Origin of the sequence: Marinitoga sp. 1138 (assembly GCF_013363265.1) — a bacterium.
GTDB lineage: Bacteria > Thermotogota > Thermotogae > Petrotogales > Petrotogaceae > Marinitoga > Marinitoga piezophila.
This window is the reverse complement of record NZ_LBFA01000018.1, coordinates 1-57,671: the sequence shown is the minus strand read 5'-3', so window position 1 is coordinate 57,671 and position 57,671 is coordinate 1. Positions and strand designations below refer to the sequence as shown.

Annotated in this window: 53 protein-coding genes and 3 tRNA genes (1 of these 56 running past the window's edge); 27 read left to right on the top strand and 29 right to left on the bottom strand. The window is 29.5% G+C overall.

Annotated features, from left to right (window positions below):
• From XO11_RS06625 to XO11_RS06615, 3 genes are all read left to right on the top strand, one after another.
• On the top strand, positions 1-1,233 hold the 3' portion of the coding sequence (locus tag XO11_RS06625) for a clostripain-related cysteine peptidase (protein ID WP_041638546.1). 213 nt of this gene lie to the left of the window's left edge; 1,233 of the gene's 1,446 nt are visible here — the last part of the coding sequence; the start codon falls outside the window, past its left edge; it ends in the stop codon at positions 1,231-1,233.
• 87 nt (positions 1,234-1,320) lie between these two features.
• Complete coding sequence (locus XO11_RS06620) at positions 1,321-2,322, top strand: rod shape-determining protein (protein ID WP_014296832.1); 1,002 nt, start codon at positions 1,321-1,323, stop codon at positions 2,320-2,322.
• 22 nt (positions 2,323-2,344) lie between these two features.
• A complete protein-coding gene (locus XO11_RS06615) occupies positions 2,345-2,821 on the top strand; it encodes a metallophosphoesterase (protein WP_175418396.1) in 477 nt (158 codons plus the stop codon).
• Between the two features lie 505 nt (positions 2,822-3,326).
• On the opposite strand, the gene XO11_RS06610 is transcribed toward XO11_RS06615, so the two are convergent.
• The 3 genes from XO11_RS06610 to XO11_RS06600 form a co-directional block, all read right to left on the bottom strand.
• Positions 3,327-3,401, bottom strand: a tRNA-Gly gene (locus XO11_RS06610).
• Between the two features lie 13 nt (positions 3,402-3,414).
• Positions 3,415-3,500 (bottom strand) — tRNA-Leu (locus XO11_RS06605).
• Positions 3,501-3,519: 19 nt separating this feature from the next.
• A tRNA-Lys gene (locus tag XO11_RS06600) sits at positions 3,520-3,595 on the bottom strand.
• Between the two features lie 271 nt (positions 3,596-3,866).
• Between XO11_RS06600 and XO11_RS06595 the strand changes: the two genes are divergently transcribed.
• From XO11_RS06595 to XO11_RS06585, 3 genes are read left to right on the top strand one after another with little or no spacing between them, the layout of a single operon-like run.
• Entirely contained in the window at positions 3,867-4,730 is an 864-nt protein-coding gene (locus XO11_RS06595; protein ID WP_175418395.1) for an ABC transporter ATP-binding protein, read from the top strand.
• 4 nt (positions 4,731-4,734) lie between these two features.
• Positions 4,735-5,541, top strand: coding sequence for an ABC transporter permease subunit (locus XO11_RS06590; protein ID WP_075780631.1), 807 nt, complete (start codon positions 4,735-4,737; stop codon positions 5,539-5,541).
• 11 nt (positions 5,542-5,552) lie between these two features.
• Positions 5,553-6,350, top strand: coding sequence for an ABC transporter permease subunit (locus tag XO11_RS06585; protein ID WP_075780630.1), 798 nt, complete (start codon positions 5,553-5,555; stop codon positions 6,348-6,350).
• Between the two features lie 55 nt (positions 6,351-6,405).
• Here XO11_RS06585 and XO11_RS06580 read toward each other — a convergent pair whose 3' ends face one another.
• The 3 genes from XO11_RS06580 to ackA all read right to left on the bottom strand — a co-directional run bounded on the left by XO11_RS06580 (position 6,406) and on the right by ackA (position 11,121).
• On the bottom strand, positions 6,406-9,093 hold the full coding sequence (locus XO11_RS06580) for an FtsX-like permease family protein (RefSeq protein ID WP_014296827.1): 2,688 nt from the start codon (positions 9,091-9,093) through the stop codon (positions 6,406-6,408).
• Between the two features lie 18 nt (positions 9,094-9,111).
• On the bottom strand, positions 9,112-9,795 hold the full coding sequence (locus XO11_RS06575; RefSeq protein ID WP_014296826.1) for an ABC transporter ATP-binding protein: 684 nt from the start codon (positions 9,793-9,795) through the stop codon (positions 9,112-9,114).
• 105 nt (positions 9,796-9,900) lie between these two features.
• Positions 9,901-11,121, bottom strand: a complete 1,221-nt coding sequence (gene ackA / locus XO11_RS06570) for an acetate kinase (protein ID WP_014296825.1) — start codon at positions 11,119-11,121, stop codon at positions 9,901-9,903.
• A gap of 365 nt (positions 11,122-11,486) precedes the next feature.
• Here ackA and XO11_RS06565 point away from each other — a divergent pair, with 365 nt between their 5' ends.
• Positions 11,487-12,767, top strand: coding sequence for a Glu/Leu/Phe/Val dehydrogenase (locus tag XO11_RS06565; protein WP_014296824.1), 1,281 nt, complete (start codon positions 11,487-11,489; stop codon positions 12,765-12,767).
• Between the two features lie 52 nt (positions 12,768-12,819).
• Here the strand turns inward: XO11_RS06565 and XO11_RS06560 are convergent, their stop codons facing one another.
• The 13 genes from XO11_RS06560 to XO11_RS06500 form a co-directional block, all read right to left on the bottom strand.
• Positions 12,820-13,974, bottom strand: coding sequence for an MFS transporter (locus XO11_RS06560; RefSeq protein ID WP_014296823.1), 1,155 nt, complete (start codon positions 13,972-13,974; stop codon positions 12,820-12,822).
• Positions 13,975-15,645, bottom strand: coding sequence for a phosphoenolpyruvate carboxykinase (ATP) (locus XO11_RS06555; RefSeq protein WP_175418394.1), 1,671 nt, complete (start codon positions 15,643-15,645; stop codon positions 13,975-13,977).
• A gap of 57 nt (positions 15,646-15,702) precedes the next feature.
• Positions 15,703-16,926 carry a hypothetical protein gene (locus XO11_RS06550; protein ID WP_014296821.1) on the bottom strand — a complete coding sequence of 408 codons (1,224 nt, stop codon included), beginning with the start codon at positions 16,924-16,926 and terminating at the stop codon, positions 15,703-15,705.
• A gap of 12 nt (positions 16,927-16,938) precedes the next feature.
• Positions 16,939-17,844: a glycosyltransferase family 4 protein gene (locus XO11_RS06545; protein WP_014296820.1), complete on the bottom strand. Its 906-nt coding sequence runs from the start codon at positions 17,842-17,844 to the stop codon at positions 16,939-16,941.
• 11 nt (positions 17,845-17,855) lie between these two features.
• Complete coding sequence (locus tag XO11_RS06540) at positions 17,856-19,700, bottom strand: nucleoside-diphosphate sugar epimerase/dehydratase (protein ID WP_175418393.1); 1,845 nt, start codon at positions 19,698-19,700, stop codon at positions 17,856-17,858.
• A gap of 196 nt (positions 19,701-19,896) precedes the next feature.
• The gene (locus XO11_RS06535; protein WP_075780626.1) at positions 19,897-21,159 is read right to left on the bottom strand and encodes a DegT/DnrJ/EryC1/StrS aminotransferase family protein; all 1,263 of its coding nucleotides are present in this window, start codon (positions 21,157-21,159) and stop codon (positions 19,897-19,899) included.
• A gap of 45 nt (positions 21,160-21,204) precedes the next feature.
• Entirely contained in the window at positions 21,205-21,897 is a 693-nt protein-coding gene (locus tag XO11_RS06530; protein WP_014296817.1) for a hypothetical protein, read from the bottom strand.
• A gap of 30 nt (positions 21,898-21,927) precedes the next feature.
• Positions 21,928-24,141, bottom strand: a complete 2,214-nt coding sequence (gene infB / locus XO11_RS06525; RefSeq protein WP_014296816.1) for a translation initiation factor IF-2 — start codon at positions 24,139-24,141, stop codon at positions 21,928-21,930.
• Positions 24,134-24,469 carry a ribosomal L7Ae/L30e/S12e/Gadd45 family protein gene (locus XO11_RS06520; protein ID WP_014296815.1) on the bottom strand — a complete coding sequence of 112 codons (336 nt, stop codon included), beginning with the start codon at positions 24,467-24,469 and terminating at the stop codon, positions 24,134-24,136. Before XO11_RS06520 ends, infB begins: the two co-directional genes overlap by 8 nt.
• Positions 24,470-24,599: 130 nt before the next feature.
• Entirely contained in the window at positions 24,600-25,838 is a 1,239-nt protein-coding gene (locus XO11_RS06515) for an isoamylase early set domain-containing protein (RefSeq protein ID WP_175418392.1), read from the bottom strand.
• Positions 25,839-25,850: 12 nt separating this feature from the next.
• The gene (locus tag XO11_RS06510) at positions 25,851-27,224 is read right to left on the bottom strand and encodes a hypothetical protein (protein ID WP_014296813.1); all 1,374 of its coding nucleotides are present in this window, start codon (positions 27,222-27,224) and stop codon (positions 25,851-25,853) included.
• The gene (locus XO11_RS06505) at positions 27,221-27,946 is read right to left on the bottom strand and encodes a hypothetical protein (protein WP_014296812.1); all 726 of its coding nucleotides are present in this window, start codon (positions 27,944-27,946) and stop codon (positions 27,221-27,223) included. Before XO11_RS06505 ends, XO11_RS06510 begins: the two co-directional genes overlap by 4 nt.
• A 63-nt stretch (positions 27,947-28,009) precedes the next feature.
• On the bottom strand, positions 28,010-29,911 hold the full coding sequence (locus XO11_RS06500; protein ID WP_175418391.1) for a hypothetical protein: 1,902 nt from the start codon (positions 29,909-29,911) through the stop codon (positions 28,010-28,012).
• A gap of 362 nt (positions 29,912-30,273) precedes the next feature.
• On the opposite strand from XO11_RS06500, the gene XO11_RS06495 reads away from it, so the two are divergent.
• Positions 30,274-32,136: an LVIVD repeat-containing protein gene (locus XO11_RS06495; RefSeq protein WP_175418390.1), complete on the top strand. Its 1,863-nt coding sequence runs from the start codon at positions 30,274-30,276 to the stop codon at positions 32,134-32,136.
• 30 nt (positions 32,137-32,166) lie between these two features.
• Here XO11_RS06495 and XO11_RS06490 read toward each other — a convergent pair whose 3' ends face one another.
• The 7 genes from XO11_RS06490 to XO11_RS06460 are packed head-to-tail and all read right to left on the bottom strand — an operon-like array spanning position 32,167 to position 39,784.
• The gene (locus XO11_RS06490) at positions 32,167-33,099 is read right to left on the bottom strand and encodes a hypothetical protein (RefSeq protein WP_175418389.1); all 933 of its coding nucleotides are present in this window, start codon (positions 33,097-33,099) and stop codon (positions 32,167-32,169) included.
• A gap of 14 nt (positions 33,100-33,113) precedes the next feature.
• The gene (locus XO11_RS06485; RefSeq protein ID WP_217671876.1) at positions 33,114-33,878 is read right to left on the bottom strand and encodes a hypothetical protein; all 765 of its coding nucleotides are present in this window, start codon (positions 33,876-33,878) and stop codon (positions 33,114-33,116) included.
• Between the two features lie 58 nt (positions 33,879-33,936).
• Entirely contained in the window at positions 33,937-34,701 is a 765-nt protein-coding gene (locus XO11_RS06480; protein ID WP_014296807.1) for a nucleoside phosphorylase, read from the bottom strand.
• Positions 34,702-34,705: 4 nt separating this feature from the next.
• On the bottom strand, positions 34,706-35,920 hold the full coding sequence (locus XO11_RS06475) for an MFS transporter (RefSeq protein ID WP_050899182.1): 1,215 nt from the start codon (positions 35,918-35,920) through the stop codon (positions 34,706-34,708).
• A 52-nt stretch (positions 35,921-35,972) separates the two neighbouring features.
• Positions 35,973-37,940: a tetratricopeptide repeat protein gene (locus tag XO11_RS06470; RefSeq protein WP_175418387.1), complete on the bottom strand. Its 1,968-nt coding sequence runs from the start codon at positions 37,938-37,940 to the stop codon at positions 35,973-35,975.
• A gap of 22 nt (positions 37,941-37,962) precedes the next feature.
• A complete protein-coding gene (locus XO11_RS06465) occupies positions 37,963-39,285 on the bottom strand; it encodes a sigma-54 dependent transcriptional regulator (RefSeq protein ID WP_014296804.1) in 1,323 nt (440 codons plus the stop codon).
• The gene (locus XO11_RS06460; RefSeq protein ID WP_175418386.1) at positions 39,278-39,784 is read right to left on the bottom strand and encodes a hypothetical protein; all 507 of its coding nucleotides are present in this window, start codon (positions 39,782-39,784) and stop codon (positions 39,278-39,280) included. Before XO11_RS06460 ends, XO11_RS06465 begins: the two co-directional genes overlap by 8 nt.
• Before the next feature lie 196 nt (positions 39,785-39,980).
• On the opposite strand from XO11_RS06460, the gene XO11_RS06455 reads away from it, so the two are divergent.
• From XO11_RS06455 to XO11_RS06365, 19 genes are all read left to right on the top strand, one after another.
• Positions 39,981-41,351, top strand: coding sequence for a hypothetical protein (locus XO11_RS06455; RefSeq protein WP_175418385.1), 1,371 nt, complete (start codon positions 39,981-39,983; stop codon positions 41,349-41,351).
• 2 nt (positions 41,352-41,353) lie between these two features.
• The gene (locus XO11_RS06450) at positions 41,354-42,778 is read left to right on the top strand and encodes an NAD(P)/FAD-dependent oxidoreductase (RefSeq protein ID WP_175418384.1); all 1,425 of its coding nucleotides are present in this window, start codon (positions 41,354-41,356) and stop codon (positions 42,776-42,778) included.
• Positions 42,775-43,998: an NAD(P)/FAD-dependent oxidoreductase gene (locus XO11_RS06445; RefSeq protein ID WP_075780622.1), complete on the top strand. Its 1,224-nt coding sequence runs from the start codon at positions 42,775-42,777 to the stop codon at positions 43,996-43,998. The genes XO11_RS06450 and XO11_RS06445 overlap by 4 nt, the downstream gene beginning before the upstream one ends.
• A complete protein-coding gene (locus tag XO11_RS06440; protein WP_254873314.1) occupies positions 43,991-44,356 on the top strand; it encodes a DUF1667 domain-containing protein in 366 nt (121 codons plus the stop codon). The genes XO11_RS06445 and XO11_RS06440 overlap by 8 nt, the downstream gene beginning before the upstream one ends.
• Before the next feature lie 3 nt (positions 44,357-44,359).
• A complete protein-coding gene (locus XO11_RS06435; RefSeq protein WP_014296798.1) occupies positions 44,360-45,829 on the top strand; it encodes a cell wall metabolism sensor histidine kinase WalK in 1,470 nt (489 codons plus the stop codon).
• Positions 45,830-45,833: 4 nt separating this feature from the next.
• Positions 45,834-46,736 carry an HDOD domain-containing protein gene (locus tag XO11_RS06430; RefSeq protein ID WP_014296797.1) on the top strand — a complete coding sequence of 301 codons (903 nt, stop codon included), beginning with the start codon at positions 45,834-45,836 and terminating at the stop codon, positions 46,734-46,736.
• Entirely contained in the window at positions 46,729-47,091 is a 363-nt protein-coding gene (gene rbfA / locus XO11_RS06425) for a 30S ribosome-binding factor RbfA (RefSeq protein WP_014296796.1), read from the top strand. Before XO11_RS06430 ends, rbfA begins: the two co-directional genes overlap by 8 nt.
• Positions 47,084-47,998, top strand: a complete 915-nt coding sequence (gene truB, locus XO11_RS06420) for a tRNA pseudouridine(55) synthase TruB (RefSeq protein WP_175418382.1) — start codon at positions 47,084-47,086, stop codon at positions 47,996-47,998. The genes rbfA and truB overlap by 8 nt, the downstream gene beginning before the upstream one ends.
• A 24-nt stretch (positions 47,999-48,022) precedes the next feature.
• Complete coding sequence (gene amrA, locus XO11_RS06415) at positions 48,023-48,541, top strand: AmmeMemoRadiSam system protein A (protein WP_014296794.1); 519 nt, start codon at positions 48,023-48,025, stop codon at positions 48,539-48,541.
• 1 nt (position 48,542) lies between these two features.
• A complete protein-coding gene (gene amrS / locus XO11_RS06410) occupies positions 48,543-49,535 on the top strand; it encodes an AmmeMemoRadiSam system radical SAM enzyme (protein ID WP_075780620.1) in 993 nt (330 codons plus the stop codon).
• Between the two features lie 59 nt (positions 49,536-49,594).
• Positions 49,595-50,539, top strand: coding sequence for an FAD:protein FMN transferase (locus XO11_RS06405; protein ID WP_254873312.1), 945 nt, complete (start codon positions 49,595-49,597; stop codon positions 50,537-50,539).
• 16 nt (positions 50,540-50,555) lie between these two features.
• Positions 50,556-50,918: a NusG domain II-containing protein gene (locus XO11_RS06400; RefSeq protein WP_014296791.1), complete on the top strand. Its 363-nt coding sequence runs from the start codon at positions 50,556-50,558 to the stop codon at positions 50,916-50,918.
• Entirely contained in the window at positions 50,915-51,409 is a 495-nt protein-coding gene (locus XO11_RS06395) for a Gx transporter family protein (RefSeq protein ID WP_217671874.1), read from the top strand. Before XO11_RS06400 ends, XO11_RS06395 begins: the two co-directional genes overlap by 4 nt.
• Positions 51,406-51,969, top strand: coding sequence for a nucleoside triphosphate pyrophosphatase (locus tag XO11_RS06390; protein ID WP_014296789.1), 564 nt, complete (start codon positions 51,406-51,408; stop codon positions 51,967-51,969). Before XO11_RS06395 ends, XO11_RS06390 begins: the two co-directional genes overlap by 4 nt.
• Positions 51,962-52,627 carry a DNA repair protein RadC gene (radC, locus tag XO11_RS06385; protein WP_175418381.1) on the top strand — a complete coding sequence of 222 codons (666 nt, stop codon included), beginning with the start codon at positions 51,962-51,964 and terminating at the stop codon, positions 52,625-52,627. The genes XO11_RS06390 and radC overlap by 8 nt, the downstream gene beginning before the upstream one ends.
• Positions 52,620-53,834: a hypothetical protein gene (locus tag XO11_RS06380; RefSeq protein ID WP_014296787.1), complete on the top strand. Its 1,215-nt coding sequence runs from the start codon at positions 52,620-52,622 to the stop codon at positions 53,832-53,834. Before radC ends, XO11_RS06380 begins: the two co-directional genes overlap by 8 nt.
• A complete protein-coding gene (locus XO11_RS06375) occupies positions 53,835-54,377 on the top strand; it encodes an HD domain-containing protein (protein WP_075780618.1) in 543 nt (180 codons plus the stop codon).
• 115 nt (positions 54,378-54,492) lie between these two features.
• Positions 54,493-55,188 (top strand): deoxyribose-phosphate aldolase, encoded by a 696-nt coding sequence (gene deoC / locus XO11_RS06370; RefSeq protein ID WP_368494262.1) that lies wholly within the window; start codon positions 54,493-54,495, stop codon positions 55,186-55,188.
• A gap of 137 nt (positions 55,189-55,325) precedes the next feature.
• Entirely contained in the window at positions 55,326-55,898 is a 573-nt protein-coding gene (locus XO11_RS06365) for a GPR1/FUN34/YaaH family transporter (RefSeq protein ID WP_014296784.1), read from the top strand.
• A gap of 39 nt (positions 55,899-55,937) precedes the next feature.
• Here XO11_RS06365 and XO11_RS06360 read toward each other — a convergent pair whose 3' ends face one another.
• The 3 genes from XO11_RS06360 to XO11_RS06350 form a co-directional block, all read right to left on the bottom strand.
• Positions 55,938-56,135 (bottom strand): cold-shock protein, encoded by a 198-nt coding sequence (locus XO11_RS06360; protein ID WP_014296783.1) that lies wholly within the window; start codon positions 56,133-56,135, stop codon positions 55,938-55,940.
• A gap of 143 nt (positions 56,136-56,278) precedes the next feature.
• Positions 56,279-56,476 (bottom strand): cold shock domain-containing protein, encoded by a 198-nt coding sequence (locus XO11_RS06355; RefSeq protein ID WP_014296782.1) that lies wholly within the window; start codon positions 56,474-56,476, stop codon positions 56,279-56,281.
• A gap of 138 nt (positions 56,477-56,614) precedes the next feature.
• Positions 56,615-57,671, bottom strand: a 1,057-nt coding sequence (locus XO11_RS06350; RefSeq protein WP_175418380.1) for an AAA-like domain-containing protein, incomplete at its 5' end; no start/stop codon positions are given.

The window sequence follows — 57,671 nt, the reverse complement described above, 5'->3', positions numbered from 1 at the left end:
ATCCTTTCTTTAAAGCTTCCATATATAGTCAATAGCAATATTAAAGTGGAATTCTATGAAAGTGAATCAAATAGACATTATATCAATAATATAAATGTGATAAAACCAAAAATAGTTTTTCTCCTTTACGGTGGAGCTGATAACAATCTTGACTATATAGGCAATTCAGAAGATTACAAAGATCCGCTAACAAATAATCTCGATTATTTCTTCAATTATGATATTAATGAAATTAGAAATTCCATAAAAAAATCTACAACTCCAATTGTAACCATAATATTAGCAGACAGACAAAATATAGATGATTATTTCCTTTTCATAACCAATTTTAATGGTTACAAAGAACTGAAATTTTCAACAGAAAATTTTGGATATGAAAAAGAATTATCTTCAGCATCAGAAGATACTCTATATAAATTTATAAATGATTTTACCATAAAAGATTCTAATATAATAAAAATACTTGACATATGGGATCACGGAAATGGATGGAAAGATGAATCAAAAACATTAAAAAATGAAGCAATAAAACCAAAATTAATTGTTGATGATAATGGTTCATATCTTAAAATCAAAAACATACAAAATGTACTAAAAAAATACAAAAACACCTATAATCAAAAAATAAATATGCTTCTTTTTGATGCATGTAATATGATGAGTCTGGAAATTATGTATGAATTTAGAGATTTAACCGATTATTTCGTGGGGTCTGTATATTCTATTGCAGCATTTGGATTTTATTATAATTTTTTTCATGATTTAGATTTAAATAATCTGGAATATTCACTATTATATAATTTAATAGAAAACTACAGATATTATTATTCCTCAATATATCCATTAAAATACATATCACTGAGCGCAGTAAATCTAAATGAATTTAAAAATATATGGGACAAATTGGAATATACAAACAACATATCCGATACACAATTCTTATATAAAAACTCCGACAGTGCATATGTTTCAGAACCAACAGACATGATTGATATTATTAAACTTAAAATAGATAATGAAACTTTATCAAATTATATAAATAATGCTATTATAAATTCTATTGTAAAAATAAATGGAAATATATTGAATAATTACAGTGGAATAGGAATGATGTTTGAAGATATATTTAATAAAAGCCTTTATGATGATTATAAAGCTCTGGATTTCTACACCAACTATAAAAACTGGATAGAAACAACATGGAAAGCTATTATTCTGGAAAACGCAGATTAACAATATAACCCTTTAAATATGATATAATATCATATGTGGAAAAAGAATATAATATAAGAAAAGATAAAAATGCAGGAGGAAAAAAACATGGCAAAACATGATTTAGGAATAGACCTTGGTACAGCAACATTTATAGTATACAAAAAAAATGAAGGAGTTATAATAAATGAACCTTCAGTAGTGGCTGTTGACAAATTAACAAATACCATTACCGGTTTTGGCAGTGAAGTAAAAGCAATGGTTGGTAAAACACCATATGGTATTGAAATAATAAGACCTATGCAGGATGGAGTAATTGCATATCCATCATTAATTGAACAGTTATTAAGATATTTTATAAAACAGGCTAAAACAGGTTTTTTCCCTTCTAAACCAAACCTCGTTATAGGTATTCCAGCACGTACTACAGACGTTGAAAGAAGAGCTGTAAAAGATGCTGCAGAAAAAGTTGGAGCAAACAAAGCTTATCTTGTTTTAGAACCTATTATTGCTGCAATTGGAATTGGATTGGATATTACCAAGCCAAATGGACATTTAATAGTTGATATTGGCGGCGGAACAACCGATATAGCAGTAATCAGTCTTAGCGGTAGCGTTGTTTCGGAATCAATAAAATTCGCAGGAGAAATAATGGATCAGGAAATAATAAAATATGTAAAAAGAAAATACAAATTCTTAATTGGCGAATCCACAGCAGAATATCTAAAAAAAGAAATAGGTAAAGCACACAGAGATATTGAAACACTTGAATTAGAAGTAAGAGGACAGGATCTGGCTACAGGTATGCCATCTTCAAGAGTTATAAACTCCGATGATATATACGAAGCCATAGAAGATGTTTTAAATGATATAATTCAAAAAACAAAAAATGTCTTAGAAATTACTCCTCCAGAATTATCAGCAGATATATTAAAAAATGGAATATATTTAGCAGGTGGTGTTGCCAAATTAAGAGGTTTAGCTCAATTATTTGAAGAAAAAACAGGTGTTACCACAAATGTAGCTGAAGAACCTCAACTATGTGTTGCAAGAGGGGCAGGTATACTACTTGAAAATCCGGAATTATTATCAAAGGTTGCTGTAATTTAATGAAAATATAAGGGGTGAGGATATGTGGTTGGTAGTCTCTGATACACATGATAACATGCATAAAATGAAAGAAATAGAAAAGATAATAGAAAGAGAAAATATAACCGCTGTATTTCATTGCGGAGATTTTGTAGCACCATTTATTCTGCCATATATAATAAAAGAAAATATAGAATTTTATGGCGTTTTTGGAAATAATGACGGTGAAAAATTATTACTTTCTGAACGTTCAAATGGCAGAATATTACCTGGACCAAGAATTATTGAAGTTGAAAGTAAAAAAATTATGATGATGCATGAACCTTTTGCTCTTGAAGCAGCTGAAAAAAGTGGGTTATATGACTTCATATTCTTTGGACATACGCATGAAATTGTTCATCGAGTAACTGGAAAAAGTGTAATCGTAAATCCAGGAGAAGCCTCAGGATGGCTTACAGGAAGGGCAACAGTGGCGCTTGTTGATCCAAAGGACGGAGAAGTAAATATAATGGAGATATAAAAAAATTGTGGCGATTATGCCACAATTTTTTATATCTTTAATTAATATCCTTAATATCATTTTCTTTTAATTAAATAGAATTGGTGTTGATTGAGAAAAATAAAAACTCCCTCAAATGACTTGGTTGCTGATCCTCGAAATTTATCTTTGAAAGTAGAAAAATAATCTACAACCTGCAAGTATTCATTCACTTTTATTTTTTCAATCGTTTGTAACTTTACCTTGGACACTCTGCGAGCCTTCACTCGCTTTTATTTTTTCCAACTATCCTGTCATCACCGCTGCGGGAAATTCTTAGTTTTCATTCACATTATTTTTCTTTTTTCTCATTACATCTAACAGAACACTCTTTAAGCATTCATTCATCTTTTTATTTATATAGAAGAAAATAGTTAGAATAATGTGAGCGAAAACTTGAAAATTCCCGAAAAGAAATAAAAAAGAAGAAATATTAGAAAATAAATAAGGTAATAACAAAAAAGCTCCCAGATGGGAGCTTTTTGTATGGAGCGGAAAACGGGATTCGAACCCGCGACCCCCTGCTTGGCAAGCAGGTGCTCTACCACTGAGCTATTTCCGCTTGAGTATATATTTGGTGCGCGAGGTGGGACTTGAACCCACACGGGTAAATCCCACTGGATTCTAAGTCCAGCGCGTCTGCCAATTCCGCCACTCGCGCGTTGGCAGGTATAAAAAACTGGTGACCCGCCTGGGACTCGAACCCAGGGCCCCTTGATTAAAAGTCAAGTGCTCTACCGCCTGAGCTAGCGGGTCACGCTCAATCCAAGTATTATTATATATTATTTTTTTCAATTTGTCAAGTTAAGAAAAGTGTTTTTTGTTTAAGGTATGAAAAACATTGTGAAAATACCGTGTGAATTGATATATATTGACTTTTTTAAATTTTTATTCATACTGTCAAATTTGTGTAATCTAAAAGGTGTAGTATATAAATACCGACCGGTTGGTCTGATTTTTGCTGTAATTATTGTGAAATTATAAACATCAAAAATAAAATTATATTGGTTAAAAAGGGGGCATGAAGATGATTAAGGTCCATGGACTTAAAAAGTATTATGGAAAAAATAGAGGTATTGAAAAGGTTGATTTTGAAATTAAAGAAGGGGAAATATTGGGACTTATAGGGCCAAACGGTGCAGGTAAAACAACAACAATAAGAATTCTAACAGGATTTTTAACCCCGGACAGCGGAGAAGCTTTTATTGAAGATAAGAAAGTTCCCTTTGAGATTGATAAAATAAAAGAGAACTTAGGTTATATTCCTGGTGAGGTAAATTTTTATGGCGATATGAGGGTAAAGGAATTTCTTGAATTTAATAGATCATTTTATAAAAACATTGATATTAATTATGAAAAAGAAATAATAGAAACACTGAATATAGATGTAAACAAAAAAATTAAAAACCTTTCACTTGGTAATAAGAAAAAGATAGCGATTTTACAGGCTCTTGTGCATAAACCGAAATATTTAATTCTTGATGAACCAACCAGCGGATTGGACCCGCTTATCCAGCAGAGATTTTATTCTTTAATAAAAAAACATAAAGAAAATGGTGCTGTTATTCTCTTTTCATCTCATATTTTATCTGAAGTGGAAAAACTATGCGCCAGATTTACAATGATAAAGGATGGAACGGTTATAAAATCGGGAACAATAGAAGGATTAAAGGATATTTCGAAGAAAATAATAACTGTTTGGGATATAAAATTAGATGATAATTTGAAAAGATTTAAATATGAAAAGCAAAACAGTGAAAAAATTAATTTTTATGTAAAAACAGTGGAGCTTAAGGACTTTTTAAAAGTGCTTTTAAATTATGATTTTAAAGATATGGAAATTAAGAATCCGGATCTTGAAGATATATTCCTTGATTTTTACGGGGAGTGATATTATGGGATTAATAAAAAAAGAATTTAAGGATACTTTTAAAGGGTTAATTATATGGAATATTATATTTATTTTATTTTCTGGATTATATATACCCTTTACTGATAAAATGACTGAAAAATCAGATGTTATAAGCAGATTTTTTAATTCCATACCCAGAACATTTTTAAAAGCTTTTAATATATCAGATATGGAAATGTTTTTGAAACCAGAAGGTTTTTTTGGTTCAGAAGGTATGGCCATAGTTTTTATTTTTGCTGCAGTTTATTCAATTATGCTTGTATCAAAAAGTTTTGCCGGTGAATTCGATAACGGTACAATTGAATATTTATTAATAAAACCATATTCAAGAATTAAGATTTTTTTTAGCAAATTATTGGTTATGTTTTTTAATATTACTGTTATAGCTGCAATCTTCACAGTAACGATAGTATGGATGTTTAAATTTTTTGTTGCTTCTAATTATAACGTTGAAATATTATATGGCTTTGGTTTTTATACATATGTTGTTGAAATATTCTTTATTTCTTTTACATTATTTCTTTCTTTCACAATAAAAAAAGGGTCTCTGGTAAATTCCATTGCAATGGGAATTTTATTCCTTATGTATTTTGGTTATACATTGCTTGAAGATATAAAAGGTTTATCTTTTTTAAGTTATATCAGTGTATTTAAATACATTCCGCTTGTTGCTACAGTAAAAAATAATACTGTTTATTATCAAAACGGGATATTTATTATTCTCTTAAGTATTGTTTTATTAATAGTTTCCGCTTTATGGTTCAATAAAGAAGATATTTCTTTAGCGTAGGAGATGAGAATATGATTATAAAAAAGGAAATACACTCTAACCTTAAAAGTTTAATAATATGGGCTATTGTATTAATTTCATTTGCGTGGATGATAGCACCTTTTATAGATTATGTATTAAATGATTCTCAGAGTTTAAAGGAATTTATAAATATGATGCCAAAATTTATGTTAAAAGCATTTACGGATAATATAGATTCTTTATTTACACCACAGGGATTTTTTAATGTAAAAATTATGATGATGGCAGAGATATTTACCGCAATATTTTCAATAATGACGGCCGCTTCAATATTTGCACATGAATTTGAAAAAAAGACTATTGAATATATATTAATAAAACCTATAAATAGAAAACAGTTGTATCAGAAAAAAGTTTATGCGCTATTCTTGATTTATCTGATTTTTGCCATGATTTTCTGGATAAGTATATTAATTCTCTTTAAAATTTATGTTCATTATCCATATGATGTTAAAATCCTTTCTTCTTTTGCATTATATCTCTTTGTAACAGAGGTTTTCTTTGGTTCTATTACAGCAATGCTTTCTGTAATATATCAGAGGAATTTTATGCCTATTTCAATTACCATGGGAATATTTGTATTTATGCTTATAGGCGATATGCTTGGAAATGTAATGGAATCAATTAATTGGATACGATACTTTAGCGTCTTTAAATATATCTCTTCTAATTCTACAGTGGCAACAGGAAAAATTTATTTATTCAATTCGCTAATTATAATAATAATTAGTATTGGCTTAATATTCACAGGGCAGTATATTTTTGAAAAAAAAGACATATCCATTTAAATGTTATTATAATAATAAAAAGTGGAAGGATGAATCCTTCCACTTTTTAATTAATTTATTCAATAGCTCTCATGGCTTCATTTGGAGATAGTTTCGATGCTGCCTTTGAAGGAGAATATACTGCTATTATTGAAATTAAATAGAATATCAGCGTTGTATAAAGTAATTTTGAATATGGCACAGCAAATGCAATTCCTGTATTTTCATAAAGTTTTAAGTATATAAGATAACTTGCAAATGTTCCTGAAAATATTCCAATTAAAAGCCCTAACATTATAGTTACTGTAGCTTCCACAAAAAAGGTCATAAATATCATATTTCTGGTAAATCCTATAGCTTTTAGCATACCTATAATCCTTTTTCTTTCATTTACCGCTTTCATCATGGTTATTGAAACACCAATAATTCCAACCATTAACCCAAAATACAAAAATGAATTAAATATATCTACCATACCCTGAGTTGCCTTTAATCCAAGATTCATTATATCATCAACAAATATATAAAATTGATTTTTCTTTTTTAAATATTGTTCCACAGAATCTTTATATGATGGATTGTCTAAAGAAAAGAAAAATCCATGTACAGCAGATTTTTTGAACTTTTCAAGATATGGATTTTTAATACTCAATATTGGTCCCATAGCCAATGATTCACTTATTTTAGAGGTAATTCCAATAACCTTATATGTTATTGTTGCACTTGATGTCTTTCCAAAACCAAATGTTGCACTTGTTATATGGCCGGTAAATTCTTTACCCAATTCAAAATCATAACCGCTTTTCGGATCAATTAATCTCTCAGGTAAAATTGCATAATCTGGATTATTATAAACTAAATTCCAGACCTCTTCATTTGATAATCCCTTAAATTCATCTATTGTTTCTTTTATTTTAAGTTTATTATTTAGAAAAAATTCCTTTGAACCAAATACAAGTGCATATTCCTGTTTTGAATTATTTAATGCGCGTATGAAGTAAAATTCACCTACATTTTTAACTCCAGGAAGTTCCTGTAAATCCTCTTTTGTTAATTTATTTATAACTATTGCTGTTGGCATTTCAACAACAACTCCATCAAAACCTGCAAATAATGCATCACGAGAGTTTCTAAGATTTTCAGAATGAATATAAGGAATTATTGTTAAAATTGTTATTATAAATATAACCATACTATATAATGCAATAATTGCACCTGTTCTTTTTGAATTTCTCATTGGATAGGAAAATGATATCTTTAATATTGGAACAAACTTACCCTTTAATTTTATAATGTTTAAAAGGAACTTTTCTATAAGCTTTAAATTAAAAGTGATAAACAATATTGAAGCTACAAGAATTGAAAATATCTTTATACCCAATGAAAGAAAATTTTCTATCTTTAAATAGAGAGCAAATATAAATAAAAGTAAAGCAAATATATTTCCTATTATACGTCTATATTTAAATATACCCTTTTCTTTTTTATTTTCTGGAATATCTTTAATCGCATTTACTATATTCAATCTTCCAACAGAATATGAATACAAATATGTTATTGTTAATGGGATTATTACACCCACAATAACACCAATGAATATAGAATACATCGAAATATAATAAGCATCTAATAATGGAACTTCACCTATTATATTCTCAAAATTAGAAAGCGATTTAAAAAGTGATGTAACCTTTGAAAAGGTAAATTCCGAAATAACTATTCCTGTAAAAATACCAAATGGAATTGACAAAAGCGTATAAAATAAACTTTCATAAAAAATTATTAAACGTATTTCCTTTCTTTTAAATCCAATTGCTCTTAACATTCCAAGTTCTTTCTTTCTCTCTGCAACAAGCATTGAATACATATTAATTATTAATATACCACCTGAAACAATAGCAAATAAACTTAAAGCAAGGAAAATATATGAAACTCCTCCTTGATCCACCGCTCTTATCTGGTTATCTTTTACAGGAATAAAATCAGCCTTTATATTCATTTCATTATATATTTTTTCTACTTGATTTGTTAATTTATTCCCCTGAATATAATCTCCTTTATTTGAAATAAGTATCTGGTGATACTTTCCTTCAGGTATCCCGGTAAAGGAACGTATAGTTTTAAGAGGAATAAAAATAGTACCTGCTCCATTATTTGCTTCAAGTCCTCTATAATTTAAAACTCCTCTGGAATCTATAATCTCAACAACTTTAAAAATTTTAGGAAACAGCAAATTAGCAGCTGTTGATCCGGTAATTATTTCTATTTCATCACCAACATTCACCTTCAGCTTTTGAGCAAGTTTTTTTGTTAGCACTGCATTATAACCCTTTAAATCTAATAATGACTCCGGAACATTTATTTTATCTGTTCCAAAATTTTTTAATAAGTTATAATCCATACCTATAACACTTGCCTGATATATATCTGACACCTTTAATCTACGAATAGACCCCTTTTTAGCAACAGAATACAATTTAAAAACTATGGGAATATTACCATCAATTAAATTTTTTTCTTCCAGCTCTAAAAGAAATGGCTTTATTTCAGAATACTCCATTGTACCTTTTGATACCAACACCTCATCTATTTCTCCAAAATATAATTCCACACTTTTATAAATATAATTTTTAAATGAATCATTAATTCCCAAAGACCCAATAATAAAAGCCATACCTATCATAGAACCTAAAATCATTAAAAAGGCCTCTTTTTTTACCCTAAAAATATTTCTAAATGAAATCTTTAGAATATGCTTCTTCATATATAAACACCACCTGTTTTAATCATTAGATGATTTTAATCTTAAAATTCCACTATCCATTTCAAATGTTTTCTGTGTATATTCTGTAATTCTTGGATCATGCGTAACAATAACAAAAGTTTGATTGTTTTTTTCATTTAATTCCTGTATTAAATTCATTATATTCATTCCTGTTTTAGTATCAAGAGCTCCTGTTGGTTCATCTGCCCAGACTATTTTGGGTTTTGTAACAAGAGCTCTTGCAATTGCAACCCTTTGGGCCTCGCCGCCACTAAGCATATTTGGAAAATTCTTCATTCTATCCTTTAATCCAACCTCTATAAGCATTTCTTCTGCAGCTTCTCTTGCGTCTTTTTCACTATATCCCTGAATTAATAAAGGAAGCTCTACATTCTCAACAGCATTTAATACCGGTATTAAATTAAAAAACTGGAAAATAAAACCCATATATTTTGCCCTAAATTCTGTTAATCTATCATCGCTTAAAGTTGTTATATCAACTCCATCTATAATCACCTTACCTGATGTAGGCGAATCAATGCCAGATAAACAATTTAAGAGTGTAGATTTTCCAGAACCTGATGGACCTAAAATAGAAACCATTTCGCCCTCAGCAATTTCTAAATTAACTCCTTTAAGCGCGTGAACTTCTATACCCTCATTTTTATATACCTTTGTAAGATTTTCAGTTTTTATTAGCATATCTATCACCTCATAAGAATCTTTTATAATTTATAATTAAATTATAAAACTTTTTCAAAAAAATAACAAGAGGGATCTCTCCCTCTTGTTAATAAAGAAAATTCGTTATAATTTTAATTCATCTAATCCTTTTTCAATAATTTCTTTTGTATCTCTTGCAATCATTAATTCTTCATTTGTTGGAACAACCATAGCAACAACCTTTGAATCTGGAGTTGAAATAATCTTTTCTTCTCCTCTTATATTATTAGCTTCCTTATCTATAGTAATTCCAAGATAACCAAGATAATTCTCGATAATTTCTTCTCTCATAATAGGTGAATTTTCACCTACACCAGCTGTAAATACAATTGCGTCTACTCCATTCATTGCTGCAGCATATGCACCAATATACTTTGCAATTCTATATTCATAAACATCAAAAGCCAATCTACATACAGGATCTCCTTCAATTGCATTATCTTCAATATCTCTCATATCACTGCTAAATCCTTTTGTTAATCCTAAAACACCGCTCTTCTTATTTAAGATATTAACAACTTCTTTGGCACTTAAACCTTCTTCTTTTTCTAAAAATTCAACAATAGCTGGATCGATATCTCCACTTCTTGTTCCCATAACAAGACCTTCTAACGGAGTGAAACCCATTGATGTATCTACAGAAACACCCTTATTTACAGCTGCAACTGAAGCACCATTTCCAACGTGTACAGTTATAATCTTCAATTCATTATATGGCTTTCCAAGAATTTCTGCAGCTCTTTTGGATACATATCTATGACTTGTTCCATGGAAACCATATCTTCTAATTTTATATTTTTCATAATATTCATAAGGAATAGCGTATAAATAAGCTTTTGCTGGCATTTTTTGATGGAATGCTGTATCAAATACTCCTACCTGTGGAACTCCTGGTAATAATTTCATTGCAGATTTTATACCCATAATATTTGCTGGATTGTGTAAAGGAGCTAAGAAAGATAAAGCTTCTATAGTCTTTAAAACTTCATCTGTTATTTTTACTGAAGATGCAAATCTTTCTCCACCGTGAACTACCCTATGACCAACAGCATCTATTTCTTTTAAATCCTTTAAAACACCGTATTTTTCAGAAGTTAATAATTCTAAAACTCTTTTTAATCCAACTTCATGATCTGGAATTTCTTCTTCCAAAATGTGCTTTTCTCCATTGATCCTATGAACGATTCTTGACCCGTTTATACCTATTCTTTCTACTAAACCTTTTGATAATACTTCTTCTGTGTTCATGTCAAGAAGCTGATACTTAATAGATGAACTACCTGAGTTTATAACCAATACTTTCATTCTGGAATCCTCCTTTGTGGAATGGTATATTATGATTTCTTAATATACATAAAGATTATATCAAAAAAAACTATAAAAATAAAGATATGTAATGTATCATAATATAACGTTCTCCCTAATAATATATATTTATCAATGAATAAACTCTCAATTTTAACATATATATTAAAATACTAAGAATAAATACTGAGAAAAAAATTTCGTGAAAATTTTTTCATATTATATAATCAAACGAGATTTTTATATGTAATTAATAATAAATAGTAATATACGACTGGAAGTTAGTCTTATGGAGGTTGTTTTATTTGAGAAAAAAATTTAAAATTAAGGTGTAAGTTATTTTATCTTCCGAGGAGGGTGCAGGCATGAGCTTATTTGATAATGCATTGAAACAATTTGATAAAGCATGTAAAGTAATGGATTTAGACCCAGATTTACAGGCAGTACTTTCAAAACCAAAAAGGGAATTAACAGTTAACTTCCCGGTTAAAATGGACGACGGTTCAATAAGAGTATTTACAGGACACAGGGTACAGCACAACATCGCAAGAGGACCTGCTAAAGGTGGAATTAGATATCACCAGGATGTAACTCTTGATGAAGTTAGAGCTTTAGCATTCTGGATGACATGGAAAGCTGCAGTTGTTGATATTCCTTACGGTGGAGGTAAAGGTGGAGTTACAGTAAATCCTAAGGAATTATCAGACGGTGAATTAGAAAGATTATCAAGAAGATTCTTCTCAGAAATTCAGGTTATAATTGGAGAAGACAGAGATATTCCAGCTCCAGACGTAAACACAAATCCACAAATAATGGCTTGGTACATGGACACATACTCAATGAATGTTGGCCATTCAGTTCTTGGTATTGTTACAGGAAAACCACTTGATATTGGTGGTTCAATGGGTAGAACTGAAGCAACAGGTAGAGGTGTTAGAGTATGTGTTGAAGAAGCTGTAGAATACATGAGAGAAAAAGGAAAAATCAACAAGAAAAATGATCAATTAACAGTTGCTATTCACGGTTTTGGTAACGTTGGTTCATACGCTGCATTATTAACAGCTGAAGAATTAGGAATGAAAGTTGTTGCATTTAGTGACTCTTCAACAGGTGTTTACAAAGAAGATGGATTCACACCTGCAGAAATAAAAGATATTATGGATTACATCTCAGCAAGAAAAGCAAGATTAGATGATTACGAAGGAGAAGTAAACTTCAAAAAGATATCAAATGACGAATTATTAACTTTAGATGTTGATATTTTAATCCCAGCTGCAATTGAAAATGTAATCACAGAAAAGAATGCAAAAGATGTAAAAGCAAAATTAATCGTTGAAGGTGCTAACGGACCTATCACACCAGAAGCAGATGAAATATTAAACGAAAAAGGCGTATTAATTGTTCCTGACTTCCTTGCAAACTCAGGAGGAGTTACAGTATCATACTTTGAATGGGTACAGGGATTACAACACTACTTCTGGGAATTAGAAGATGTTAGAGAAGCATTACACAAAAAGATGAAAAATGCATTCTGGTCAACAATTAGAACAATGGAAAAATACAATACAGATATGAGATCAGCTGCATATGTAATTGCTATTGAAAGAGTAGCTACAGCTACAAAATTAAGAGGAATTTATCCATGATCATAAATTAAATATAATAAAAAGGCTCTTCAAATTGAAGAGCCTTTTTTAATTACTTACTATCCGGTTGGGGACGAATTAAGATAATTGTTATTAATATTCCCAGAATTCCAAATATCCATAAGCTATTTAAAACAAAAGGGACATTATTACCAAAAAAGAAGGTATATACTGTAATTAATACATTTCCAACAGCTCTTGTAAACCCCATTAATGCACCAGAAGCAAAACTCTTGTTTTCTGGCAACAACTGTTGCGCATAATGCACATTAACAGACATTGTTAAAAACATAAAAGCATCTGCCAATATATAAGATATTGATAAAACCCATATATTTGTAGATGTTGAAAATAAAAATACCAGTATTGAAAACGCTGAAAAATATAATAAATTAACAAATCTTACATTGGTTTTTTCTTCTAATTTTGCTCCTAATAAATTGGAAAATGTTCCTGCAAGAAATCCAAGAGTTACAAGCAATCCTCCAACAGTTAAATCATAACCGAGCATTCTTGACTTTATAGGTACATATGACCTGAACATTATACTGATAAATGCCCTATGCACTGTTAATAACCATATTGGATAAATATATTTAAAACCTTTAAAACTCTCAAAAAATCGTGTTTTTTTATTTTTAGGCTTTAAATGATGATGAGATTTAAAATAATTATAAGCAAAATAAAAGAGTATTGTGTATAAAATAATCCCTATTAATCCTATATACAATAAATTTTTTAAATTATAATGAGTAACAAAATATGTTATAAACACAGGTCCAAGCGCATAGCCAAATGTTCCACCAACCATAAATATTGCAAGCGTAGTACTTTTCCCTTTACCAATTGTTCCACTTATACCTGCTCCTAAAGGTTCCTGTGCTGCACTTCCCATATACCCAAGGAAAAATATTAAAAATAATAGCCATATTGATTTGACATATCCCAAAAAGAAGATAGGTGTCATGGTTACTATAACCGATATATACAATAATATCAACTTTCTTTCAGATTTATCAGAAATATATCCAAAAAATATCTGGCTAAAAGAAGATGATAGCGTCAAAATTGACGCCATCATCACAAATATTTTTGGTTCATTTATATTAAAATACTCCATAAAAAATGGAATTAATGGTTTAAAATAGGACTTAAAAAAACTTACAAAAAAATTAGTAAACGTAATAAATATTGCTAACGGTTCCATTTATCCCTCCAATATATCCTTTTTATTTCTTCTGCATTGATTTATAATATCTTCAATTGATTCCTTACATTCTGAAGGTAATTTATCCCTTCCACCTTTTTCTGTTTCCCTTGAATTAATAAAATCTATTCTTCTCTGCATTGAAGCTATAAAGTTTTCCACATATTCCTTATCTGTCATATCAGGGGTATACCCTTCAATTTCCATTATCTCTATTCCATTTGCCCATTCCTTGAATTCAGCCTTTCCATCAACAATATTTTCAATAATGGATAGGGTTACTTCCTTGGTTATCTTTTTATCAAGGAAATGTCCTGTATTGAGAATATAGCAATCTACTCCCTTTTCAAATAATTTTTTAAAGCTATAATAATCGTCGGATAATGGATATGTTCTAAATGGATTTGCATATGGTTCAAATACCAATGCATCTGGATCTACACCTTCAGCTAATTTCTCCGCAGATGTTCTCTTTGTTGCAAGAGTTGCTCCAAGCGTTGATGCAAGAACAGGATCTGTTACTTTCAAAATAGGTGGTAATACAGGATCCTTCATTAACCAGAAAATAGCATTTATAGGATCATCTATCTTATATACTCTATTGGGTGACCATAATTTTGATTTTAAAGCTCTTCCATTGCCATTTCTAATATCTTCCATAACAGGAATTACTCTACCCTGATTATCTATAGTTGCACCACAGTTCTGTATAGTTAAAAGATATTTATTATCTTCAGAACTTACAGGATAATCCGCTGTTTTATCAAAATATGAAGGTTCAAGTGATATCGATGATCCATCAGCCATTGAAATTACAAAAGCATCATCGTGTAATATTGTTATATCATATTTTCCATTGTGCTTTGCATGAGTTAATGTTGATTTTCCCGAACCTGAGAGTCCAAAAAATGCTGCAACATAACTTTCATTATCCTTTAAAGTATATTTTTTCAATCCGCCATGACAGGAAGCGTAACCATTTCTATTTGCAATGCCCCAACCCAATGTTAAAGTTCCTTTCTTAAATTCACCAAAGTATCTCATACCAAGTATTGCTGCACAATTATGTTCAGGATCAAAGAAGGATAATCCAAGAGGAAAATCTGGATGTTTCCAATCTGGATCTGAAAAGATATATACATCTCCTTCATTTAAAACAACGGAATTTTCATATATTTTTATGAATTCTACTGTAAATGGTTGGAAGTTTAATAACCAATTATATAATATATTTTCATGCCCTTCAGGAATTAAAAGATGATTTTTTATAATAAAATCTTCATGTAAACCTGTAAATGAAATTGCATGATACATTTTTCTAAATCTTGTATTATATACAGCCTCTCTAATTATTTCTGCATATTTTTCAACATCAACATCTGGCTCTCCAACAATTCTTCTACCAGCTGCATATCTACCTGTTACAGCTCCATCATTAAAAATTAAAATCTTGGCGCCTTCATCAAGAGCCAATAACTCAGGTTTATAAACATTTAAATCTGTTATAATTGTCCCGGGAGAATTTTTAGCAAGCTTATATGCTTCTTTTGGCGAATCTACCTTTACCACGTTGTTTCTAAAAAAAGCTGTTTCAATAGTTGTTCTGATCCTTGAAAATACTGGATTTTGTGGGTTAATTTCTTCTGGTGAAAAATAGTTTTTAGTTGCCACTTTCTAATTACCCCCTGTTTAAAATTTATTATTCAAATAAAATAAACCCTTACGGGTTTATTTTATTTGTTTTAGATTTCTTCCAAGATTTTTTAATACATCCTTATACCATTTTTTATACTCCATTATTTTGCCTTCTTCTGAATTTTTTAAATAATTATCCAGAATCTCTTCAACCGAAATATGCTTAAAATCATCTTTAAGCCTATCCTTCAATTCAACAATTGCCTCTATTCCATATATCAATATTAAACTCTTTAAGAGTTTTTCTTCTTTTTCTATTGGATTATTTACTTCTATTTTATTATTAAATATAGAATAACTTCTTTTTATTTCAGAATAAATTTCATCTATCTTTTCATCTCTATTTAATTTAGAATAATCAGCATTTCTCAATTGACTTTTTGTCTCTTCTGCTTCAAGTAAACTCTTTATTTCTTCTTCGATTTCTTCAATTATCTCCCATAAATTCTCATTCTCATCATCTTCATTGTCTATAAATATTTCAATATCAACATCATCATCTTCTTCATCTTCAACCTTTACCTTATCCTTTTTCATCTCAGCAATAAAATTAGAAAAAGCTCTTAGAGATTCATATGGCTCATTAAGCCCTATATAATCCTGAATATTTTTTATATTATAAAGCTGGAATGAATTATCTTCAATATTTTTTAACTCATTATATCCAATAACTTTAATTCTTTCAGAAATCTGTTTAAGAAAATTCTCCTGATTTATTATTTCAGGCAAAACATTTGTTCTAAATTTATTAAATTCATATATTAACGCTTTATAAAATCTCTTTATTTCTGTCATCGTTGCTTTTACTGAAATATCAAAAATACTTTGATAATCATATCTTGAAAAAATAAAGTGATGTTCATAATACTTTCCAACTTTATTTAAATATATTGCTGAAAAATCTATACTCTCATTTAATATATATATTAATAGTTCATGATTTATCACACTTTCAGTAAGCGTTAATGAATCTGTTGATACAAAAGATATCATATTTTTCATTTTATTTTTAAAGAATTTATTTAATCTGAACATTGTAAGAATCATGGGGATATACTCAATTTCAACATCAATGGTATCAGGAATTTCCACACTAAACTCCATGGGATTCCAATAATAATCCCCTGTTTTTGCATTTATTGAAAATATATACCTTTCTTCTACATCTTCATCTATTGAATCTGAAAACCAGAATTTTTTCATAATCCCCGGTTTTAATTCAAAATATGAACCGTCGATTCCATATAAAACAGCCATATTTTACCTCCATTAATCGTAGGAATATAACTTAAAGTATATTCCCAAAAATAGGTACTCCAAAAAGGCTAAACTTACGCCTAAATATGGATAGTCCCAGCTGATGATACCAATTATACCAAATAAAAATGAAAAAACATAGGTTATTATTGCTGTTGTTTTAACAGATATTTTATATCTCTTTTTTATTTTATCATATATATGATCCCTATCCCCGGAAAATGGAGAACGGTGATTGAGAATTCTCCTTAAAAAACTGAAAAACAAATCGGTATAAAACAATGCTGAAACAATCACAGAAATTGCAAATCCGCCAAATCCATGATTATTGGTCATAATTACCATCAAATAAAATATGGTATATGCAAGAAAATACGAACCTGCATCACCAAGAAATATCTTAGCTGGATAAAAATTAAAGATTAAAAATCCTGCTATTGCCGCAACTATAAATATATAATCGTATTGTTTGGAAATAATGCTTAAAAACAAAATAACAAATAATGTATTTCCTCCACATATTCCATCCATTCCATCAATCATATTAACTGCATTAATCAAGGCTACACCAAGTATTATAAGCAAGAAGAAATAAATAATGCCTATAGTAGAATAAAAGGGAATAAGTGTTGCGATAATTATTACAAATTCTACTAATAAACGAATTTTTGGGGATACATCTTTTATATCGTCTATTAATCCAAGAAACATCAGAAGAGAACTGAAAAATACAAATTTTAAATCATGTATAAAAAATATGCTGGAAAGATATATTGCCAATCCTCCAAGATATGGTGTTGCTTTCTCATGAATCTTCAAAGTTTCATCTGGTTTATCCACTATCCCCATGTTCTTTGCAACTGGAATCATTATATATGTAATTATAATTGATAAGAAAAAAACTCCTAAATAATGCATCTAAACACCCCTTAATATGCAACATCTATTATAACCTTTGCAGTTGCCTCTGGAATATATTCTTTTATTATACTATTCATAAGTTTAAAATCATTAGCTTTAAAGGTTCTTTCTATTTTTAAAATCAAATTATCTAATTCTTTCTCATTTAAAATCTTATTCTCTTTTAAAATATATATTCTATCATTTGGCGTTTTTAAAAACTCTTCAGAATCCAGAAATAATTCCTCATATAATTTTTCACCATTCCTTATTCCTGTATAGACAATTTTAATATCCTGATCTGGAATATACCCGGATAATCTTATCATCTCTCGTGCAAGATAATCTATGGATATAGGTTTTCCCATATCAAACACAAATACTTCTCCCTTATTTGCAAAAGCTCCTGCTTGCAATACCAATGCTACAGCTTCAGGTATAGTCATAAAATATCTTTTCATATCTGGATGTGTAACTGTCACAGGACCACCATTTTTTATTTGTTCTTTAAAAATCGGCACAACGCTGCCTCTACTTCCCAGAACATTTCCAAATCTAACAATTCCAAAATGTGTCTTTGACCTTCTGGAAATAGACCTGATTATTATTTCTCCAAGTCGTTTGGAACTTCCCATAATAGATGTTGGATTTATTGCCTTATCAGTTGAAATAAAAACAAAATGTGAAACATCATATTTATCTGACAACCTGGCGAGTATATAAGTCCCATATGAATTAACCCTAAAAGCCTCAGAAGGGTTCTTTTCCATTAAGGGAACATGCTTATGTGCGGCAGCATGAAAAACAACATCTGGCGAAAATCTTTTAAATACCTCTTCCATTCTATCTTCATTGGTTACATCGCTGATAATTTCAACAACTTTTAAATTAGGGAACTTTTCTTTTAATTCCCTGTTTATTTTAAATATGCTATTTTCACCACGACCTAAAATCAATAATTTCTCAGGATTTAACGCTGCAACCTGACGACAAATTTCAGAACCAATACTACCGCCAGCACCTGTAACCAAAACAGTTTTATTGGTTATATAAAAACCTATTTCATCAAAATTAACCTTTATTTCCTTTCTACCAAGCAAATCCTCTATATTAACATCCCTTAAAAATCCCAACGATACTTTATTATTTAATATCTCAAACAAACCTGGTAATGTTTTTAATCTAACTCGTTTTGTATCAATATTACTAATAATCCTCTTTAATTCCTCTGATGTTGCGGAAGGAATAGCAATTATAACCTCATTTATTTTTAGCTTTTCAACATAATCCATTACTTTATTTGTTTTCCCTAAAACAGGAATCCCTCTTATTAATCTTCCAATCTTAATTTCATCATCATCCAAAAATCCTTTAACAACACCATTTTCTGGATTTCTTAAAAACTCATCCAGCAATTCAACCCCGGCTTCACCAGCACCAATAATAAGAATATTCTTTCTATTATCAGGATAATGATTTTCTATATGTTTATTCTTTGAAAACCACCATGTCCTGCTCCCAATAACCAGAATACTTCCTAAAAGGGCAGTTATAAACCCTACTGTAAGAGGCAATGAAAAAGATTTAAAAAATAGTCTTCTAATTGCCTCAACAACAAGAAAATTTAAAAGATATCCCGTAAATGCTGAATATACAATAGGCTTTATTTCCTTTAAAGTAGCAAATCTCCATATCTGGTCATATATTTTATTCACATACATAACCAGAATCATTATTGCCGGAAACAAAAATATCGGCAATATATACTTTTCCATTTCAACATAGTCAGTTTGAAATCTGAAAAATAGGGCTATTATATAACTTACAAAAAATATAATATAATCAAGAACCATCAAAAGTGCTTTTCTTTTCATACTCTCCACCTTTTTAATTTTTTATTTTCTGAAATTACAAACTATTTCAATTATTATACATCAGGTTTTCCAATAACCATACATAATTATTGGAAAATTAGTTAAGAAAACATTCATAAAAAAGTTCATTCAAGCAGGTGAAAATTCTCAAAGAGAAACAATCAACAACACAAAAAATTTTCAAAATGTATAAATCTCAATAATTATTAAGTATATTTCTAAAATTCTCCACAACATATTGCTGCTTTTCAAAATCAAGCTCAGTATAAAAAGGAATAGCTATCGTCAACGATGAAATTAATTCAGTTACAGGATAATCACCATATTCATAACCATATAAATCCCTATAAAACTTCTGTAAATGCACAGGAGAAAAATAGTTTTTTGCCTGAATTCCAACTGCATTTAATTGTTTTATTATATCATAAGTAATTTCCCTTATTTCCAAAATCTTGCTCTTCCATAATTCCCTTTCATTATCTGGAATATACAAAGGTAAATCAAAACTTTTCATATATTCTGGAATATCAATAAAATTTGAAATCCAATCCAGGGAAAGACGAACCACAAATACAAACCAGCTTGGCTTTGTTGTATATTCCTCAACATGAGGTAATATTACTCTATCCTCTTCCTTAAATAATTCATAATAATTCTTTGCTACATTTTCCCTTTTTTCCAGTATTTCATCAAGTCTCTTCATTTGAACATATCCCAGAGCTGCTGATAATTCATCCATTCTATAATTATACCCCAATCTAACATGTTCCAGCCATTCATATGAATCACCGCGACCCTGATTTGCCATAGACCTTGAAAGCTTCGCTATCTCTTCATTATTGGTAATAATCATACCACCTTCACCGGTAGTAATCTGCTTATTAGGATAAAAAGCAAACGTCCCCGCTTCACCAAGTGTTCCAACCATTCTATCCTTGTATTTTGCTCCAATAGCTTCACAAGAATCTTCAACAACCTTCCAATTATATTTTTTATTCAACTCAAAAAATCTATCCCAATCGAGAGGTTGACCAAAAATATCAACCCCCATAAAAAAAGTTATATCCTTTAAACCTTTAATCCTTTTCCATAATGGATGATCTATATCATTAAGGGTTAATTCTATCTTTTCAATATCAATATTATAATTTTCTGGATCAATATCAATAAACACAGGATGTGCTCTTTCAAACATGGCAACATTTGATGAAGCTATAAATGTAAACGGCGTAACTATCATTCCTTCATTTTCCTTTATTCCCAATGACCTTAAAATCAAATGTAAAGCAGATGTTCCGCTGTTTACAGCAACGGCATAATCAACATTAAAATACTCTTTCATCTTTTCCTCAAATTTATTTAAAAATGACCCCAAAGCCAATCTTTTTCTTCTAAAAACATTTAATAATATCTTTTTTTCTTCTTCTGTTAAACTTGCATCAGAAAGTGGAACATTCATAAACAATACCCCCTCATACTAAAAGAAGCTCGCATGAATGCGAGCTTATTTATTTCCAAATAGATTTATTTCTGTATTCAGTCCAAAAACTACTCTGAAATTTTCCAGAATATTTGGAGGAATTGATGGATTTACCACAGCCAATCCACCAAAAACATTTACCTTATTAAACAACCAGAACTTTTTAAATGACTGAATTCCATAAATATAACCAGCTATACCATATTCAGTTCCATTGCTTTTAAATCCTGTTGTTACTTCAATATTTAAAAACTTATCCGTCTTTTCGTCGCTACTTATTAAATAATTTAACCCTCCGAAAATATTGAAATATGAATCGATAATAGTTTTCGGCTCCTGTGTTGTTTCATTAAATTCTGTTTCCATTTTTTGTGTATAGTCTGTCCCCACAGATAGTTTTAACGAATCGCTTATATAAGAAATATTTCCTATTATGTGGGCACTTTCCACACCTTCAAAACCAAAAGAAACAGAACCTGCCAGAGGAAGATCTCCCATCTTATTACTTCCAACTTTAATATAGGCTCCTCCATTGCTTGTTGAAACACCAACTTCCATAATTCCAAATAACCCATATCTAATAGCTGCAACTCCGGGAGTGATTGTATCAATTTTCAAAATCCCTTCATCTAATACTTCTCCTGAAGGCAATAATGTTTCAAAACCAAAAAACATCACATTTACAAATAAAATTAGCGTTAAAAGAAGCTTTTTCATAAAATCACTTCCCTGCATTTATTAATTTTTTTATTCTTCTTCCTTTTTTCCAAATTCAAGTGTTCTTTCAACCTGAATAAATTTATAGAATTCCATTTCGTCTCCTTCGTTAATATCATCAAAATTAAGGATTTTTACACCACATTCCTTTGGAGCTTCTATTCTCTTTACTTCATCCTTATAATGTCTCAAAGATTCAAGCTTTCCATCATATACAAGCTTTCCGCCTCTATATAATCTTACTCCACCGTCTCTTTCAACATATCCTTCTTTTAATTGAATACCGGCGATGTTACCAACCTTTTTAATTCTAAATACCTGTTTAACTTCACCATAACCTGTAATCTCTTCTTTTTCTTCAGGTTCAAGCATACCCTGTAATGCCTTTTTAAGATCATCTATTAAATTAAAGATTATATCATATCTCTTTATCTGAATTCTTTCCTGTTCAGCAAACTTTACAGCGCTACTATCTGCTTTAACCCTGAATCCAAGAATAACAGCATCTGAAGCTGTTGCAAGCATAACATCACTCTTTGTTATAGCACCTATACCGCCATGAATCACCTGTAACTCAATTTCTGGATTTTGCAATTTAGCTATTGCATTCTTTAATGCTTCAAGAGATCCAAATGTATCTGCTTTTAAAATAATATTTAATATCTTCTGTTCTCCTTCTTCCTGCATCATTTTTAATGCATCTTCAAGACGTATATGTCTTTTCTGAACAGTTTTTTCTTCTAATTCCTTCTTCTTTTCAACATATTCTCTTGCTTCATGTAAAGTTTTCACACCATAAAGAATTGAATGCATATCAGGAACTTCTTCAAAACCCAAAATCTGCACAGGATCAGATGGCCCTGCAACCTTAACATTCTTTCCATTTGGGTCTATCATTCTTCTAACCTTACCAAATGTACTTCCAGCTACAAAATAATCTCCAACCTTTAATTTTCCATCTTTGATTATTGCAGTTGCAACAGGACCAAGAAATTTATCGAGTTTACTTTCAATAATAACTCCTCTTGCCAATCCCTCTGGATAACATTTAATTTCCTGCATTTCTGCAACCAGAAGAATCATTTCGAGCAATTCATCAATTCCCTGACCAGCCTTAGCTGAAATAGGAACTGTAATTGTATCTCCACCCCAGTCTTCTGGAATAAGATTTAATTTTGCAACCATTTGCTGTTTTGTTAATTCAATATTTGCATTTGGTTTATCTATCTTGTTTATTGCCACAATTATAGGAACATTGGCATTTTTGGCGTGATTATATGCTTCAATTGTTTGAGGCATAACACCGTCATCAGCAGCTATAATTAACACAACAATATCTGTAGCCTGAGCACCACGAGCTCTCATTTCTGTAAAAGCTTCGTGTCCTGGAGTGTCAATAAATGTAATTTTTCTTCCTTCATAATTTACCTGATAAGCACCTATAGACTGCGTAATTCCTCCAGCTTCTTTTTCAGCAACCCTTGTATTTCTAATATTATCAAGCAAAGTTGTCTTACCATGATCAACATGCCCCATAATAGTAACAACTGGAGCTCTTTCAACGAGTTTATCCTCTTTTTCTTCATATAACTTCTTCCAGAATTCCTTTAATTCTTCTTCTGGATCAACTTTACCTTCTTTATTTGCTGGAGTTGATTCTGATACTTCTGCTGTTTCTTCAACAATATCAAGCAATGTATTAAACATCATTGCAATCTCTTCTGCTTCAGATTCTGATAAAGCCTGCCCTGGTCTCAATATCTTTCCTTTCATAAAGAAAGCTTTTATAATATCATTTTGACCTTTCCCAAGTTTTTTTGCAAGAATATCTAACTTTAATTCTGATTTAGTTATCTTTACTTCTTTAATATCTTCTTCCTCGCTTTTCTCTTCATTTTTCTTTTCTTCTTTTACAAAATCAGGTTTATTATTTTTATTGAACTTCTTATTTTTATTCTTATTCTTTTTATCCTTTTTATGATCTTTTTTAAAATCCTTTTTCTCTTTAAAATGCTTTTTTTCTTTTGATTGCTGTGATTCCTGTTTCTTTTTCTCAGCTTTCTTCTTTTCTTCTGCTTCCTTTTTCTTCTCTTCAAAATATTCTTTTATGGCCTCAACCTCATTATTTTCAAGTGATGACATATGGCTTTTTAAATCATATCCCAATTCTCTTAATTCTTCTAGAAATTCTCTGGAATTCTTTCCAAATTCCTTGGCTAATTGATATACTCGTGTCTTAGACATTCGAATCACCTCCAACATTTGCTACATCGATTAATCCTTTTACTATATTCTCATCCAATACTCCAACAACACTGATTTCATCTCTTCCAAGAGACTTACCAAGTGTTTCCTTTGTAAAATCTTTTAAAAGAACATATGGAACTCTATGTGATTGACATCTTTTTATTGTATCTTCTTTTATAGACTCACCTGTATCAGATGCAATAACAATAAACTTATATCTTTTTCTTGGATTTCTTATATATTCTCTTATATTATCTTTTCCAAATATTATTTTTCGCATCCTTGCAGCAAATCCCAAAAGATTTACAATCTTTTGTTCATTCATTCTTTAATACCTCCGTTCTTCTTTCTACAATTATTATAACATATAAAATGTGAATAATAAAATCTTCACAGCAATATGCATATTAAATAACAGTCCCTTAACAAAAAAATAACCCCTGATGTTTCAGGGGTTAGAATTCAGCACTTGCATTAAACATAAAATAATAATCTTTAAAACCTTCATCAAATTTATGTCCTAATGTTATACTTACAGAATTTTCATCTTCAATCAATTTTATACCTGCATTATAACCTATATTTCCATCATTGTCATAATGTAAATTCCCAATACCATTTAAATTACTTAAAACCGGTATATTTAAATTAACTTCTACAAAATATGTTTTTTCTGATGTATTATATTCCGTATAAATATTTGATAAAGATAATATCTCAGAATATAAAACTACATTTTTCTTATCAAATTCATACATTCCTTCAAAATAAAGATCATCATTTTCATAATCTCCTTTTACATATTCTAAGGAATCTGAATATTTCCCTTCAATACCAATATTTAAGTATTTAACTCTTGCATAAATATTCATAGATGAATCATCTGTAGCTGGAATATATCCAAAATAACCATTTATGTCTTCTATACTTGTTTTTGATAATAACATATATTGAATATTGTTATTTTTTGAATAAATATCAAGAGTTATATCTAATACAGAAGTTTTTATTCCTCCATAAAAACCTATATTCGTTTTTTCTATATTTTCTTCATAAAAATTCCATAAATTATTAGAAGCTGCATTGTTATATATTCCAAAGAGATATTTTTCGTTTTCCCAATTTATCTTTAATGATTTTAATTTAAATTGCCAGTTTGTATTATCTGCATATAAATTTGCTTCAAATTTCATATTACCTTTATCTGGATTAATTGTTAAAATAAATTCATGATTTATTTCTGGAGTTTTTAACGAAAAAGTATCCTTATCTATTTTAGAATTTAAACTAAACTTATATCCTCCAGATAATATATTATTTGTCTCTTTTTCTGCTTTTTTGATTTTTAATGTTCCATTTTCTAATACTAAAGTAAAAACTCCATTTTTCCCACCAAATCCATCAGGCACATATCCCGGGGCTTCAGGGTCTTCCTTCCAATCACTTCCATTTATAACAAATTTATACTGATATTCACCAGGAGAAAGTTTTATTGCTATTCTCCATACTCCATTATTTACTTTTTTCATTAATAAAGCAGATGAATTCCAGTTATTAAAGCTACCTGCAAGATAAACTGCAGATGCTGTTATATCCTTATATTCAAAAACAACCATATTATTATCTATATAAATCTTTGAAAAAACAGAAATACCCATAATTAATACAATTAAAATAACATATATTCTTTTCACCCATTACACCTCCTAAAATCCTGTTTTTACAGTTAATGAGATTCTTTTTGAAAAATTTTTGCTTGCTCCAAAGTTTCCGTCGCCTAATGATAAAATAATCTCAGAATTTGAAAAACCTGTATACTTAGCTTCGGCATATAATGTTTTATATCTTTCTATTGCACCATATATATACATTCCCTTAATAAAAAAGTTTACGTCTCCAAATCCTCTCGAAACAGAACCATATAGAACTTCCGAAAAACCTCCACTATATACCACGCTATCTTCTATCTCAACATTTTTATTTCCAAAAATATACAATAAATTATAATAAGTATTCATAAAATTACCTTTCATGTTTGCCGAAATAGCAAAATCTGAATATTTCTTTATATTAGACCAATTATCTTCCATACCCTTTTTATAACCAGAAACTGTTAAATCAAACATATTATTAAAATGAAATGGTAAATTTAATGCTATTTCTGATTTGTTTAAATCAAAATTTTTAGCCAGGCCAACATAAAGATAATTAAAATCATTTATTTTTAAATAATTTTTTATATAATCAATACTAAATTTATCAAAAGAAAGTGTATTATCTTCAAAAGAATAATTTACTTCAGAAGAAACTCCTATATTTTTTACTTTTACCTCTCCATAAACGTTTTGTTTAAAACTATCTGGAAGATATTTTTTATCAAATTCAGGAGATAAATATTTTAAATAAACAGCAGTCTCAAAATCTTTGTAATTAAGCCTATTACCAAGAAAAATAAAATAATTATCCTCTAAATAAAAAACTCCTTTTTCATATGAATATCCAAATTCACCCAATAATTGAAAATTATCCTGAGTAAAATTAAAATCAAACATTCTCCAATCTGTATAAATATATTTTGTATAAAACTCCCTACCATATATATAGCTATAATAAAGTTGTCCAAAAGGTATTCCTCTAATTTGAGAAATAAACAAAGAAGAATTTTCACTTTCTCTTTTTACTAAATATGTTTCTAAAGAAAATAACGATATATCAAAATTAGCTTTTAAACCATTTACAGCACCAATTTTTTCATTATTGAAAGCATTAATCCAATCGGTAGTATTAACGCTTTTCTTCTTCCAGAATGTTGTAATTTTATTGGAATCAAATTTAAATTCAAATTCTCCATCGGTTACATAATAATTATTGTCATCACCTCTATTCAAATTAAATGAGCCAAAAAAGTTTGTTGAATCTGGTTTTAAATAAATATCAAATTTCATACCATTCCAATAAAATTGAGTTGGTGAAGCTTCAAAATCATATGTCCACGAACTTTCAACATTAGCATTAATTCCCACCTGAGAAAACGCAATTAATGGAATAATCAACAAAATATAGATCATGATTTTTTTCATTGAGAATCACCAACCTTTAATTCAACAATATCAACCTTACCTATCAGTGGATAAAACTTAACTGTAAAACCATTTACATTGCTTTTAAATGTATATCTTTGATTTTGAGATGAATCTGAATACACCTCACCATTGAAAATCATCTGCCATGGCATCCATGTTGTAGATGGTGGAATTTTGTATTCAATACTATCATTTGCATTATATGTTTTGTTTATTGTAATTTCAAAATAATCATCTTTTTTTGTCATTTTTTCAGGAGTCCAATTATTTGGAGTTCCTGCAAAATACCATTCCATATTGAGTTTTGTATCATCGCCAATACCTGTGGATTTCCCTTCACTTAATCTTTCAAGATCTAAATATATTGTTATTTTATCTTCAGTTGCAGCAGTTTCTAAAATAGGAATACTATTGGATGCAATATTGCCATCATTCTTTACATAATAAACCTTATAATATCCCATTTTAAATATTGAATCATTATTTTGGATTTCTCCAAAATTTATTTTTTCTTTATCTATTGTTACCTTATATAATTTTAAATTCGCATCATAAACAAATTTACTATTTTCTATAAGCGTTTTATCATCCGTCTGCATCCAGTTATTTCCATCATAACCAACGTATAAACCTTCAGGTACAGATAATCCCAAAATATTCATTAAGCATCCAGAAAATAAAAAAATAGAAAAAAGTATTAAAATTAAAACTTTCCTCAAAAAAATCACCTCCACTTCCTTTAAAAAAACCCACCCCAAAATTGAGGTGGGGATGTATTGAATTTATTGAACGGTATATTCTTGCATATTAACAATTGTTAAAGGTACATTCCAATTCCAACCATCTGGATATGGATTATCTGGTGTGGTATCGCCAGCTGATGCATCATCACTACTACCTACAATTGTTCCTACAAATTTAATCTTATCTCCTTTTGACAAACCTAGATCGGATAATTTAATTTTTACTTCCATTACAGGATCTTTATTCGATTTTACAGTTATATATTCTCCATGATATGTTTTGGTTGTTGAATTTTCGACAGTCCATAATCCAGGATCTCCATGTTCCCAAGCAGCAACAAAGAAATGTATAGGTGTTCCATCTTGAGTCTGAATCTTTCTTGTCCAATCTCCAAAATTCATATCTGTTGCTCCACCGGTAGCTCCTTCTTTTGAAACATATACAATAAATCCATTACTTGAAGCCTTATATTTAGCACCTATATATAAATATTCGTCATCATTTGCAAATCCCAACCAATTAATATCATTTGATTCTCCCCATTTACTATCATCATCAGCATCATCAAGAACTGTTTTTGTTGCATAATCTGTCCAATCGGATAAATCACCATCTATTATTATCTGACCTGGTGCTGCAATATCTGATGTTTCTCTTGGAACAACTTTTAATTGGTCATGATTATACATAACCACACCTGTTATTGTATATTTTATTCCTTCTACAAATTCTTTTCCTACATAATTTTTTACAACTATAGTTGCATTTTCAGATTCAAAAGTTGCATTGCCATAATTATCATCAGCTTCTTTACATATCCCTTTAAATTTTACTAATTTCCCATAATAATTCCAATTATCCTTTATTTCTATTCCTGTAATATCTTCTGGATCTAAAATTATATTTGATTTTAACACTGTAACAGTAGCTGAATTACTTAAAGAATATTCGTAAGTATCTTCATATTTCTTTGCACTGCCCTCTACATATATAAGATCTCCAACTTTCAAATCTTCTATATTATATGGTTTATATACTTCAATTCCTCGACTGGAATCTTGAATAAAAACATATGTACTGTACTTATAATTAACTACCCCCACACTAGTTGCTTCTATTGTACCTTCAGAATCGATTTTATCTATCACGCTAGAAATTGTTGGAATATTTTCAAGTGGTTCAACTGTTAATTTTGAAAAATGTGGATCAAATGTAACTTTTGCTCCCATTACATAATTTCCTTCAGTGAAATATTTATATTCGTTTCCTGTACCAACTCCATAATAATGTCCTTGTGTAAAGAAAAAAGGTTTTTCTTCATCTGTTTTATCCCAATGATCATAACCTAAAGAAATTTTGAATCCCATAGGATTTTCTGGTCCAAATATTGTTCTGGAAGATATTTTTGTTGTATCAACTATATAAGTACCATTAGTCATTTCAACAAAATCCCAACCTGTTGGATTTCCAACAAAATATATAGTTGATGCATCTTTTGTATTATCTCCCATAACTCCTGCTATTGTTTTGTGATCTGTTGTTGTATCTGCTGAAGGATCAAAATAAAATACAACCTTATCCATATTCTTTGCTATATCAGGATCCATTGGAACACTTGGATCATTTTTTTCAAATCCACCGTAAGCTATAGAATTATCTCCTGTAATTTGAACAACTTTCCACCACCATACTTTTTCAGCATTTTTAGGTGCTGGTACATTTTCTGCTAAATCCAAACCAGAAATTTCTAATTTATATGTTCCATCATCCTGTTTTACAAACTTCCAATCAGGAATTAAACTAAAATTCCATTCGCTATTAGAAAAATAAAGATAATAACCATCTTCCAATTTTATAGGCTCTTTAGGCTTTGGAAAACATCCTACAAATACCATAGATAAAACTACCAATAAACTTAAAATAAATACTGCCTTTTTCATCTGTCCCCCTCCTATAACAAAAATTTGTAATAATTATGTTGCGTTATTATTATACAACTTCAAAAAATATATATAAAGTCTATTTTTGGTTATTAAACCATTTTATTTCATATTATTGGTAAATAATGGTAATTATTACAAATTTTCTTAAATGCAATTTAATATTGATATTATTTTTATCATTTTATATAAGCAATAAATATTACTGGTAAAAATACATCTATTTGTTTTTTTTAATAATAATTATTTAATTATTTGTAAACAACTATAATCAATTATAATTTATTTGTATTGACGTTTACTTATTTTTAAAATAATATTATAATTGGAATGTATAAATATCATTTATAGGAGGGAAAAGTATGTTTAAAAAACCTTTTGTTGTTTTATTAGTTATTTCTATGATGTTTTTTATGTATGCATGTGTCCAAACAGAAGAAAAACCCTCTGATAATACCGAAAACGAAGAACCCACTTATGAAATTTTAGCGCTGGCTGGATATGATGGACTTAATTTATTTGATGTAAGCGATACCTCTAAACTTACTTTATTATCACATCTCGAGTTAACTCATGAATTATTTGATCTATATAAAAAAGACAATTATATTTTCGCTGTTGGTAACAATCTATTATCAGTTTTCGATATCTCTGATCCTAAAAAACCTCTATTATTGAAAGATTATATATTCGGTGGTTACAGTGGTGATTTATTTGTAAAAAACAATCTTTTATTTATTGCAGCTGGAGACGGAGGTATAAAAATTTTTGATATCTCTGATCCCAAAAATATTAAATCTTTAACGGAATTCAATACTTCTGATCTTGCATATTCTATTTTTATTAAAGACAATTATGCTTTTGTTGCTGAAGGATCTTCAGGAATTGAAATTTTTGATATTTCTGACATAAATAATGTCGAGAAAATTACTAACTTTGATACAGACGGATATAGTCAATATGTAACTGTAAAAGACAATTATGCATTTATTGCTGATAGTCAAAATGGCATAGTTGTTATTGATATTTCTGATCCTGAAAATATTGAACAAATAACAACTTTAAAACACGAGGGAACCTATGTAGTTTATTTATACATCAGTGGAAACTATCTATTTTCTTCCGATGCTGGTGTTAAAATTTATGATATTTCAGATATTGATAATATAAAACAAATAGGTTTATATGGTGGAATGGGTACATATAAAGACTTTTATCTGGAAAATAGCATTTTATACCTTGCCGGTGATGATGGTCTAAAAATAGTCGATATTTCAGATATTAATAACCTAAAAGAGATTTCACATTATATGTTGGGAACTGCTGTATATAATTTAGGTGTTAAAGATAATTATTTATTTACTTTAGACCTATATGATGGTATTAAGATTTTTAATGTTGAAGATCCTAAAAATCCTGAATTTATAAAAACATTAAATATAACAGGATATCCAAAGAATATACTTTTTTATGATGATTTTGCATATATTGCTGGTGGTTATAATGGATTAGAAACCTTGGATATTTCAAATACAGAAGAAAGTACCATTGTTTCTCAAACATCTCTATCAAAATCCACATTTGATTTGAGTATGGATGGAACTAAATTATATGTTACAAATTTATCAACGGAAACATATATATTTGATACAACAATACCTGGAAGTCCAACGATAATAAATAAGATTACTACAACAGAAAATATTAGAAATGTATTTGCTAAAGATGATTATTTATATTTGGGTGATTATAATAAGCATTTATATATTTTTAATATTAAAGATATTAATAATCCAGAATTACTAAAAATTATCGATTTAGATGATTCAATAAGAGACATATATGTAAATAATAATTACCTTTATGCTGCTTTAGCAAATAAAAGTATCGATATTTATAGTATTTCTGATATTTCAAATATTGAAAAAATAACCACTTTATCTTTTGACAATTATATATATTCACTTAATATTTCCGGAAATTATTTATATGTCGCTGCTTTATGGGATGGAATGAAAATATTTGATATTTCTGATATAAATAATATTCAGGAAAAAGGACATATAAACTCAAAAGATGTTACGCTATATATAAACATTTCTGGAAATTATGCATATATTGCTGATTACAAAAACGGCATAATTATAGCAGATATTTCTGATCCTTCGAATCCTGAAATAGTTAAAGATATGCCATGGGGTATATTTAACGGCATCGCAAAATAAGAAATAGGCTGGAGAAATCCAGCCTATTTCTTATTTTGAAGTCTTTTCTATATAATGCTCATAATTTAGGTCTATATAATCAAAGGATTTTTGTATTTTTTTTGCCCATTTGAGGTTTAACGGATGCTCTATTCTTGAAGAAATAACTGTTTCAAGTCCTATATCTCTAATAACGTTTAAGTATTCTGCTGTTTTTAATAATCCCCCAAATTTTGTAATTTCAAAAACAAACCCTGTTGCATAATCCTTTAATTTAAATATATCCTGAAGCGTCTTAAATGATTCATCCCAGAATATATCGTAATTTCCTAATAAATCAACAACAGCACTTTCGTTTCCAACTGGCAACGGTTGTTCTAAAGCTACTATATTATCATTTTTAAATATTTTAAGTATCTGTTTAATTTCATAATGATTGTATAATCCTTTAAAGTCTAACCAGATTGGATATTTATCAACAAACTTCTTATATTTTTCAATTTCTTCAAAATCCATCTTTTCCAAAAACTCTATTTTTAAAATTTCTGGAAATTTTATTTCTCCAAAAACAGCATAACTCATATTTTTATGAAAGTATATTTTAAATATCTCTGTATTATTTTTATTTTTTGAGAACAGCACACTTGATAAATCTAATGATTTTGAATTTAATATATAATCAGCAATTGAAAGTTCCACTGCTGTTTTCGAGGACATATCAAATTTAACTATCTGATTCATTACCTTTTCAAAATCCGCATAATTATTTAAATCCTCCCATTCCTCGGTTAATTTTCTCATTTTTTCAATTATTGCCATTGTTGTTTTATATGTTTCACCAAAATCAGGATTAGGTGTTCCTGCTCCAATTCCTTCTACACCTTCAGATTCTATTTTAAATACTGCATGTTCTATCCATTCTTTGTTTAAGTATTTTAATATACTCCTTTCCTGCCAGTAATACACACTTCTTTTTCTATTCATTATTTCACCCCGTTTTAAAAATTTTTTGTGTATGCAACACTTATTGAAGGTTTTAATTTTTCAGATATATTAAATGAAAAATTAATTTTATTATACGTTTTTATGGCTTTTAATAGCGCTTTGTAATATTTCCCAAAATTATTATAATTAAAGATTATTTTACTGCTTTTTTCTATGTATTCAATGTATATAAATTCTGTTTTGTTTTTTTCACCATTGTCAATTATAATATTTTCATTCCCATATCCAAAATAGCTATATAATTTTGCATTTTTAATCTTTAAATCACCACTAAAATATAGAACCCATGTATCATCAAATAACCCTTTTTTAGATATATTGAAATTTATTTGAGGTATTTTTACTGAAAATAAACTTTCTTCTATTTGAGGTATATAATATTTTGTTGGAATTTTTAGGAAGATTATATAAATACTTTCATTTAAAAACTGGATGTCTATATCGTTGTATTCATTTATAGATATTCTGGTATCAAATGAAATTTTCTGAAATGGATTAATATAGTTGTTCAGTTTTGTATATTTATCAGATATATTTTTTATTTTTAAATTGAGATATTTTAACTGTTTTAAATTAGCATTTATATTAAACTCTGGTAATTTTATATATTCAATTTTAAATCCCTGTATATTTATTGGGTAAATATATTCTTCAAAAAAAGAATATGATAAATCTTTAATTTCTATTTCTTTGACATACGAGAAAATATTAATTTGTAGTATTAGTATTATAAATATTAAAATCTTATTTCTCTTCATACTGTAATTATAACACATATAAAAATACTCCCTTTCTGAAACCAGAAAGGGAGTTTTTTTATTTTATATTTTTATCTTTTTCTATTAATAACTCTACTGCTTTTATTGCTATTTGAATTGATTTTTCAAGACCATTTTCGTATTCTTCTCCTGCCTGTTTTTTATACTCTCCATCTTCACCCAGTTCTTCTCTAATTGTTATAATAGCACCTGTTCTTAAATTATAGATATTTCCAAGAACATATAATGCTGAAACTTCCATTTCTATAGCAAGAGTATTTGCTCTTACAAATAAATCCATATCTTCTGCTGCTTTTTTGGTATTAAAAAATCTTCCATAATACGAGTCTGTTGATAATACAACACCAAGATGATGTGGATTACCAATAATTCCAGCCGCCTCTTTAAGCGCTGAAATTACATCAAAATGCCCCACTGCTGGAAATGATTTTGGCAAATAATAATCCATAGTTCCATCGCCACGAATTGCTGCAGTTGGAATTATAGAGTCGCCTAATTTTAAATTTTTTTGTAAAGCACCTGTTGTGCCTATTCTAATAAATGTATGTACTCCCAGAGTTTTTAATTCTTCAACTCCTATTGAAATACATGGAGCACCCATTCCTGTAGACATTACAGATACCTTTTCGCCGTTTAAATATCCTGTCATTGTAAAATATTCTCTGTTATCTGCCACAACTTCTGCATTTTCAAGATATTTCGCAATTCTTTTTACCCTTCCTCTATCTCCAGGAAGTAATACATATTTCCCTACCTTTTCCGGGTCATAAATTCTAATGTGATATCTAAGATCTTCTCCCATTTAATCAAGCCTCCTCAATGGTGTTTTCATTAACCTTTAATAATAATATAGCTCCAATTATAAATAATATAGCCACACTTAATACGCCAAACCTTGAACTTTTGGTAATTTGCGAAAAAAATCCTACAAGGAATGGTCCTATAATTGCTGCAAATTTCCCAAAAATATTATAAAATCCAAAGAATTCTGCAGATTTTTCCTTTGGAATTAATTTGCCATATAATGACCTACTAAGAGCCTGTATTCCTCCCTGAGATGTTGCAACAAGCATTGCAAGTACCCAGAAGTCAAAAGCTGAATCAAGAAAATATCCATAAACTGTGATAAATGTATATACTGCTATTCCAGTAAATAACATTGTTTTTACATTCCATTTTTGAGCTAATTTACCATATATCAATGCAAAAGGAAAGGCTACAACCTGTGTTGCAAATAATGCCATTAATAATTGTGTAGTATCAATTCCAACATCCTTACCATATACCGTCGCCATCTTTATAATTGTTCCAACACCGTCTATATAGAAGAAATATGCTAATAAGAATAAGAATATATTTCTATAGTTTTTAATTTCTTTAAATGTTTTTCCAAGTCTTTCAAAACTGTCTTTTATCGGTGTTGAGGATTTTTCGATATAATATTCCTGATGCACATTTTTTAATAATGGAATTGTGAAAATAGCCCACCATAATGCAGTAATAACAAAAGCCAATCTCGTTGCTGTCAATGTACTTGTAAGACCTATTAATCCAGGTTTCATTATTATTGCCATACTTATTATAAACGGTATTGTACTTCCTATATATCCCCATGCAAAACCACTGGAAGATACCCAATCCATTCTATCATCAGTTGTTACATCAATAAGCATTGAATCATAGAAGATATTAGCTCCTGCAAAACCTATAGCTGAAAATATATATATTATCAAACACTGTAACCAATCACCTTCACCAACAGTAGAAAGTAAAAATGTTGCTATTACACCTATGCTCCAGAAAAATACAAGAAAACGTTTCTTGAAATTTTTATAATCTGCAACGGTTCCAAGAATTGGAGCTAATAAAGCAATAATAATAGTTGCTATTGTATTTCCATACCCCCAATATGCAGTAGACAAATAGCCATCAAGATTTTTTGCCGCAACTTCTTTAAAAAATATCGGTAAAACTGCCGTTGTTACTATTAATGAATATGCAGAATTAGCCCAGTCATACATTACCCAGCTCTTCTCTTTTTTTGTCACACTATACTCCCCCTATCTTCCTTAATTAAAATAATTCCTCCATCTCTTTCTTTATTTTTTCATATTTTACCTGATTACCTTCTTCATATAATTCCAATAATTCATTATATATATTCTTTAATTTATCCATGTTTTTAAATCTATCCATTTCAAATAATTTCTTTCTTATAACCAATGCATCTTCAAAGAAATTAACAGCCTTTTCCTTTTCTCCAAGTTTTTTATAGAGCATACCAAGATTATATAATATCATACCTTTATCTTCTCTTGAGGTTTTAAATTCTTCTGTTAGCTGATATGCTTCTTCAAAATATTTTTTGGCATTTTCCAGATTTCCCGTTTCAAGCTCAAAGGCTCCAAGATTATTTAAAATTGCAAATAATGAAGGAATATATTTTTCTCTTGCTTTTTCTGTTAAAGCTCTTCTAATTTCCAGAGCTTTTTCAAAATGCTCTCTGGCTATATCAAATTTTCCAGAATCAACATACATATTTCCCAGACTATTATGCATTACAGATGCATTAAACTGCATATCTACAGATTTATTTTTTTCACAATAGTCAAGTGCTCTTAAATAATTCTTTTCAGCCTCGCTATATCTATGTATTTCCGCATATAAATTACCAATAATATAATATAATGCATAATGATTTTCTTCTCCAACCTTATCCATTAATTTTATTACAAGATTTGCGAGAGTGGTTATATTCCCTTCTGTTGGAGATATATACTTTTTAATTTCTAATATGGAATTTAATAAATCGTTAGTATCTCCAAAAGATAAAGATATTAGATTACTCAATAGCAAAATAATTCCTTTTTCTGCATTTTCCAGTTTAATTTTTAATATATTTATTTCTTTCTTTAATATCTTATTCTGTTCTTCTAAAAACTCTATTTTTTCATCATATTTTTGAGCCTTTTCGTTTATTTTCATCTGAAGCTGCTCAAAATCTTTTTGCACATTCATTTGTTTGGGTGAAAATTCTGGCATTTCAAGTTTTTCATCCGTTTTTATTTCAACTTCACTTTCTTCACTTTCCTTTATTTCCTCTTTTTCATTTAATTCTTCTTCAATATGCTCAAGTTCTGTTATTTCATCAAGCGCATTATCTATTTCTTCTTTTTCACTCTCTTCAACTATCACATCGGCATTTTCTTCTGAACCTATTGTGTTTACATCTTCTTCATCAAGATCAAGTTCTGGCACAGATTCTTCTGATTCTACATTTTCAGTTATTTCCGCTTTTTCTTCTGTTTCCTCTTCAAGATTTAATTCTGGAATTTCTTCTTCAATTGTTTCATTTTCTTCGGTATTTTCCATTATACTTTCTTCATTTTCTGTTTCTACAATTTCTTCAGATTTATTTTCTTCAACTACTGTATCTTCATCTAAATCCAATTCTGGAATTTCTTCTTTCTCTTCGACATCTTCAACCTTCTTTTCTTCTGTAGCCTCTTCCATCATTACCTCTTCTGTTAAACTTTCTTCATTTTTTTCTTCTATATTTTCTTCAAGGTCTAATTCTGGAATATTTTCTTCAGGTTCAACTGATGGAATTTCTTCTTTTTCTTCTTCGAGATTTAATTCTGGCATCTCTTCAGGATTTTCTCCATCTGTTTTTTCTTCAGAAATAGTTTCCTGTACTTCTTCAACTACTTCTTCAGAATTCGGATTCTCTTCTATTAATTCTTCTGTTTCGTTTTCCAATTCATCGAGTTCAAGGTTAGGAATAACCTCTTCTAATTTAACTTCTTCCTCTTCAGGTTTTTGAGTGTCAAGATCATCTAAATTTAAATCATCTAAATTAATTTCTTCCTCTGTAATCTGTTTTTCCAATAATTCTTCTGATGAACTTTGCTCTGTTCCAATATCCATCAGTTTGTTAATTTCATCTGTGTTATCAAGTAATTCTGTCATTTCCTCCATGTTTCCCTGTTGGATTTCCTGATTTTCCTGAACTTCCTTTTTTTCTTCATTATTTTCTAACATAATGTATCCCCCCAATACTGTTTTATTGGATATCCCATTTTTTTAATTTTGAAAATAATGTCATCTTGGTAATTCCAAGAATCTTTGCTGCTCTGGATTTATTATTATTCACCCAGTTTAATGTTTTTAATGTATATCTTTTTTCAACTTCTTCAATGGTTAAACCAAGAGGCAATTCTATCTTTTCATCCACAAAACTCTCCAGCAATTTCTCTGGTAATAAACTTTTATTAAGAATATCCTCTGTAGCTATAGCAATCATTGAATATATTACGTTTTTTAACTCTCTAATATTCCCCGGCCAATAATATTTTTGAAAAATTTCTATTACATCTGGATTTACACCTTTAATATTAGTTCCAAATTCTTCATTTGCCATATCCACAAAATAATTAACCAATAGAGGTATATCCTCAATCCTTTCTCTTAAAGGTTTTGCTTCAATATTAAATACCGATAATCTAAAATATAAGTCTTCTCTAAATTGTCCTTCATTTACCAATGTTTTTAAATCTCGATTTGTGGCAGCAATTATTCTCACATCAACCTTTTTAGGTGTTGTACTGCCTATTCTTTCAACCTCTTTTGTCTCTAAAACCCTTAACAACTTTACCTGCATATTTTTAGGTAATTCGCCTATTTCATCCAAAAAAAGTGTTCCACCATCTGCAATTTCGAATTTCCCGGGTTTTCCTTTTTCCGCTCCAGTAAAGGCACCCTTTTCATATCCAAAAAGCTCACTTTCAAACAATTCCTGAGGAATAGCTCCACAATTAACTGCCACAAAATTTTTTCTATTACTTGCTTCATGAATAGCTCTTGCTATTACCTCTTTACCTGTTCCGCTTTCACCGGTAATTAATACAGGTATATTCTTTTCGGCAATCATCCCAATCTTTTCTTTTAATCTTTCTATAAATTTGGATTTTCCAATTAAAAGCCCGGATTTTTGTAATTGTTCTTTTAATTTTTTTATTTCTTTTTTTAAATTTACAGTTTCAAATGCTCTATTTAATTCACTTAATAATAATTTTAAATCAACAGGTTTTTCAAGAAAATTATATACTCCCAATTTTGTGGCCTTTACTGCATCAGATATATCTCCATGTGCTGTTATAATAATTATTTCTTCAACATATTTTTTTAATTCTTCAATTATTTCCATACCATTTGTATCAGGTAATCTTAAATCGAGAATAACTACATCCGGAAGTTTTTCTTTTGCAATATTTAAACCTTCACTTCCGGTATATGCACAAAAAATATTGTATTTAAAATTTTTCAAAAAATCGCACATTGTTTCATTTAATACTTTATCGTCTTCTATTATCAAAACTTCAGGCATTATTTACCTCTTTTTTCTTTTTTAAATTAGCAAAAATTCCTAAAATCAATCCGAGAACAAAACTCCATACTGCTGCTAAAGTAATCTGCCATTCTCCCGGCAATGAAAAGGTTATTGTATGTGCTGGTACCCAGAACCATAATAATGTCAGCATTGCACCTTTTAAGCCTTCTGTTGGAATCTTTAACTTTGGCAAATTATCAAGAAATCTATGAATTATAACCAACCATGGACCAAACATTGCATTGGTAAAAAATGATTTAAAAAATGATTCGTATATTTTTCCAGATGGAAGATAATGATGATTAACCAATTCGTGCACAAAACCGTTAAATCCTATAAATGCATACTTTATTATTACTCCTAATATAGCCCAGGATATAGCCGAATGAATAATTTTAGTTATGGATATCTTACTCTTTGTAATAAGCTTTGCAACCACTTCACCTGCTGTACCAAGAATAGCAAATTTAACCATTGCTGCAACTAATGGATTCATATGTATAATTCCTCCTTTTTAAAAATTTATTAAATTCAACTATAATAATTATAACATAAACTCCCTATTTAATAAATACTACAGTATTCAAGATTTTAAAAAAATGAAAATCAGGAATTTCATTATAACTTTGTTTTTTGCTTTTTTTCATGTATAATATTATTAAGAAAAGGTAAAAATTATTTAGGAGGTTCCCATGAAAAAATATCTTTTAACAATGATGTTCCTGTTAACTTTTACTTTTTTATTTTCACAAATCCAATGGAATACATCACCTTCCAATTATGAAATAGTACCATATAACAAAACAATAACTTTAAATTTTAATCTTATAGAAAGAGATGTCCTTTTTTATATTGTGTATCTGGGTGAAAACAAAAATAACTTAAAAGATATATATAAAGGAAAAGAAAATTATGTTCATATTCAACTTACGCCAAATAAAAATTATTTCTGGAAGGTTATTGCATATACTAAAGACAAAATTTATTCCACAGAAACATTAAAATTCTTTTTAGAACTAAAATCACCGGTTATAACCAATTGTTCTCCTGCTAATTTATACAATGTTTTTCCAGAAAATATTGAATTTAAATGGGATGTAGATTTTAATGCGAATTACATACAAAACTTCATATTATATGAAAAAAACAAAAAAATACTTGAAAAAAGGGTGGAAAATAATTCATTAAAAATTACATATTTAAAACCTGGTTTACAATACAAATGGAAAATAATAATAACCGATGAGTTTGGAAAAAAATATTATTATGGACCATATATTTTCTATACAAAACCTTACGAATTCTATATTTCAAATGAATATTCAATATTTAAAGTTAAAACCTATGGAGAATTTTTAGAAAAAAAAGAAATTTTTAATTCAAAAGATCGTATAAAAAATTATATCCCTTTTCATCAATTTATTATAATAAATATAAAAAGCAAAATTGAAATTATACATAATTTTGGAAATAAAACCTCTGAAATTTTATTAAATAATGAAATAAGCGATTTTTATATTGAAGAATATAATAATCAGGTGCTATTATATATTACAACTGATAATCAATTATGTGTTTATGATATAACCAATCCCTATTATCCCTATATTTTGAAAAAATTAAAAGGCGACTATATCTCTGTGTCAACAAACTCAAAATATATATTTTTACTCTCAAAAAACACTATTACTGTTATGAATCATAATTTTAAAAAACTAAATATATCCAGAAACTTTAATAATGTAAAAATCATTTACAATGATAATGCTGGTTTGATTATATTAACAAATGATTCAATAAAAAAGATTTCATATAAAAACAATAAATTCAAAACAGAAAAAGAATTTTCCCTTAAACTTATAAACAATTATTTTATTTCAAAAAATATAATATCTTTCTCAACCAAAAATAAGGAATTATATATTTTTGACCACAATTTAAATTTGATAAATTATCTATATTTAAATGACGGAATAAAAAGTTATTCCATATATGGAAATGGCGTATATTATTTTAACAACAAAAATGAATTAAAGATTGCTTATTTGAAAGGAAGTGAGTAACGTTGATTGCTGTTATAGGGGGAGGAATTGTTGGCACATTAATTGCCAGAGAGTTAAACAAATATGAAAAAGATGTCTATCTATTTGAAGCAAAAACGAATTTTGGTATGGGGGTAACAAAATCAAATTCTGCAGTTTTACACGGCGGTTACGATGATCCGCCGGGAACAATGAGGGCTAAACTATGTTATATGGGAAATCAGCTTTATACAGAATTGCAAAAAGAATTAAACTTCGATATGAAAAGAGTTGGTTCACATGTTGTTGCTATTGAGGATGAAGAAACACATTATATATATGAACTGCTAAAAAAAGCTGAAAGAAATGGCGTAAAAGGCGTTAGAATTGTTGAAAAACTTGAATTGCTGGAAATGGAGCCAAATATCAATCCACGAGCCAAACGTTCATTATATGCAGAATTTGCTGGAATATTTGATCCATGGATGGTTGCAATTCAGGCTGCCAAATCAGTAAGGGAAAATGGCGGTAAAACTTTTATAGGAAAAACATTAATCGATGTTGAAAAGAAAAATAACAAATTCCTTTTAAAATTTTCCGATAATACCACTTTTGAAGCAGATATTGTAATAAATGCCACAGGATTATATGCAGATGAAATTGCAAAGATGTTTGGCGATGAAGTTCCTGAAATATTTCCTGTAAAAGGTGAATATTTTTTATTATCAAAAGATTATAACTATGTCAATTCAATAATATTCCCTGTACCTACTGGAATATCAAAAGGTTGTCTCGTTTTACCTACTGTAGATGGTGGATTTTTAGTTGGACCAAATGCAAATAGAGTAATTTCCAAAAAGGATACAGCAACAACCAGAGAAGGATTAAATGAAGTAAAAGAAAAAGGTATGAAACTCGTTCCAAATCTTAATTTTAGAAGACATCTTGTGAAAACCTTTGCAGGATTACGTCCGGAAACTGAGAAAAAAGACTTTTATATAGACGTTGGAAAAAGTGGTGCTATCCACGTATCTGGAATTAGATCACCTGGTTTAACAGCAGCTCCTGCTATAGCAAAATATGTTGTTGATTATCTAATTCAGGAAAAATTGGGAATAAACCTTTCAAAAAGAAACGACTATAATCCTATCACTCAAAAAACACCTCATTTAGTTCACATTGATAGAAACGAATGGAATAAAATTATCCAGGAAGATCCAAATGCTGGAGAAATGATCTGTCATTGTAATAAAGTTACAAAAAAAGAAATCATCGATGCCATAAACAATGGTGCAAGAACCCTGGATGATATAAAATTTATGACACGTGCATCATTTGGAGAATGTCAGGGCGGATTCTGTACAGCAAAAATCCTTAAAATACTTGCTGAATATACAGGCCGAAAACCTGAAGAAATTACTCAAAATGAAAAAGGAACATGGATAGTGAATTCGAAGGTGAGAATATGAAATATAAAACAGATGTGGTAATTATAGGTGGCGGTGCTGCTGGAATGGCAGCTGCATATAGTGCAACAAGAGAAGGTGCAGATGTAATATTATTAGAACGAGATGAAGATACAGGTGGAGTATTAAATCAATGTATTCATAATGGTTTTGGTTTGCATTATTTCAAAAAAGACTTAACAGGTCCGGAATTTAAAGAGTTAGCTAAAGAAAGAATAAAAGACTTAAATATACTATATGGAACATATGTTCTGGAAGTTACAAAAGATAAAAGAATAATTTTTGTAGACAGAAGAGGTATACATGAAATTGAAACAAAAGCTCTTGTTATGGCAACAGGAGCAAGAGAACGACATTTCAATTCGTTACCAGTTCCAGGAAAGAGAATAACAGGAGTATTTACTGCAGGACTTGCACAAAGATTTATTAACTTAGAAAATTTAAAACCTGGAAATAAAGCTGTTATTCTTGGTTCTGGTGATATTGGTTTAATTATGGCAAGAAGGCTTACACTTGAAGGAATAAAGGTTGAAGCTGTACTTGAAATAATGCCTTATCCTGGTGGTCTTGAAAGAAATATCCAACAATGTTTAAGGGATTTTAATATTCCATTATATCTTTCGCACACAGTTACTGCTATAGAAGGTGAAAAAAGACTGGAAAAAGTAATAGCTTCACAGGTGGATTATAAATGGAATCCTATACCTGGAACAGAAAAAGTTTTTGATGTAGATATGTTAATTACATCTGTTGGATTAATTCCATCAACCAAACCTGTTGATTTTGTTGATGCTGATCCTGGATTTTTAGTATCAAATACTAACCAGACAAGTGAAGACTGGATATTTGCAGCAGGAAACTGTACTGTAATCTTTGATCTCGTAGATTTCGTTGCAAAAGAAGGAGAAAAAGCAGGTAAATATGCAGCATTATATGCTCAGGGAAAATATGAAAAAAAGAAATTAATTAAAGTTAGAAAAGGTGAAAACATTGGTATAGTGCATCCTGTTTATATAGATCCTACAGAAGAATCTACTTTATACATAAGGGTATCTACTGTATTTGAAAAGGCAAGTATAAAAATAAATCCTTTAGGAATTGAAAAAGTCGAAGAAGATGCTCGACCTCCAGAAATGATAGTTATTAAAATCAGACCATTTGATGGTGAAAATATTGATGAAATCGAGGTGACAGCTGATGAACTCATCTCAAAACTTGGCTAAGGATCTCGTATGTGTTAGATGTCCAATTGGTTGTAAAGTACATGTTGAATATACTCAAAATATGGAAATAATAAATATCTCAGGAAACAGGTGTCCTCGAGGTAAAGAATATGCTATTCAGGAAATAAAAGATCCTCATAGAATACTCGTAACAAGTATAAAAGTTAAAAATGGAAAATATCCTCTCGCTTCTGTAAAAACAACTGAAGCAATTCCTTTAAGATTATTTGATGAGGCTATGAAAGAAATAAATAAAATTGAGGTTGAAGCTCCTGTAAAAAGAGGCGATATAGTAATAGAAGGCTTCATGAACACATCTGCAAATCTTATAATAACAAGAACTGTAGAAAAGGAGTAGGATATGGAACAAAAAGACTTAATTCTGGAAACATATTCCAAAATTTCTGATCTTGTAATGGAAATAAGTTCTCTAAAAGACCTTTCCCAAATTGAAAATTCCATTAATACACTGGTAAATAGAATATTAACAGTAAATAATGCATATTTCTTAAAACCGACAGAGAAAGGTTTTGAAGAAGTAAACAATAAAAACGTTCCGGAAGAAATTATGGATCTTGTATCCTGGGCTGCAAAATCATTAAAAATATCAGTATTCCCGCTTGAAGAAGGCGGGAGTGCTTTAATTATCCCATTTTCACGATCCCAAAAATTACTGCTGATATATGCATGTGAAACTGATACAGAAGAAATTTCAAATGAAGCAACTGTATTTTTAAATATAATGAGTTTCTTAACAGCAACAATAATTGAAAACCTTGAATTATATGAAGAAATACTAAAAACAAATGAAATAATTGAAAGCAATAGAAAATTCTTAAACCAAATCCTTGATTCAATGATTAGCGGTTTAGCAGTATATGATAATGAATACAAAGAATTATTTAGAAACAAAAATTTTGAAAAGTTTGAACAGGAATATGGAAAAAAGTTAATAGAATTCATAAAAGAAGAATTGGTAAAATTAGAAATATTTGGAGAAAAAATTACCAAAGAAAAAGAGTTTGATGAACACTTTCTTTCAATAGATTTGCTAAGAACCGAAGAAGATAATTATCTTGTTATTATATCGGATATAACTGGAACAAAGGAATTGGAACGTTTAAGAAAATTAGATCAGATGAAAACAGAATTCTTATCTACTGTATCTCACGAATTGCGAACACCTTTAGCAGCTATTAAAGCTTATTCTGAATCAATTGTAGAAAGTTTAGATTTCATGGATACAGAAACCTTGAAAGATTTTATGGAAACAATACTAAATGAGGCAAATCATCTACAAAACCTATTAGATGAAATCCTCGATTTCTCAAGACTTGAAATGAAGAGTATAAATATTAAAAAAGAAGAATTTTCATTAAATGAATTAATTGATGAAGTATATTCCTCAAATAAATCAAAAGCTGAAAGCAATGATGTTAAATTGTATAAAGTTTTACCAAAAGAAAATATAATTGTTAATCTCGATAGAACAAGAGTAAAACAAATACTGTCTAATTTAATAGATAACGCCATAAAATACAGTGATAAAAGAAAAGATTTAAAATTTGTAAAAATAACCCTACAGGACAGGGGAGATAAGGTATGGATACTCGTAGAAGATAATGGAATTGGAATTCCAAAAGAACATCACGAAAAAATCTTCGAAAAATTCTATAGAGTTGATTCATCATTGACATATGAAGTTTCTGGAACAGGAATAGGGTTATCTGTTGTAAAAGAACTTGTTGAAATGCAGGGAGGAAAAATCTGGCTAAAAAGCGTTGAAAATAAGGGAACCCGTTTTTATATAGAATTTGATAAAGGAAAGTGATAAAATGGCTAATCCTACAATGAAAGAAATTTTAAAAAAATTATCCGAACTCCCAACACCTGATTTTATAATTCAACGAATAATGGACATAGCTTCCAATCCAACCTCAAATACCAAAGAACTGGAAAAAGCTGTTTTACAATCGCCACCACTGGTGGCAAAAATTTTAAAATTATGTAATTCTGCGTATTATGCATTACCACGAAAAATTACCAAAATTTCTCAGGCTATAAATATTTTAGGATTCAAAACCGTTAGAAACCTTGCTATGGGAATATTTGTCGCTGATTCTTTTTTCAGACGCGACTTTGACTTTCTTGATTCAAAAAAATTCTGGCAGCACAGTATAGCAGTTGCCATAGCTTCTGAACAACTTGCTCAAATTGTAAATTATCCTGACAAAGAAGAAATATTTTTAAGTGGGATGTTACATGATCTTGGTAAAATAGCTATGGGTATAGTAACCCCTGAAACAGTAGAAATGATATTAAACGTATCTGAATACAAAAAAGTTTCTTTTTCAAGGGCAGAACAAATGTTAAACGTAATGTCTCATACTACCCTTGGAAAAACCTTATTTGAAAATTGGAATTTACCGGAAAATGTTGTATATACTGCAGAATTCCATAACGATCCAGAAAAACTTCAAATAGATTCATTTATTATGAACGTATATATTGTACATCTTGCCAATTCAACCATAAATACTATTTATTACGGATACTCTGGAAGTTACGACATACCTGTTCCATCAGATGTCGTCTGGAACAAATTCAACATGACAGCAACAAAATACCTTGAATTTCTAAAAAATCTCGAACAAAAACTTGAAGAATCAAATGACTTCATGAATCTTGATTCATTCCTTGAAAGCGATACAGAAACGGAGGAGGATAACAATGGCTAAAGAATTTAGAAGAGAAATGATAGAATCAGAAATAATGAAAATAATAAATACAAATGTTTCAAATTTACGAGACCCTAAAATACAGGGAAAATTAATTTCAGCCACAAGGGTGGAATTATCAAGAGACAAATCATATGCAGATATATATGTTTCTGTATTTGGTGGTGATGCCGATGAAATCATTGCTGTTCTTGAAAAAGCAAAAGGATTCTTTAAAAGCATAATTGGTAGAAACATTAGAATGTATAAAATTCCAGAATTAAGATTTCATAAAGACACCGGGATTGAAGAAAGCATAAAAATTCATAAATTACTAGATGAAATATCTCAAAATAAAGGTGAAGAAAATGAATAATGGATTTCTTTTGGTTGATAAACCAGAAGGAATAACATCACACGATGTTGTAAACGAAATACGAAAAATCTTTTCAACTAAAAAAGTTGGGCATTCTGGAACATTAGACCCTTTTGCAACTGGATTATTGATAATTGGAGTAAATAAAGGAACCAGACTTTTAGAATATTTACAACATCAGGACAAGGTTTATCATGTAAAAGCAAAATTAGGAATAATAACAGATACGTTTGATATCACCGGTAAAATCACAGAAAAAAATGAATTTACAGATTCTGAAATAGAAAAACTTGAGGATACAATAATATCATTTATTGGAAAATACAAACAGGTTCCACCAATGTATTCTGCACGAAAATACAAAGGAAAAAAATTATACGAATTAGCCAGAGAAGGTAAAATAATAAAAATGCCACCCAAAGAGGTGGAGATTTATGATATCTGGAACATATCCATAAAAGACCATGGAGAATTTGAATTTACCTGCAAAGTTTCATCAGGAACATATATCCGTTCATTAATAATGGATATAGGATATAAAATAGGATGTGGAGCAGTAACCACAGAGCTCAGAAGATTAAATGTGGGCAAATTCTCAATAGACAAAGCTGTTGAATTGGAAAAAATATCTTCAGAAAATTTAATTCCTTTATTAGATGTTTTAGATTTCCCAAAAGTTATTCTAAACAATGAGGGTATTGAAAACGTAAAACATGGTCGTCAAATTGTTGTAGATAATATTATAAAATTTGAAGATTTTAAAAAGGATACCCTTGTTTCGCTAATTGATAATAAAAATAATCTACTGGCCATAGCAAAAGCAGAAAGAACCTCTTCATTTATAAACACCCTTATTAATCAAAATAGAAATGAAAGGGTTTTCAAATTAAAAAAGGTATTTATTTAATAAATACCTAAATGGGGTGAAAACATGGAAGGAAAACATCCTTATGTAAAATGGGCTATAGAAGTTATTGAAAATTACATTAAATATGGGAAAAAAATCGAAATAAGAGATAACCTTCCAGATGACCTATTAAACAAAAGAGCTGCATGTTTTGTAACTCTTCATAAATTAAACGGAGATTTAAGGGGTTGTATAGGAACAATAGAACCAGTATATGACAATCTTGCAATAGAAATACGAGAAAATGCAATTGCTGCAGCTACAAGAGATTACAGGTTTAATCCTGTTACAGCTGATGAACTCGATGACATAATGGTAAGTGTTGACGTATTAAGCGAACCTGAATACGTTGAATCAGAAGAAGATTTAGACCCGGAAATATATGGTGTAATAGTTGTTAGCGGCTGGAAAAAAGGAGTTTTACTACCAGCACTTGATGGCGTAAACACTGTTGAAGAACAATTAAGAATTGCTAAATTAAAAGCTGGTATCTTCTCAGAGCCATACGAAATATATAGATTCACAGTGGAAAGATATTTCTAAAATGAAAGAAGCATTATATTATAAAACACTTGAAAATAATAAAGTTCAATGTACATTATGTCCTCACAATTGCATAATAAAAAACAGCTCTACAGGAATATGTAGAGTACGTAAGAATGTTGACGGAAAATTATACACATTAAACTATGGTGAAATAACAGCAATTGCAAACGATCCTATAGAAAAAAAACCCCTTTTTCATTTCCATCCAGGCGAAAACATAATATCAATAGGTACATGGGGATGTAATTTTAGATGTAAATTCTGTCAAAACTTTGAAATCTCCCAGGAACCCCCATGGAAAATCTATAAATTAACTCCACAGGACATTCTGAATCTTTTACTGGAAAACCATGCAAAAATGCTTGCATTTACATATTCAGAACCAAATATATGGTATGAATTTGTTCTCGATACTGCGAAATTAGTAAAAAAACACGGAATAAAAACCGTAATGGTAACCAACGGTTATATCTCAGAAAAACCTTTAATGGAATTATTACCCTATATAGATGCAATGAATATAGACTTAAAAGGATTCAATAATGAATTCTATGCCAAAATAATAGGCGGAAAAAAAGAACCTGTAATGAACACAATAAAATTGGCATATAATTTTATCTCAGATGTTGAAATAACAACACTTATAGTCACAGAAGGAAATGATGATGAAAGAGAATTCACAGAACTGGTAAAATGGATTTCCAGCATTTCAAAAAATATACCTTTACATATCAGCAGATATTATCCTGTGTATAAATACAACAAACCACCTACACCAATTGAAACACTTAAAAAATTCTATGAAATAGCCAGAAAACATTTAAATTTTGTATATCTTGGAAATGTCCGGGATAAACAATACGAATCAACATACTGTCCATATTGTAAAACCATGCTTATAAAACGCGAAGGATATAATATCGAAATACTAAATGTTGACGAAAAAGGAAGGTGCAAAAATTGCTTAAAAAAAATCCCTATAATTTTTTAAAAAACAAAGGTATATTATATTCCGTCATAGCAGGAATTGCAATTATCCTCACACTGTTTTTGATATTTCATAAACCTTTACCACAATATTATTCCAAAAAGGATTTTGCTCTGGGAACATGGGTTAATGTAAAGGTTGCAGGAAATAAGATTAATTCCGAAAAATTAGCCGATATCGCATTTGATGAAATGAAAAGAATAGAAAGAAAATTCAGCAAAAATATAAAAGGTAGTGTTATCTGGGAATTAAATGAAAAAAGAAGCATTATAGCAGATAAAGAAACATTATTTTTAATGAAAGCTGCTATAAATTATGCTGATTTAACAGGAGGGGCATTTGATCCAGCAATAGGTGCTCTTGTAAAATTATGGGGATTTGATGATATGAACAGTCCGAAAAGAGTTCCTTCAAAAGATGAAATAAATAATGCTTTAAAAGGTATCAGCTATAAATTTATAAAAATAGAAGGAAATAAAATTTCATTATTAAACGATGAAACAATGATTGATCTTGGCGGAATAGCAAAAGGATATGCTGTTGATATGGCAATAAACAAAATCAAAAGTCTCGATCCAAAAGCAACAGGTTTTATAGACGCCGGTGGAGACATTGGAATAATAGGTCCAAAATTTAACAGATTCCCATGGGTAATTGGAATAAGAGACCCTGATGGAAACCCTTACGATATAAAATTGCAGATATACTTAAAAGAAGGCGCAATAGTAACCTCAGGGAATTACGAACGATATTTTGAAAAAGATGGTGTAAGATATCATCATTTAATAGATCCAAAAACTGGATATCCCGCAAACTTCTATAAAAGCGTTTCAATAATATCCGACAGTGCAATGAAAGCTGATGCAATGTCAACTGCAATATTTATCCTTGGAGATAAATTACCCGATATAGACTCAATGATGCAATATGATATACAGATATACGGAATTACATCTGATAACAAAATAATTAAAACTACAGGTTTTGATTATTATTTAAAAAAGTAAATGAAATGGTGAAAAAATGAAAAAAGATATAATCTTTGTAGGAATTATAATACTAATATCAATAATCACAATATTTCTTCAAAACACATTAAAAAATACATTAAAAGGTGCCAAAGTATATATTTCCGGCAAAGAAGTAATGGAAATAACCAGACCGGGAACATATACAATTAAAGATGATAAAGGCGTCTATAAAATGAAAGTAATCTTTGATGGTTCAAAAATCAAAGCAATTGATTCAACCTGTGCCCTAAAAATTTGCGAACATACAGGGTGGGTTGACAACGCTTCACAGGAAATAATATGCATTCCAAATAAAATCGTGATAAAACCAATTGGAAAAGAAAAAAACACAGGAGTTGACGTAATTTCATGGTGAAAAACAACATACCCAAACAGGCTATACTAATTGCATTAGCATCCGCAGTATATTATGTTGAATCATTGGTTCCTTTTCCTATTCCTCTTCCTGGCGCTCGCTGGGGTTTTTCTAATTTTGCAGTATTATATTCAATAGTAGAAGATAAAAACTTAAAAAATGCTTTGTATATCGCCATTTTTAAATCCATACTTGGCTCATTGCTTTCTGGAAAATTCCTATCTCCAACATTCTTTATGGGATTTTCAGGAAGTGTTATTGCAACATTAATAATGTATTTAGCATTAAAAACAAAAAAATTTGGTATAATAGGAATAAGTGAAAGTGGTGCAATATTCAATAACATAACTCAGGTTACATTTGGATGGTTATTTATAATAAAATCTGCAGGAATATACTGGTATTTACCACAAATGATACTAATAGGAACATTCTCAGCAATTGCAAATGCAATAGTGGTAAAATCTGCACTTAGGAGTGTAAAACCGTGAAAAAAATAATATTAGGCTCTGCCTCTCCGAGAAGAAAGGAACTGCTTTCAAAACTTGGAATAGAATTTGAAATTAGAGTTTCAAATATAAAAGAAATAAGTCAAAAAAACACCCCTGTAGAATACGCAATAGATTTAAGCAAACAAAAAGCACAAAGTATTGAAATAAATGAAAATGAATTATTGATCACTGCAGACACAATTGTAGCATTTGAAAACAAAATCCTGGGAAAACCAAAAGATAAAAAAGATGCATTTAATATGCTAAGAATGCTTTCAGGAAAAAAACATGAAGTAATAACAGGTATTACATTCAAAGAAAATAATTCTATATACTCAATATATGATATAACCGAAGTATATTTTCACCATTTAAATGATAGCATTATACAATATTATATTGAAAACTACTCCCCGTTAGACAAAGCAGGAAGTTATGGTATTCAGGATTTTGCTGGTGTTTTTATAGAAAAAATAAATGGTGACTATTACAACGTTATGGGATTACCAATAAACAAAATTTTTTGGTACTTATATGAGAAAGGAGTTCTAAATGTCTGAACTACCAAGAGAAAAACTCTTAAAATATGGTCCAAAAAATTTGACTATTGACGAATTATTAGCTATAATAATAAGAAAGGGAACAAAAGATAAAAACGTATTTCAACTATCAAAAGAAATTACAGAAAAATATTCTTTAAAAGATTTATTTTATATGGATGTAAATCAATTGAGTCAAATAAAAGGAATTGGAAAAGTTACTGCAATTACCTTAAAAGCTGTTTTTGAGCTTGGAATAAGATTTCACAAAGAAGCCCTAAAAAAAGAAAATATAAAATTGGATTCTCCTGATAAAGTCTACGACTTAATATATGATAGATTTATATTTGAAGACAGGGAAAATGTACTATGCATATCATTAAATAGCAAACTAAATCCTATATCCATTGATACAATAAGTATAGGAACAGCAAATCATTCAATATTACATCCAAGGGATATATTTAAAACCGCAATAAAAAATAATGCAATTTCAATTATATTAATTCATAATCATCCTTCAGGAGATAGCACTCCAAGCATGCAGGATTATGATATTACTGAAAAAATAGAAAAAAGCGGTGAATTATTGGGAATAAAATTGTCGGATCATATAATTATAGGAAAATCAGAATACTACAGCTTCAAACTGGGAAGAAAGGTGATAAGAAATGGATAATATGCCTGATAACTTAAAAGCATTAATGCAATTAAAGAAAAAATTTGAAAAGGATTTAAAAAGAAAAGGAATAAACATTGAACAAAAAAAGAAAAAAACTGTTGAAAGAGCTAATATAGAGATAAAATACATCTCTATACCTATTGACGATGTTCAAACAATTGTTGATTTAAACTACTACGACTTTAAAAATAACAACCTTGAACTTGCAAAACATATAGAAAAACTATTAATAAACAAACCAAAAAGTTCATATGTCAACCAACAGGCAGTTGCACATATACTCAAAGGTGAATACGAGGAAGTAAAAGAACTTTTAGACAATCCTTCATTCCCGGAAGATTATTTCAATCTGGGAATGGCTAAATTTTTGCTCAGGGAACCTGATGCATATGAATTTGCAGAAGATGCATTAAAAAGATTCCCAAACAACAAACACGCAAACCTTTTAATGGCAATGAACGCTGTATATAAAGGAGAATATTACAAAGCATATAAAGCTGTTGAAGAAGCTGCACGAAATTCAAATGATCCTTTATTATATTTCGTTGTAGCAATGTATGAAAAAGATTATGTAAAAGCCAAAGAGCATTTAAGTAGAGTATTCTTACAGGGAAAAGTAAAATACGTTGCCTCAATATACCAGGGATATCTTTACTATCTTTCTCAAGAAGGCGACAAATTATATCATATGAGAAAAAACTTTGAAAACAACATTCCATGCGCAAATTGTCTTTTAAGAAGATCAAAATTAAAAGCTGTAAATGTACCTCCAGATTATTGTAAATACTGGAAAATATTAGAAGCATTTGAATACGAAACCTCTGGAAGGTTTGAAACAGAAACAAATTTACCAGAACAGGCTATAATTTCATTCCTCGGATTCTACAATTACAACAATGAAGAAATGGCAAATAAAACATTTGATAAAATATTTGAAATGTTTGGAGAAGTTAGAGTAATATTCTTCCCAAATGACTCACATGTAAAAGGGTTAAAAACATTTACATTAGAACCTATAAAAAATGGAAAAGTTGCAAAATTATACGGACCTGGATATTATCAAAAAATAAAAAATATACTTCAAAGATTAGAAACAAAAGAAGGAGTAAGATACGATTTTGCAATTGATATTCCTTTCTATGAAGCAATAAGAATGCTGTTTGGCTGGAGAACATGTCAGATGTATTACGAGGGGGAAGAATAAATGACAAGAGATGAAGCCATACAGTTATTAAAAGAACAGGTAAAAAGCGATAATTTAATAAAGCACTGTTTAGCAGTTGGCGCAATAATGAAAGGTCTCGCAAAAGAATTAGAGGAAGATCCAGATCGATGGGAAATAATTGGTATATTACATGATCTTGATTATGAATTCACTAAAGATAATCCAGAAATACATGCAAAAAAAACAGTTGAAATGCTGGGAGACAAATTATCAGAAGAAGAAAAAAACGCTATACTCGCACACAATGATCATGCTCCATTAAACTCAAAAATGGATTTTGCATTATATGCAGCAGATCCAATTTCTGGACTGGTAACAGCTGCAGTTTTAGTAAGACCTGACAAAAAAATTGAAGGATTAAAAGTAAAATCTTTAAAGAAAAAATTTAAAGACAAATCATTTGCAGCTGGTGCCAATAGAGAAAATATCAGAAAAATCGAAGAAATAGGTATAGAATTAAACAGATTTTTTGAAATATCCATAGAATCTATGAAAGAAATAGCAGAAGAACTTGGATTATAACAAAAGTTGCGTTAAACGCAACTTTTGTTTTTAAAAATATACAGAAAGAGGTGGAAAAATGGACTTAAAAAATATCATACAAAAAGAAATTGAAAGGTATAACAAAGAATTCAAAATGCCTGAAAACGATATCTCATTAACTCCTGAGGATGTTGCTAAATATATAGACCATACAATACTAAAAGCAACAACTACACCAGAAGATATAAAAAGAATTTGTAAAGAAGCAAAAGATTATAATTTCTTCTCAGTTTGTGTAAATCCTGTATATGTTCCTTTAGCAAAAGAAGAACTAAAAGGTTCTGAGGTTAAAGTTGCAACTGTAATAGGATTCCCTTTAGGTGCAAATCCAATTGATGTAAAAGCATATGAAACAGATATTGCATTAAATGATGGTGCAGATGAATTCGACATGGTATTAAATGTTGGAATGCTTAAAGCCGGAGAATATGATTACATATATAATGAAATAAAAGCTGTTGTTGAAGCTGCACAGGGAAAAACTGTAAAAGTTATTATAGAAACATGCTACTTAACAACAGAAGAAAAAATTGCTGCATGTGTAATTTCCAAAGAAGCTGGAGCTCATTTTGTAAAAACATCTACAGGTTTTGGAACAGGTGGAGCAACAGCAGAAGATGTAGCTTTAATGAAATTTGTAGTTGGTGATGCATTAAAAGTAAAAGCATCTGGCGGAGTAAGAAGCTTTGAAGATGCATTAAAAATGATAAAAGCTGGTGCAGAAAGAATTGGAGCAAGTTCAGGAGTAAAAATAGTATCTGGCGAAAAAGCTGAAGGTACTGGATATTAATAATTAACAAAAATAACCTTCTCTTTATGAGAAGGTTATTTTTTATTATACCCAAAAGCAAGTTAATGTTAATTTTATAGTAATGAAAATACTTTAAAATAACAGGGATATTTTAAAAAATTGAAGGAGGTTTTAAAATGGAAAACAAAGTTACAACTGTATCTGAAAAATTGGCAAATCCTGCACCGCTCGGATTAATGGGTTTTGGTATGACAACTGTATTATTAAATCTTCACAACGCTGGTATATTTGAATTAAATGTTATGATAATGGCTATGGGAATATTCTACGGTGGATTAGCACAGGTTATTGCTGGTATATTTGAATTCAAGAAAAACAATACATTTGGTGCTACAGCATTCACATCTTACGGTCTTTTCTGGCTTTCACTTGTGGCAATATGGACAATGCCAAAAATGGGATTAGGTGAAGCTGCTTCAGCAACTGCAGTAGCATTCTATTTATTAATGTGGGGAATATTCACATTATATATGTTTGTAGGAACATTAAAAGGAAACAAATCACTTCAGGTTGTTTTTGGAACATTAACAATATTATTTTTCTTATTATCAATGGGAGATTTCCTGGGAAGTACAGCTATAAAACATTTAGCTGGTTGGGAAGGTATATTCTGTGGAGCTTCTGCAATTTATACAGCAATGGCTGAAGTATTAAATGAAGTATACGGCAAAAAAGTTTTACCTTTATAACATAAATAAAAAAGCCCCTTAAAAGGGGCTATTGTTTTATTAGAGAGCTCTTACGTTTACAGCTTGTAAGCCTTTTTCATTTTCTTGAACTTCGTATTCTACTTCTTGACCTTCTTCTAAAGTCTTGAAGCCATCCATTGTGATAGCTGTGAAGTGTACAAATACGTCTTTTCCATCTTCACCAGAAATGAAACCATAACCTTTTTTTGCGTCAAACCATTTAACTTTACCTTTCATACTTTCCTCCATGTTCCTACCGTGTTACCCATTGCAACTACGGATGTGATTCTCAACCCTTAAGGGTCACACTAATTATATACCTTTTTTTATTAAAAGTCAACTAAAAAATAAAAAAGCCCCTTAAAAGGGGCTATTGATTGTTAGATAGCTCTTACGTTTACAGCCTGTAAACCTTTAGCGTTTTCTTGAATTTCGTATTCAACTTCTTGTTCTTCTTCTAAAGTTTTGAATCCGTCCATTGTAATAGCTGTGAAATGTACGAAAACGTCATTTCCATCTTCTCCAGAAATAAATCCGAATCCTTTTTTTGCATCAAACCATTTAACTTTTCCTCTCATGTTTTCCTCCATGTTTCTCCGTGTTACCCTTGTAACTACGTGTGATTTCTCTTATAGTATATACTTTTATTATTACATTCCACTACTTTATATATTACAATATCTGGATATATACAACAGATAAAATTTTTTACTGTTTTAATTCACTTTTGACGGACTTTCAAAGTTTGTTTTTATAAACCACACATTGATTTTTACTCCATCTATTTCTTCTATTTCATGTTTGAAATCTTCTATTGCCTCTGAATATATCACAAGCCAGCCTTCTTTTGAACCACTTCTTTTTAAATATTCCACTAATTGCTTTTTCGATTTTTCATATTCATTTCCTGTTAGGTTTGTTTTTATTTCTATTAGATATTCACTATTATTCAGATTTATTAAGAGGTCTATCCTTCCTCCTCCTACCTGTGTTTCTGGATATACCTTTCCTTCTGCTGCTTCTACATATAAGCTTAAGAATTGGTCTAAGTTATATTGATATACTCCTTCATAATAATTCCTTCCTTTGAACATTATCGCTCCTCTTAATTTGATATATTCTGTATATCTTTCGAGTAATTTATTTAAATCAAGACTTCCGTCTTTTTTTATGTATGGCTTTATTGTATCATTTATTGTTGCCATATAGTTTTTTTCACCATTTACTTTTGGTCTGAATCTTGTATATAATGCTTTATAATATAATGGTACCTTTACACAACATTTTCCGTCACAATTGTCTATTACTCCATTTAAATATAAATACTGTATGTTTTCATCGTATATGTTAAATTCTATTTTTTCCGGTTCAAATAGTATTTTCATTATTAACTCTTTTTCTTTTTTTGCTTTGTTTATTATGTTTGATATGTTTTTGTCTATATATACTCTCAGGTAATCATATAATGTCTTTTCAAAATGCTTTTCTGTTATTATCTTTTCTCCTTTTGCTTTTTTTGCTACTAAATCATATGCAAGACCATTGGTTAGTCCAGGTTGCCCTGCTGCGTTGTGCCATATTAATTCTTTTACTTTTTCATCAAATATTTGCCCTGTTTCTTTTTCATGTTGTGAAAGTAAATCATATACCTGTTCTTTTGTAAAGTATGGCACTTCCATATGTTCTGCTATATTAAATGGACTTGCGTTGTCTTCTAATACTCCGCTTAAATAGCTTACACTGATTAATATTACACTTCGAAGTTTGTACATC

Excerpts from the sequence above, each read along its gene's own strand:
- XO11_RS06495 (WP_175418390.1), top strand. The coding sequence starts at position 30,274 with ATGTTTAAAAAACCTTTTGTTGTTTTATTAGTTATTTCTATGATGTTT.
- XO11_RS06530 (WP_014296817.1), bottom strand. The coding sequence starts at position 21,897 with ATGAAAAAGCTTCTTTTAACGCTAATTTTATTTGTAAATGTGATGTTT.
- XO11_RS06355 (WP_014296782.1), bottom strand. The coding sequence starts at position 56,476 with ATGAGAGGAAAAGTTAAATGGTTTGATGCAAAAAAAGGATTCGGATTT.
- infB (WP_014296816.1), bottom strand. The coding sequence starts at position 24,141 with ATGTCTAAGACACGAGTATATCAATTAGCCAAGGAATTTGGAAAGAAT.
- amrA (WP_014296794.1), top strand. The coding sequence starts at position 48,023 with ATGGAAGGAAAACATCCTTATGTAAAATGGGCTATAGAAGTTATTGAA.
- XO11_RS06595 (WP_175418395.1), top strand. The coding sequence starts at position 3,867 with ATGATTAAGGTCCATGGACTTAAAAAGTATTATGGAAAAAATAGAGGT.
- XO11_RS06460 (WP_175418386.1), bottom strand. The coding sequence starts at position 39,784 with ATGAATCCATTAGTTGCAGCAATGGTTAAATTTGCTATTCTTGGTACA.
- XO11_RS06590 (WP_075780631.1), top strand. The coding sequence starts at position 4,735 with ATGGGATTAATAAAAAAAGAATTTAAGGATACTTTTAAAGGGTTAATT.
- XO11_RS06470 (WP_175418387.1), bottom strand. The coding sequence starts at position 37,940 with ATGTTAGAAAATAATGAAGAAAAAAAGGAAGTTCAGGAAAATCAGGAA.
- XO11_RS06435 (WP_014296798.1), top strand. The coding sequence starts at position 44,360 with ATGGAACAAAAAGACTTAATTCTGGAAACATATTCCAAAATTTCTGAT.
- XO11_RS06575 (WP_014296826.1), bottom strand. The coding sequence starts at position 9,795 with ATGCTAATAAAAACTGAAAATCTTACAAAGGTATATAAAAATGAGGGT.
- XO11_RS06615 (WP_175418396.1), top strand. The coding sequence starts at position 2,345 with ATGTGGTTGGTAGTCTCTGATACACATGATAACATGCATAAAATGAAA.
- rbfA (WP_014296796.1), top strand. The coding sequence starts at position 46,729 with ATGGCTAAAGAATTTAGAAGAGAAATGATAGAATCAGAAATAATGAAA.
- XO11_RS06400 (WP_014296791.1), top strand. The coding sequence starts at position 50,556 with ATGAAAAAAGATATAATCTTTGTAGGAATTATAATACTAATATCAATA.
- XO11_RS06550 (WP_014296821.1), bottom strand. The coding sequence starts at position 16,926 with ATGGCTGTTTTATATGGAATCGACGGTTCATATTTTGAATTAAAACCG.
- XO11_RS06360 (WP_014296783.1), bottom strand. The coding sequence starts at position 56,135 with ATGAAAGGTAAAGTTAAATGGTTTGACGCAAAAAAAGGTTATGGTTTC.
- truB (WP_175418382.1), top strand. The coding sequence starts at position 47,084 with ATGAATAATGGATTTCTTTTGGTTGATAAACCAGAAGGAATAACATCA.
- XO11_RS06465 (WP_014296804.1), bottom strand. The coding sequence starts at position 39,285 with ATGCCTGAAGTTTTGATAATAGAAGACGATAAAGTATTAAATGAAACA.
- XO11_RS06480 (WP_014296807.1), bottom strand. The coding sequence starts at position 34,701 with ATGGGAGAAGATCTTAGATATCACATTAGAATTTATGACCCGGAAAAG.
- deoC (WP_368494262.1), top strand. The coding sequence starts at position 54,493 with ATGCCTGAAAACGATATCTCATTAACTCCTGAGGATGTTGCTAAATAT.
- XO11_RS06500 (WP_175418391.1), bottom strand. The coding sequence starts at position 29,911 with ATGAAAAAGGCAGTATTTATTTTAAGTTTATTGGTAGTTTTATCTATG.
- XO11_RS06620 (WP_014296832.1), top strand. The coding sequence starts at position 1,321 with ATGGCAAAACATGATTTAGGAATAGACCTTGGTACAGCAACATTTATA.
- XO11_RS06560 (WP_014296823.1), bottom strand. The coding sequence starts at position 13,974 with ATGGAACCGTTAGCAATATTTATTACGTTTACTAATTTTTTTGTAAGT.
- radC (WP_175418381.1), top strand. The coding sequence starts at position 51,962 with ATGTCTGAACTACCAAGAGAAAAACTCTTAAAATATGGTCCAAAAAAT.
- XO11_RS06430 (WP_014296797.1), top strand. The coding sequence starts at position 45,834 with ATGGCTAATCCTACAATGAAAGAAATTTTAAAAAAATTATCCGAACTC.
- ackA (WP_014296825.1), bottom strand. The coding sequence starts at position 11,121 with ATGAAAGTATTGGTTATAAACTCAGGTAGTTCATCTATTAAGTATCAG.
- XO11_RS06545 (WP_014296820.1), bottom strand. The coding sequence starts at position 17,844 with ATGCATTATTTAGGAGTTTTTTTCTTATCAATTATAATTACATATATA.
- XO11_RS06510 (WP_014296813.1), bottom strand. The coding sequence starts at position 27,224 with ATGAAAAAAATCATGATCTATATTTTGTTGATTATTCCATTAATTGCG.
- XO11_RS06580 (WP_014296827.1), bottom strand. The coding sequence starts at position 9,093 with ATGAAGAAGCATATTCTAAAGATTTCATTTAGAAATATTTTTAGGGTA.
- XO11_RS06375 (WP_075780618.1), top strand. The coding sequence starts at position 53,835 with ATGACAAGAGATGAAGCCATACAGTTATTAAAAGAACAGGTAAAAAGC.
- XO11_RS06365 (WP_014296784.1), top strand. The coding sequence starts at position 55,326 with ATGGAAAACAAAGTTACAACTGTATCTGAAAAATTGGCAAATCCTGCA.
- XO11_RS06520 (WP_014296815.1), bottom strand. The coding sequence starts at position 24,469 with ATGAATGAACAAAAGATTGTAAATCTTTTGGGATTTGCTGCAAGGATG.
- XO11_RS06455 (WP_175418385.1), top strand. The coding sequence starts at position 39,981 with ATGAAAAAATATCTTTTAACAATGATGTTCCTGTTAACTTTTACTTTT.
- XO11_RS06490 (WP_175418389.1), bottom strand. The coding sequence starts at position 33,099 with ATGAATAGAAAAAGAAGTGTGTATTACTGGCAGGAAAGGAGTATATTA.
- XO11_RS06380 (WP_014296787.1), top strand. The coding sequence starts at position 52,620 with ATGGATAATATGCCTGATAACTTAAAAGCATTAATGCAATTAAAGAAA.
- XO11_RS06540 (WP_175418393.1), bottom strand. The coding sequence starts at position 19,700 with ATGAAAAGAAAAGCACTTTTGATGGTTCTTGATTATATTATATTTTTT.
- XO11_RS06535 (WP_075780626.1), bottom strand. The coding sequence starts at position 21,159 with ATGAATGTTCCACTTTCTGATGCAAGTTTAACAGAAGAAGAAAAAAAG.
- XO11_RS06445 (WP_075780622.1), top strand. The coding sequence starts at position 42,775 with ATGAAATATAAAACAGATGTGGTAATTATAGGTGGCGGTGCTGCTGGA.
- XO11_RS06485 (WP_217671876.1), bottom strand. The coding sequence starts at position 33,878 with ATGAAGAGAAATAAGATTTTAATATTTATAATACTAATACTACAAATT.
- XO11_RS06585 (WP_075780630.1), top strand. The coding sequence starts at position 5,553 with ATGATTATAAAAAAGGAAATACACTCTAACCTTAAAAGTTTAATAATA.
- XO11_RS06475 (WP_050899182.1), bottom strand. The coding sequence starts at position 35,920 with ATGTATGACTGGGCTAATTCTGCATATTCATTAATAGTAACAACGGCA.
- XO11_RS06565 (WP_014296824.1), top strand. The coding sequence starts at position 11,487 with ATGAGCTTATTTGATAATGCATTGAAACAATTTGATAAAGCATGTAAA.
- amrS (WP_075780620.1), top strand. The coding sequence starts at position 48,543 with ATGAAAGAAGCATTATATTATAAAACACTTGAAAATAATAAAGTTCAA.